General features: G+C 66.9%; 53 protein-coding genes and 1 pseudogene (1 of these 54 only partly in view). 15 read left to right on the forward strand and 39 right to left on the reverse strand.

What is annotated here, in order from left to right; genetic code table 11:
- Positions 1-111: pseudogene (locus IEY58_RS26705) on the forward strand (IS5-like element ISNeu3 family transposase); the annotation flags it as partial.
- 254 nt (positions 112-365) lie between these two features.
- Positions 366-518, forward strand: coding sequence for a hypothetical protein (locus tag IEY58_RS26710; protein WP_189051221.1), 153 nt, complete (start codon positions 366-368; stop codon positions 516-518).
- A 54-nt stretch (positions 519-572) separates the two neighbouring features.
- Here the strand turns inward: IEY58_RS26710 and IEY58_RS26715 are convergent, their stop codons facing one another.
- Positions 573-1,028 (reverse strand): GNAT family N-acetyltransferase, encoded by a 456-nt coding sequence (locus tag IEY58_RS26715; protein ID WP_189051222.1) that lies wholly within the window; start codon positions 1,026-1,028, stop codon positions 573-575.
- Positions 1,029-1,130: 102 nt separating this feature from the next.
- Positions 1,131-2,285: a divergent polysaccharide deacetylase family protein gene (locus IEY58_RS26720; RefSeq protein WP_189051223.1), complete on the reverse strand. Its 1,155-nt coding sequence runs from the start codon at positions 2,283-2,285 to the stop codon at positions 1,131-1,133.
- Positions 2,286-2,469: 184 nt separating this feature from the next.
- On the opposite strand from IEY58_RS26720, the gene IEY58_RS26725 reads away from it, so the two are divergent.
- The 6 genes from IEY58_RS26725 to lexA all read left to right on the forward strand — a co-directional run bounded on the left by IEY58_RS26725 (position 2,470) and on the right by lexA (position 7,445).
- Positions 2,470-3,054, forward strand: coding sequence for an anthranilate synthase component II (locus IEY58_RS26725; protein ID WP_189051224.1), 585 nt, complete (start codon positions 2,470-2,472; stop codon positions 3,052-3,054).
- Complete coding sequence (gene trpD, locus IEY58_RS26730; RefSeq protein ID WP_189051225.1) at positions 3,051-4,079, forward strand: anthranilate phosphoribosyltransferase; 1,029 nt, start codon at positions 3,051-3,053, stop codon at positions 4,077-4,079. The genes IEY58_RS26725 and trpD overlap by 4 nt, the downstream gene beginning before the upstream one ends.
- Positions 4,080-4,088: 9 nt before the next feature.
- Positions 4,089-4,886, forward strand: a complete 798-nt coding sequence (trpC, locus tag IEY58_RS26735) for an indole-3-glycerol phosphate synthase TrpC (protein WP_189051226.1) — start codon at positions 4,089-4,091, stop codon at positions 4,884-4,886.
- Positions 4,883-5,362, forward strand: coding sequence for a cyclic pyranopterin monophosphate synthase MoaC (gene moaC, locus IEY58_RS26740; RefSeq protein ID WP_189051227.1), 480 nt, complete (start codon positions 4,883-4,885; stop codon positions 5,360-5,362). The genes trpC and moaC overlap by 4 nt, the downstream gene beginning before the upstream one ends.
- On the forward strand, positions 5,359-6,582 hold the full coding sequence (locus IEY58_RS26745; RefSeq protein ID WP_189051228.1) for a molybdopterin molybdotransferase MoeA: 1,224 nt from the start codon (positions 5,359-5,361) through the stop codon (positions 6,580-6,582). The genes moaC and IEY58_RS26745 overlap by 4 nt, the downstream gene beginning before the upstream one ends.
- A gap of 140 nt (positions 6,583-6,722) precedes the next feature.
- Positions 6,723-7,445 carry a transcriptional repressor LexA gene (gene lexA, locus IEY58_RS26750; RefSeq protein WP_189051229.1) on the forward strand — a complete coding sequence of 241 codons (723 nt, stop codon included), beginning with the start codon at positions 6,723-6,725 and terminating at the stop codon, positions 7,443-7,445.
- Here the strand turns inward: lexA and IEY58_RS26755 are convergent.
- Positions 7,439-9,616: a ComEC/Rec2 family competence protein gene (locus IEY58_RS26755; RefSeq protein ID WP_189051230.1), complete on the reverse strand. Its 2,178-nt coding sequence runs from the start codon at positions 9,614-9,616 to the stop codon at positions 7,439-7,441. The two genes, lexA and IEY58_RS26755, sit on opposite strands and share 7 nt — an antisense overlap.
- A gap of 181 nt (positions 9,617-9,797) precedes the next feature.
- Between IEY58_RS26755 and gltX the strand changes: the two genes are divergently transcribed.
- From gltX to IEY58_RS26770, 3 genes are all read left to right on the forward strand, one after another.
- Complete coding sequence (gltX, locus tag IEY58_RS26760) at positions 9,798-11,195, forward strand: glutamate--tRNA ligase (RefSeq protein ID WP_189051231.1); 1,398 nt, start codon at positions 9,798-9,800, stop codon at positions 11,193-11,195.
- Between the two features lie 101 nt (positions 11,196-11,296).
- On the forward strand, positions 11,297-12,601 hold the full coding sequence (gene gltA, locus IEY58_RS26765) for a citrate synthase (RefSeq protein ID WP_189051232.1): 1,305 nt from the start codon (positions 11,297-11,299) through the stop codon (positions 12,599-12,601).
- A complete protein-coding gene (locus IEY58_RS26770; protein WP_189051233.1) occupies positions 12,594-12,806 on the forward strand; it encodes a hypothetical protein in 213 nt (70 codons plus the stop codon). Before gltA ends, IEY58_RS26770 begins: the two co-directional genes overlap by 8 nt.
- Before the next feature lie 30 nt (positions 12,807-12,836).
- Here the strand turns inward: IEY58_RS26770 and IEY58_RS26775 are convergent, their stop codons facing one another.
- From IEY58_RS26775 to IEY58_RS26870, 20 genes are all read right to left on the reverse strand, one after another.
- Entirely contained in the window at positions 12,837-13,337 is a 501-nt protein-coding gene (locus tag IEY58_RS26775) for a GNAT family N-acetyltransferase (RefSeq protein ID WP_189051234.1), read from the reverse strand.
- Positions 13,334-14,536: a lipid-A-disaccharide synthase gene (lpxB, locus tag IEY58_RS26780; protein ID WP_229743972.1), complete on the reverse strand. Its 1,203-nt coding sequence runs from the start codon at positions 14,534-14,536 to the stop codon at positions 13,334-13,336. The genes IEY58_RS26775 and lpxB overlap by 4 nt, the downstream gene beginning before the upstream one ends.
- Positions 14,533-15,354: an LpxI family protein gene (locus IEY58_RS26785; RefSeq protein WP_189051235.1), complete on the reverse strand. Its 822-nt coding sequence runs from the start codon at positions 15,352-15,354 to the stop codon at positions 14,533-14,535. The genes lpxB and IEY58_RS26785 overlap by 4 nt, the downstream gene beginning before the upstream one ends.
- Positions 15,344-16,144 (reverse strand): acyl-ACP--UDP-N-acetylglucosamine O-acyltransferase, encoded by an 801-nt coding sequence (gene lpxA, locus IEY58_RS26790; protein WP_189051236.1) that lies wholly within the window; start codon positions 16,142-16,144, stop codon positions 15,344-15,346. Before lpxA ends, IEY58_RS26785 begins: the two co-directional genes overlap by 11 nt.
- A 15-nt stretch (positions 16,145-16,159) precedes the next feature.
- A complete protein-coding gene (gene fabZ / locus IEY58_RS26795; protein WP_189051237.1) occupies positions 16,160-16,627 on the reverse strand; it encodes a 3-hydroxyacyl-ACP dehydratase FabZ in 468 nt (155 codons plus the stop codon).
- 4 nt (positions 16,628-16,631) lie between these two features.
- Positions 16,632-17,654, reverse strand: a complete 1,023-nt coding sequence (lpxD, locus tag IEY58_RS26800; RefSeq protein ID WP_189051238.1) for a UDP-3-O-(3-hydroxymyristoyl)glucosamine N-acyltransferase — start codon at positions 17,652-17,654, stop codon at positions 16,632-16,634.
- 13 nt (positions 17,655-17,667) lie between these two features.
- Positions 17,668-18,378 (reverse strand): OmpH family outer membrane protein, encoded by a 711-nt coding sequence (locus tag IEY58_RS26805; RefSeq protein WP_189051239.1) that lies wholly within the window; start codon positions 18,376-18,378, stop codon positions 17,668-17,670.
- A 14-nt stretch (positions 18,379-18,392) separates the two neighbouring features.
- Positions 18,393-20,660: an outer membrane protein assembly factor BamA gene (bamA, locus tag IEY58_RS26810; protein ID WP_229743973.1), complete on the reverse strand. Its 2,268-nt coding sequence runs from the start codon at positions 20,658-20,660 to the stop codon at positions 18,393-18,395.
- Between the two features lie 101 nt (positions 20,661-20,761).
- The gene (rseP, locus tag IEY58_RS26815) at positions 20,762-21,877 is read right to left on the reverse strand and encodes an RIP metalloprotease RseP (protein WP_189051240.1); all 1,116 of its coding nucleotides are present in this window, start codon (positions 21,875-21,877) and stop codon (positions 20,762-20,764) included.
- 152 nt (positions 21,878-22,029) lie between these two features.
- Positions 22,030-23,220: a 1-deoxy-D-xylulose-5-phosphate reductoisomerase gene (locus tag IEY58_RS26820; RefSeq protein WP_189051241.1), complete on the reverse strand. Its 1,191-nt coding sequence runs from the start codon at positions 23,218-23,220 to the stop codon at positions 22,030-22,032.
- Positions 23,211-23,972, reverse strand: a complete 762-nt coding sequence (locus IEY58_RS26825) for a phosphatidate cytidylyltransferase (protein WP_229743974.1) — start codon at positions 23,970-23,972, stop codon at positions 23,211-23,213. Before IEY58_RS26825 ends, IEY58_RS26820 begins: the two co-directional genes overlap by 10 nt.
- Before the next feature lie 40 nt (positions 23,973-24,012).
- Positions 24,013-24,753 carry an isoprenyl transferase gene (locus IEY58_RS26830; RefSeq protein WP_407648458.1) on the reverse strand — a complete coding sequence of 247 codons (741 nt, stop codon included), beginning with the start codon at positions 24,751-24,753 and terminating at the stop codon, positions 24,013-24,015.
- On the reverse strand, positions 24,753-25,274 hold the full coding sequence (gene frr, locus IEY58_RS26835) for a ribosome recycling factor (RefSeq protein ID WP_189051361.1): 522 nt from the start codon (positions 25,272-25,274) through the stop codon (positions 24,753-24,755). Before frr ends, IEY58_RS26830 begins: the two co-directional genes overlap by 1 nt.
- A gap of 38 nt (positions 25,275-25,312) precedes the next feature.
- A complete protein-coding gene (gene pyrH / locus IEY58_RS26840) occupies positions 25,313-26,041 on the reverse strand; it encodes a UMP kinase (protein ID WP_189051244.1) in 729 nt (242 codons plus the stop codon).
- 192 nt (positions 26,042-26,233) lie between these two features.
- Entirely contained in the window at positions 26,234-27,211 is a 978-nt protein-coding gene (tsf, locus tag IEY58_RS26845; protein ID WP_407648460.1) for a translation elongation factor Ts, read from the reverse strand.
- A 96-nt stretch (positions 27,212-27,307) separates the two neighbouring features.
- Positions 27,308-28,117 (reverse strand): 30S ribosomal protein S2, encoded by an 810-nt coding sequence (gene rpsB, locus IEY58_RS26850; RefSeq protein ID WP_189051246.1) that lies wholly within the window; start codon positions 28,115-28,117, stop codon positions 27,308-27,310.
- Between the two features lie 241 nt (positions 28,118-28,358).
- On the reverse strand, positions 28,359-28,856 hold the full coding sequence (locus IEY58_RS26855) for a copper chaperone PCu(A)C (protein WP_189051247.1): 498 nt from the start codon (positions 28,854-28,856) through the stop codon (positions 28,359-28,361).
- Positions 28,857-28,909: 53 nt separating this feature from the next.
- Entirely contained in the window at positions 28,910-32,386 is a 3,477-nt protein-coding gene (gene dnaE, locus IEY58_RS26860; protein WP_189051248.1) for a DNA polymerase III subunit alpha, read from the reverse strand.
- Between the two features lie 6 nt (positions 32,387-32,392).
- Positions 32,393-33,079, reverse strand: a complete 687-nt coding sequence (locus IEY58_RS26865) for an ABC transporter ATP-binding protein (protein ID WP_189051249.1) — start codon at positions 33,077-33,079, stop codon at positions 32,393-32,395.
- Complete coding sequence (locus IEY58_RS26870) at positions 33,072-34,316, reverse strand: lipoprotein-releasing ABC transporter permease subunit (RefSeq protein WP_189051250.1); 1,245 nt, start codon at positions 34,314-34,316, stop codon at positions 33,072-33,074. Before IEY58_RS26870 ends, IEY58_RS26865 begins: the two co-directional genes overlap by 8 nt.
- Positions 34,317-34,473: 157 nt before the next feature.
- Between IEY58_RS26870 and IEY58_RS26875 the strand changes: the two genes are divergently transcribed.
- Positions 34,474-35,583, forward strand: coding sequence for an NADH:flavin oxidoreductase/NADH oxidase (locus IEY58_RS26875; RefSeq protein WP_189051251.1), 1,110 nt, complete (start codon positions 34,474-34,476; stop codon positions 35,581-35,583).
- A gap of 324 nt (positions 35,584-35,907) precedes the next feature.
- Here the strand turns inward: IEY58_RS26875 and IEY58_RS26880 are convergent, their stop codons facing one another.
- Positions 35,908-36,591, reverse strand: a complete 684-nt coding sequence (locus IEY58_RS26880; RefSeq protein ID WP_189051252.1) for a GntR family transcriptional regulator — start codon at positions 36,589-36,591, stop codon at positions 35,908-35,910.
- An 87-nt stretch (positions 36,592-36,678) separates the two neighbouring features.
- Here IEY58_RS26880 and IEY58_RS26885 point away from each other — a divergent pair, with 87 nt between their 5' ends.
- From IEY58_RS26885 to IEY58_RS26895, 3 genes are read left to right on the forward strand one after another with little or no spacing between them, the layout of a single operon-like run.
- Positions 36,679-37,587, forward strand: coding sequence for a fumarylacetoacetate hydrolase family protein (locus IEY58_RS26885; protein ID WP_189051253.1), 909 nt, complete (start codon positions 36,679-36,681; stop codon positions 37,585-37,587).
- Positions 37,588-37,592: 5 nt separating this feature from the next.
- Entirely contained in the window at positions 37,593-38,429 is an 837-nt protein-coding gene (locus tag IEY58_RS26890) for a polysaccharide deacetylase family protein (protein WP_189051254.1), read from the forward strand.
- Between the two features lie 58 nt (positions 38,430-38,487).
- Positions 38,488-39,780, forward strand: coding sequence for an MFS transporter (locus IEY58_RS26895; RefSeq protein ID WP_189051255.1), 1,293 nt, complete (start codon positions 38,488-38,490; stop codon positions 39,778-39,780).
- Here IEY58_RS26895 and IEY58_RS26900 read toward each other — a convergent pair.
- The 15 genes from IEY58_RS26900 to nuoE all read right to left on the reverse strand — a co-directional run.
- A complete protein-coding gene (locus IEY58_RS26900) occupies positions 39,777-40,319 on the reverse strand; it encodes a DNA-3-methyladenine glycosylase I (protein ID WP_189051256.1) in 543 nt (180 codons plus the stop codon). The two genes, IEY58_RS26895 and IEY58_RS26900, sit on opposite strands and share 4 nt — an antisense overlap.
- A 3-nt stretch (positions 40,320-40,322) precedes the next feature.
- Complete coding sequence (locus IEY58_RS26905) at positions 40,323-40,559, reverse strand: DUF1467 family protein (protein ID WP_189051257.1); 237 nt, start codon at positions 40,557-40,559, stop codon at positions 40,323-40,325.
- A gap of 4 nt (positions 40,560-40,563) precedes the next feature.
- Positions 40,564-40,968, reverse strand: a complete 405-nt coding sequence (gene mce / locus IEY58_RS26910; protein WP_189051258.1) for a methylmalonyl-CoA epimerase — start codon at positions 40,966-40,968, stop codon at positions 40,564-40,566.
- A gap of 37 nt (positions 40,969-41,005) precedes the next feature.
- Positions 41,006-42,706, reverse strand: a complete 1,701-nt coding sequence (locus tag IEY58_RS26915; protein ID WP_189051259.1) for a ribonuclease J — start codon at positions 42,704-42,706, stop codon at positions 41,006-41,008.
- 215 nt (positions 42,707-42,921) lie between these two features.
- Positions 42,922-43,710 carry a biotin--[acetyl-CoA-carboxylase] ligase gene (locus IEY58_RS26920; protein WP_189051260.1) on the reverse strand — a complete coding sequence of 263 codons (789 nt, stop codon included), beginning with the start codon at positions 43,708-43,710 and terminating at the stop codon, positions 42,922-42,924.
- Complete coding sequence (gene nuoN, locus IEY58_RS26925) at positions 43,707-45,158, reverse strand: NADH-quinone oxidoreductase subunit NuoN (RefSeq protein WP_189051261.1); 1,452 nt, start codon at positions 45,156-45,158, stop codon at positions 43,707-43,709. The genes IEY58_RS26920 and nuoN overlap by 4 nt, the downstream gene beginning before the upstream one ends.
- Positions 45,158-46,687, reverse strand: a complete 1,530-nt coding sequence (locus IEY58_RS26930; RefSeq protein ID WP_189051262.1) for an NADH-quinone oxidoreductase subunit M — start codon at positions 46,685-46,687, stop codon at positions 45,158-45,160. The genes nuoN and IEY58_RS26930 overlap by 1 nt, the downstream gene beginning before the upstream one ends.
- A gap of 7 nt (positions 46,688-46,694) precedes the next feature.
- Positions 46,695-48,623 (reverse strand): NADH-quinone oxidoreductase subunit L, encoded by a 1,929-nt coding sequence (nuoL, locus tag IEY58_RS26935; RefSeq protein ID WP_189051263.1) that lies wholly within the window; start codon positions 48,621-48,623, stop codon positions 46,695-46,697.
- A 6-nt stretch (positions 48,624-48,629) separates the two neighbouring features.
- The gene (nuoK, locus tag IEY58_RS26940) at positions 48,630-48,938 is read right to left on the reverse strand and encodes an NADH-quinone oxidoreductase subunit NuoK (protein WP_189051264.1); all 309 of its coding nucleotides are present in this window, start codon (positions 48,936-48,938) and stop codon (positions 48,630-48,632) included.
- Between the two features lie 24 nt (positions 48,939-48,962).
- Positions 48,963-49,577: an NADH-quinone oxidoreductase subunit J gene (locus IEY58_RS26945; protein ID WP_189051265.1), complete on the reverse strand. Its 615-nt coding sequence runs from the start codon at positions 49,575-49,577 to the stop codon at positions 48,963-48,965.
- A gap of 45 nt (positions 49,578-49,622) precedes the next feature.
- Positions 49,623-50,111, reverse strand: a complete 489-nt coding sequence (nuoI, locus tag IEY58_RS26950) for an NADH-quinone oxidoreductase subunit NuoI (RefSeq protein WP_189051266.1) — start codon at positions 50,109-50,111, stop codon at positions 49,623-49,625.
- A gap of 34 nt (positions 50,112-50,145) precedes the next feature.
- On the reverse strand, positions 50,146-51,192 hold the full coding sequence (gene nuoH, locus IEY58_RS26955; protein WP_189051267.1) for an NADH-quinone oxidoreductase subunit NuoH: 1,047 nt from the start codon (positions 51,190-51,192) through the stop codon (positions 50,146-50,148).
- Positions 51,185-53,245 (reverse strand): NADH-quinone oxidoreductase subunit NuoG, encoded by a 2,061-nt coding sequence (gene nuoG / locus IEY58_RS26960; protein ID WP_189051268.1) that lies wholly within the window; start codon positions 53,243-53,245, stop codon positions 51,185-51,187. The genes nuoH and nuoG overlap by 8 nt, the downstream gene beginning before the upstream one ends.
- Before the next feature lie 10 nt (positions 53,246-53,255).
- Positions 53,256-54,554, reverse strand: a complete 1,299-nt coding sequence (gene nuoF, locus IEY58_RS26965) for an NADH-quinone oxidoreductase subunit NuoF (protein WP_189051269.1) — start codon at positions 54,552-54,554, stop codon at positions 53,256-53,258.
- Positions 54,544-55,158, reverse strand: partial view of an NADH-quinone oxidoreductase subunit NuoE gene (nuoE, locus tag IEY58_RS26970; protein WP_189051270.1) — the 3' portion only. It continues 18 nt past the right edge of the window; 615 of the gene's 633 nt are visible here — the last part of the coding sequence; its start codon lies beyond the right edge, outside the window; the stop codon is at positions 54,544-54,546. The genes nuoF and nuoE overlap by 11 nt, the downstream gene beginning before the upstream one ends.

Consider the following 55,158-nt stretch of genomic DNA (forward strand, 5'->3'; position numbering starts at 1 on the left):
TTCTTCAACAAGCTCAAGCACTTCAGGCGCATCGCCACCAGATATGACCGCAGAGCTATCTATTTCCTCGCCGCCCTGCATCTCGCCAGCGCGATGATCTGGATGCGCTGAATGTCGATTCGTCCTAATGGTCCGGGAATATCTCGGATCTGAACGGGGTCTGGTCGTCGACGGCGCTGCGGATGCGCCGGCATGAGGCAAAGCAGACCCCGTTTCCAGTGATCGGCGTTTAGCGGCTGTTTTCCGTCGTCGCCCGGGAGTCTTCGCGGGTTGCGCAATTCGGGTCACTCGAAGGCGCAGCTGCGGGGGCGTGACCGACGGGCCGACGGCAGCGTGGCAGATCGCGGCCTCTCGAGGAGGAATGGATGTACTCGCTTTCGGGCAGGTCGCCCGGCCGATTCGGCTCGGGCCATGAGCTCTCGCAACTCACCGATCGCGGGGATGGTCCTGGCGACGTGCTCGGTGCCTGGATTGCCGTGCTGGCACTGTTCGTGGCCCTCGCCTCCTGCTTCGGTTGACCGTGCCCATGCTGGGCACCCTCGGCAACAGGTCAAATCCTTGGAGCAGAGGGGCTAGAAGATCTTCCGGTACTGCACGAAGCCGGAGCGGTCGGCGATCCGGTCATAGAGCTTCATGGCGTCCTTGTTGGTCTCGTGGGTCAGCCAGTGGACCCGTGACGCCCCCGTGGCCCGCGCATGCGCGTAGACATGATCGATCAGCACCCGGCCGGCGCCCGTGCCGCGCGCGGTTTCGGCCACAAACAGGTCCTGCAGATAGATGTAGTCGCCGACCGTCCAGCACGAGCGGTGGCGGATGTGATGGACGATACCGATCGCCCGGCCGTCGCGGAGCGCCAGCGCGCCTTTCATCGGTTCGGCCGGGTCGAGCAGCCGGGACCAGGTGACCGCGCGGACCTGGTCCGGAAGCTGTGTCTCATAGAAGGTGAGATAGCCCTGCCAGAGCGGGTCCCAGACGTCGTGATCGCCGGCTTCGAGCGGACGAACGATGACGGCGGCTTGGTCGCTCATGGCTGGGGCTCCTGTCGTTGCCGCCTTTCTTATCCCGCCGTGCTGAACGGCGGCAGCGCCAGTGCGGGTGCTATCGGCAAGCCACTTTGCGAGCCGCCCGCCCTATCCGCCGGTCTTGGCGACGCGCGCCGCCTGCGTCTGCTCGTGCGCGACGATCGCGCTCACGGGCACCAGCTGAAACCCCTTGGCCGCGACCGTCGGCAGCCATTGCCGGAGCTCGGCGATGGTCGCGTCGTGCGGATGGCCGATCGCGATCGCGACGCCGTTCTTGCGCGCCACCGCCTCGGTCTGCGCCAGCTCTCGCGCGACCTCGGGATCGGTCATGAAATTGTCGAGGAAGACGTCGCGCCCGACCGATGGCACGCCCATCTGCCGGGCGGTCGCGAGCCCGACCGAGTGCGGGGTGGTGCGCGAATCGAGGAAGAACAGGCCGCGCTGACGCAGTTGCTCGAGCACGATGGTCATGCCTGGCTGCGACTCGGTGAATTTGCTGCCCATGTGGTTGTTGACACCGACGAAGCCGTCCATGCGGCCCAACCCCCAGATCACCCGGCGGCGCAGCTCGTCGTCGTCGAGCCCGGTCACGAGCGCGTTCGGGCCCGGATCGACATGGCGCGCCTGCGGCTCCATCGGCATGTGCAGCATGATCTCGTCGCCATGCGCCCGGCCGACCGCCGTCTGCTTCGCCAGGTCGTCGGCATAGGTCATGAACGACAGTGTCAGCGGGCCGGGCAGCGTCATGACCTCGGCCGAGCGCTTGCGGTCGAGCCCCATGTCGTCGATCACGATGGCGATCATCGGCTGGCCGGCGACCGGTGCGGACGGCAGCGCGTTGCGTCGCCAGGCCGGCTCGCCGTGGGGCGCCGGCAGCACCACAGGCGGCGGCGCCACCGGCTTCGCGGGCTCGACGGGCGGCGGAGCCGGCGGCAGCGAGGCGACCTCGGGGCCTGCAACAGCTTCGGGATCGCTTGCGGGCGGCGCGCTCTGCGGCTTGGCGGGGCCCTTGTCGGCGGTCGCTTCCTCGATCAGCGGCGCCAGCGTATCGGTGCCATGGCGCTGAGCGGGTTGGACCGGCTGCGGCGACGGGATGAGCGGCGTCTCGATGCGATGCGGCAGCGACACGCTCTTCTGCTCGGGCTTCTCGGGCCGCGGCGTCTCCCGCTCAGGGGTCAGGATCAATGCCATGACCCCGGCCGCGAGCGCCAACGCCGCGACCGATGCCCAGAGCTGCCAGCGCCGCTTGCCCCTGCCCGCCATCCCCTTGCCCACTATGCCCCGTCCCGCCTGTTAACCTTGTTGGACGTTGTAGCCGGTTCACATCGGCGCGTCAGCCGGATCCTCTTGCCGCACCCGACCTTTCGAGCCTGCCGCCAAGCTGCTATATGGGGAGTTCTGCTTGGCCGCCCCGGGGCGCGGCCGGCCGCCATGGACTGTGCTCGCGATGTTCCTGCTCATCGATAACTACGACAGCTTCACGTACAATCTCTGGCACTACCTGTCGGAGCTGGGTGCCGAGATCAAGGTGGTGCGCAACGACGCGCTCACGGTCGAGCAAGCGCTGGCGCTGAAGCCCCAGGGGCTGATCATCTCGCCCGGTCCCGGCACGCCGATCCAGTCGGGCATCACCGTGCCGATCGTCGAGGCGGCGGGTGCGCTGCCGGTGCTGGGCGTCTGCCTCGGCCATCAGGCGATCGGCGAGGCGTTCGGCGGCCGGGTCGTGCGCGCGCCGGAACCGATGCACGGCAAGCTGAGCCCCGTCACCCACGACGGCAGCGGCCTGTTCCTGGGCCTGCCGAACCCCATCACCGTCACGCGCTATCACTCGCTGATCGTCGAGCGGTCAAGCCTGCCCGCGACGCTGCGCATCACGGCGGAGACGGCGGACGGCCTCATCATGGGGCTCGAGCATGTCGAGCGGCCGATCCATGGCGTGCAGTTCCATCCGGAAAGCATCGCGTCCGAGGCCGGCAAGCCGCTGCTCGCCAATTTCCTGGCGCTCGCGACCGGCCGGAAGATTGCCGCATGACCCAGCCGAACTTCAAGACCTGGCTTGCCGAACTCGCCAACGGCAAAGAGCTCGACGAGCAGGAAGCCGAAGCCGCGTTCGACATGATGATGTCGGGCGATGCGACGCCGTCGCAGATGGGCGCCTTCCTGATGGCGCTCCGCCTGCGCGGCGAGACGGTCGAGGAGATCACCGGCGCCGCCCGCAGCATGCGCGCCCGCGTGCTGCCGATCGACGCCCCGCCCGGCGCCATCGACACCTGCGGCACCGGTGGCGACAGCAGCGGCACGTTCAACATCTCGACCGCGAGCTCGCTGATCATTGCCGCTTGCGGCGTGCCGGTCGCCAAGCACGGCAACCGCGCCCTCTCCTCCAAATCCGGCGCCGCCGACGTGCTGACCGCGCTCGGCGTCAACATCGACGCGCCCATGGAGCTGGTGCGCCAGGCGCTGTGGGAGATCAACGTCGGCTTCCTGATGGCGCCCCGCCACCATGGCGCCATGCGCCATGTCGGGCCGACGCGCGTCGAGCTCGGCACGCGGACGATCTTTAATCTGTTGGGCCCGCTCACCAACCCGGCTGGCGTCACGCGGCAGGTCATGGGCGTGTTCGCCGCCAAATGGGTGACGCCGCTCGCCGAGGTGCTGCAGCGGCTCGGCAGCGAAGCCTGCTGGGTCGTCCATGGCGACGGGCTGGACGAGCTCACCACCGCCGGCACCAGCCATGTCGCGGCACTCCGTCAGGGCAAGATCGAGAGCTTCACCCTGACCGCGGCCGATGCCGGCCTGCCCCAGGCGCGACGCGAGGACCTGCTCGGCGGCACGCCGGAGGAGAACGCCGCGATGATGCGGACGCTGCTCGGTGGCGCCAAGGGGCCGATCCGCGACATCGTGCTCCTGAACAGCGCCGCGGCGCTCCTGGTCGGCGGCAAGGCCGCGGACCTCCGTGCCGGCGTCAAGCTCGCCGGCGAGGCGATCGACAGCGGCGCTGCGGCCCGCGTGCTCGACCGCCTGATCGAGATCACCAATTCGACGGAAACGGCGTAGGATCTTTCCATGAGCGACATCCTGGCCGAAATCGTCGCGCGCAAGCGCGACGATCTGAAAGCCGTTAAGACGGCGCAGCCGTTCGCCACGGTCGACCGCGCGGCACGGCAGAGCCCGGCGCCGCGCGGCTTCGCCGCCGCGATCGAACGCAAGCTTGCCGCCGGCCGCTACGCCCTCATCACCGAGATCAAGCGCGCCTCGCCCTCGGGCGGGCTCATCCGGCCGGACTTCGACCCGGCAGCGCTTGCCCGCGCCTACGAGGCGGCCGGGGCTGCCTGTCTCTCCGTACTGACCGACGAGCCCTATTTCCAGGGCACCATTGCGCATCTTCAGGCGGCACGCGCCGCCGTGGCGCTGCCGGTGCTGCGCAAGGATTTCATGGTCGACCCCTATCAGGTGGCGGAAGCGCGGGCGATCGGCGCCGACTGCATCCTGATCATCATGGCGGCGCTTGCCGACGGCCACGCGGCCGAACTTGCCGCCACGGCGCACGACTATGGGCTCGACGTGCTCATCGAGGTGCACGACCGCGTCGAGCTCGACCGGGCGCTCAAGCTCGACGCCCGCCTGCTCGGTATCAACAACCGCAATCTCAAGACCTTGAAGACCGACCTCGCCACGACCGAAGCGCTGGCCGCCGCCGTGCCGCAGGACCGTGTGCTGGTGAGCGAGAGCGGCCTCAAGACCGCGGCCGATCTTGCGCGCATGAGCGCCGTCGGCGCCCGCACCTTCCTCGTCGGCGAATCGCTGCTGCGCCAGGAGGACGTGGCGCAGGCGACCTTGCGCCTTCAAGGGCTCGCGGCATGACTGATCTCACGCATTTCGACGCCGAGGGCCGCGCCGTCATGGTCGACGTCTCCGACAAGGCGGAGACCGAGCGCGTCGCCGTGGCGCGCGGCTCGATCACCATGGCGCCGGAAACGCTGGAGCGCATCCGCCGCGGCGCGGTCGAGAAGGGCGACGTCCTGTCGGTCGCCCGGCTCGCCGGCATCATGGGCGCCAAGCGCACGCCGGACCTGATCCCGCTCTGCCATCCCCTCGCCCTCACCTCCGTCAAGCTCGAGCTCCGCCTGGCGCCGGAGCGGAATGCCGTCGAGATCGAGGCGACCTGCAAGCTCAAGGGCCGGACCGGCGTCGAGATGGAGGCGCTGACCGCCGTCTCGATAGCGGCGCTGACGATCTACGACATGGTGAAGGCGGTCGACCGCGCGATGGTGATCGGCGACATCCGCCTGGTGCACAAGTCCGGCGGCAAGTCGGGCACCTGGGAGGCGCCACGATGATCTCAGTCGCCGACGCGCTCGCCCGGATTCGCGAGGGCCTGACGCCACTTGGCGCGGAGCTCATCTCGCTCGCCGACGCCTATGGCCGGGTGCTGGCCGAGGATCTGACCGCCCGACGGACCCAGCCGCCCTTCGCCGTCTCGGCCATGGACGGCTATGCCGTGCGCGCGGCCGATGTCGCGGTGCTGCCGACCCGGCTGAAGCTGGTGGGATATGTCCCGGCCGGCGGCCGACACGAGGGCACGCTCGGCCCGGGCGAGGCGGTGCGCATCTTCACCGGCGCCCGGTTGCCGGACGGCGCCGACGCGGTTGTGATCCAGGAGGATACCGAGGCCAGCGACGGCACCGTGCTGGTGCACGACACGGTCGGCGCGTTCGGCCCCGGCCGCCACGTCCGCCAGGCCGGCATCGATTTCGTCGAGGGCGAGGTCGGGCTCAAGGCCGGCCGGCGCCTGTCCGCCCGCGATGTCGGCCTCGCCGCCGCGATGAACCGGCCCTGGCTCATGGTGCACCGCCGGCCGCGAGTCGCGATCCTGCCGACCGGCGACGAGGTGGCGCTGCCTGGCGACCCGATCGGCCCGAATCAGATCGTAAGCTCGAACGGCGCAGCCTTGGCCGCGTTGATCGCGGCCTCGGGCGGCATTCCGATCCAGCTCGGCATCGCACGCGACGACGGCGCCACGCTCAAGACCATGGCGCGCGGGGCCGAAGGGGCCGACCTGCTGGTCACGATCGGCGGCGCCTCGGTCGGCGAGCATGACCTGGTCAAGTCGGCACTGGGCGAGATCGGCCTCACGGTCGATTTCTGGAAGATCGCCATGCGGCCGGGCAAGCCCTTGATGTTCGGCCGTCTGGGCGCGACTGCCGTGCTGGGCCTGCCTGGCAATCCAGTCTCGGCGCTCGTTTGCGGCATGCTGTTCCTCAGGCCCGCGCTCGAGCGGCTGCAAGGCCTGCCGGGCGACGGTCCGCTGCCCGAGCCGGCGCTGGCCGGCGCCGCCCTCGCCGCCAACGACGGCCGCCAGGACTACTTGCGGGCGCGACTCGTGCGCGGCCCCGATGGCGCCTGGGTCGCGATGCCGTTCGAGAAGCAGGATTCCTCGATGATGTCGGCGCTCGCCGGCGCCGATTGCCTGATCGTGCGCCCGCCCGCCGCCCCGGCCGTGCCGGCCGGCGCCCCAGTGGACGTCATCCGCCTTAGCGAGGGTGCTTACGCACTCTAACGTGCGGGAATGTCACCGCTTGGACACTTGACCCGACGCCAGAACCAAACTAGAACATTTAACAGTGTTTAGGTTTTGTTCCATCGTCGCCCAAGTGCCCCGGTTGGCCTGAAGCGACGCCACAAATGAGGTGCCGCGCAATGTTGACGAAGAAGCAACAGGAACTCCTGATCTTCATCAACGAGCGTCTGACCCAAAGCGGCGTCTCGCCCTCCTTCGAGGAGATGAAGGAGGCGCTCAACCTCCGGTCCAAATCGGGCATCCACCGGCTGATCAGCGGGCTCGAGGAGCGCGGCTTCATCCGGCGCCTCGCGCATCGCGCCCGGGCACTCGAGGTGCTGAAATTGCCGGATGCCTTCGCCGCCCCAACCGCGACCGTCGAGAAGGCCGCCGATCGCGGTGGCAAGTTCTCGCCGACGGTGATCCGCGGCGACTTCAAGACCGCCCTGCCCGGCACCCCGCCGGACGTCGAGGCCGAGGCGGTGCAACTGCCGCTCTACGGCCGGATCGCCGCCGGCACGCCGATCGCAGCACTCCGCGACACCAGCAACACCATCGGCATCCCGGCCGCCATGCTGACCGGCCGCGCCGAGCATTACGCGCTCGAGGTGGCCGGCGACAGCATGATCGATGCCGGCGTGCTCGACGGTGACACGGTGATCATCCAGCGCTGCGACACGGCGGACAACGGCACGATCGTCGTCGCTCTGGTCGACGAAGAAGAGGTCACCCTAAAGCGCATCCGCCGCAAGGGCGCTTCGATCGCGCTTGAGCCGGCAAACAAGGCCTACGAGACGCGCATCTTCGGCCCCGACCGGGTCAAGGTGCAGGGTCGCCTGGTCGGGCTGTTGCGCCGCTACTGAGCCGGCGCGCTTACGCTGCCCGGCGTCCTGGGCTGGGGTACCCACGGCCGGTCGCCGCGGGACGCATTCGCACTCTCGATCCGCAGCGGCTCCTCGAGCCAGAGCGCGGTTGCGCCGTAGCGGCGCAGATCGGCGAGATCGATCACGCGGGTCCGGCCAGCGCAGCGGCGCGGCGCCCGTACCAGCGACAATACCAGGTCGGCCGAGCGGCATTCTTCGTCGAGTGCCGCGACGCTGCGTACCAGTGCAATCCGCCGGCCGGGCCGCTCAAGGATGCAGCCATCGTCGTCGCAGCGGATAGCGCCATGCTCCGCCGCCTCTCCGGCCGTCGGCAGATGCCCGGCGGCGATGCCGCCGGCACTCCTGAGCCAGTTCTCGGCGGCGAGCCGGTCGGCCCGGTCCGATGACAGAAGATAGGCGTCACCTGAACGGATGGCGACGAGTGCGCCGTCGCCGGCCAGCAGCAGGTCCGGCGGCCGCGCGGTCGTGAGGCTGGCGATGCCGATGAGGATCGGCGCCAGGCCCCAGCGACGCCAGGGCGTGGTCCAGAGGGCCAGCCATAGGCCCCCGACCGTGATCGACAGCAGGCCCCAGACCGGCATCGACGGCAGGTCGAGTGCCGCACTCGGCAGGCCGGCGGTCCAATGGGCAACCCGCTCGATGAGGTCCAGCCCCCAGCCCATGGGTACCAGTCCGAGCCGTTCGAGGCCGAGCGGCATCAACAGGCAGGAGACGAGCGCCCAGGGCATGACCCAGACGCCGGCGAGCGGCACGGCGATCAGGTTGGCCGGCACCGAGAACAGCGCAAAGCGGTTGAAATGATAGATCGCGAAGGCCGCCGTGCCGAGCGTCGCGACAATCGTCGTGAGCGCGATGCCGAGCAGATGCAGGAGGCCCTGGCCGATCGGCCCGGTATCGCGCCGGAGGCCGCCGAGCCGATTACCCCAGGTTTCGTAGAACGCGATCAGGCCCAGGACCGCGGCGAAGGACATCTGGAAGCTGACGCCGACGATCGCGACGGGATCGAGCGTCATGACCAGCAAGGCGGCCCAGGCGAGGCTGCGCATGCCGATCGGCTGCCGGTCGATCAGGATCGCGAGCAGGGCGAGCGCGCACATGACGAAGGCACGCTCCGTCGGCACGGCGGCGCCGGAGATCGCCAGATAGAGCGTCGCCACCGCGAGCGCGCCGGCGGCCGCCCATTTCTTGATCGGATAGGCGAGCGCCACGCGCGGCACCAGCGCCAGCATGGCCCGGATCGCGAAGAAGGCGGCGCCGGTCGCAAGCGTCATGTGCAGCCCGGCGATGACCAGCAGATGGGCGAGGCCGGAATCGCGGAAATCCTGGTTGACCGCGGCCGGGATGGCGCCGCGCTCGCCCGTGATGATCGCGGCGGCGATCGCGCCCTCCGCCCCGGGCAGAGCGGCGTGGATCCGTGTCGCCATCATGTCGCGGAGTGCATGCAACGCGGCGGAGAGGCTGCCGCGTTCAGCCGGTGTCACCACGGCGGGGCCGGTCGCGAAGCCGACACCGCCCAGCCGCTGGAAGAACGCCTGGCGCTGGAAGTCGAACCCGCCCGGCAGCGCCGGCGCCGGCGGCGGCATCAGCACCGCCGCGACGGACAGCCGGTCGCCCGGTTCCGGGACGGGGCCGTCGGCCTTGAGGCGCAGGCGCACCCGCGCCGGCGTCCGCTCCGGCGCCAGGCGATCGAGATGTGGTGCCGCGAGCGTCACACGCACACCCTCGGCCAACGTCTCGACCAGATCGACGCGCCCTTCGACCGTGACCGGCCCGAGCCGGCGGTCGAGCACCGGCGCCGTGGCACGCCAGGTCTCGAACTGGGCGGCGGCGAAGCCGCTCGCCGCGAAGCAGAGCGGCAAGGTCGCGAGCAGCACGGCGGGCGCTGCCGCATGGGCGCTGCGCCGAGCCCACAGGCTCACGCCGGCGAGCGGCACGGCGAAGGCGAGACCAAGGCCAGCCCAAGGCTCGACGGCCAGCGCGAAATAGGCGCCGATGCCGAGCGCGAAGGCGACCGGCAGCCAGAGGACCCAGCGCTCGCGCTCGGCCATCAAGCCGCGATGCAGCGTCCGTCCGAGCCGCTCGAGGGCAAGCCGGACCGGCAGGTGCCAAGCCCCGGCGCCCGCGTCCCGTCCCGCCGCGTGATCAACCATCCGCCCGCCTCGCGCTCAAGACGCAAAACCCTCCGAAACATAATACAGAGGTTGCGCACGCGGCCAGGGGTGCAATGGAGCGGCGCCCGGTGGAACAAGAGCCTCTGGTGCTGACGTCGCACGGTGCTATGGTCGCGCCCCCATGGGGTTTTCACCCAATCCTTCCGTTCCCGAGTGACCGATGACCGTTATCGCCCGTTTTGCCCCCTCGCCGACCGGCTATCTCCATATCGGCGGCGCCCGCACGGCGCTGTTCAACTGGCTGTTCGCGCGTCATCACGGCGGCAAGTGCCTGCTGCGCATCGAGGATACCGACCGGGTGCGCTCGACCGAGGCCGCCATCAAGGCGATCATCGACGGGCTCGCCTGGCTCGGCCTCGACTTCGACGGCGACATCGTCATGCAGTTCAAGCGCGCGCCGCGCCATGCGGAGGTGGCGCATGCCATGCTCGCGGCCGGCACCGCCTATTACTGCTACTGCACGCCCGAGGAGCTGGAGGCGATGCGCGAGAAGGCGCGCGCCGAGGGCCGGCCGGTGCGCTACGACGGCACCTGGCGCGACCGCGACCCGTCCGAGGCGCCGCCGGGCGTGAAACCGGTCATTCGCCTCCGGGCGCCGCAGACCGGCTCGACCGTGATCCGCGATGGCGTCCAGGGCGAGGTGACCGTCGACAACGAGCAGCTGGACGACCTGGTGCTGCTGCGCGCCGACGGCACGCCCACCTATATGCTGTCGGTCGTGGTCGACGATCACGACATGGGCATCACCCATGTCATCCGCGGTGACGACCATCTGACCAACGCCTTCCGCCAGGCCCAGATCTATCGCGCCAACAATTGGTCGGTACCCGAGTTCAGCCATATCCCGCTGATCCACGGCCCCGACGGCGCCAAGCTGTCGAAGCGCCACGGCGCGCTCGGCATCGAGGCCTATCGCGAGATGGGCTATCTGCCCGAGGCGCTCCGGAACTATCTGCTCCGGCTCGGCTGGGGCCACGGCGACGACGAGATCATCCCGACCGAACAGGCGATTTCGTGGTTCGATCTGCCGGGCATCGGCCGCGCGCCGGCCCGGCTCGACTATGCCAAGCTCGATAACCTCAACGGACACTATATGCGGCAAGCTGACGACGGCAGGCTCGTCGACCTCGTCGCCGAGCGGATCGGCCCGTTCAACCAAGCGCAGCGCGCAATCCTGCTGGCCGCCATGGCGGGCTTGAAAGCGCGGGCGAAGACCCTGGTCGAGCTGGCCGACAATGCCCGTTTCTACGTCGCGGCCCGGCCGATCCCGATGGACGAGAAGGCGGCGGCGCTCGGCACCGAGGAGGCGCGCGCGCGGCTCGGCCGGCTGGCCGGCCGCCTCAAGGACCAGGCGGAATGGACGGAAACTGCGCTCGAAGCGGCGATCCGCGCCTTCGTCGAGGCGGAGGGCGTGAAGCTCGGCGCGGTCGCCCAGCCGCTGCGCGCGGCGCTTGCCGGCGCCGTCACGTCGCCCGGCATCTTCGAGGTGATGGCCGTGCTCGGCCGGGATGAGGCACTCGGCCGCATCGGCGATTTCGCCGGGGTTGCCCTGGATTGAAGATGCCCCATGAACGATATTTGCTAAGATGTGCGGAGCAGCATAAGGTGCTCCGCGCCGCCGCAGCAGCATCCCTTTGCCTCCCATAGGGGACATTCCGAATGGACAGCAAACCCTCAGAGACCGTCACGCTGATCGACAATTCGACCGGCAAGCAGGTCACCCTGCCGCTCATCTCCGGCTCTGTCGGCCCCAAGGTCATCGACATCCGCAAGCTCTATGCGGAGACCGGCCACTTCACCTTCGATCCGGGCTATACCTCGACCGGTTCCTGTGAATCGAAGATCACCTACATCGATGGCGACGCCGGCGTGCTGCTCTATCGCGGCATTCCGATCGAGGAGCTGGCGGAACACAGCGACTTCCCCGAGACCTGCTACCTGCTCTTGAACGGCGAGCTGCCGACCGCGGCGCAGAAGACCAAGTTCGAGCGCGACATCACCATGCACACCATGGTGCACGAGCAGCTCGCAACCTTCTATCGCGGCTTCCGGCGCGACGCTCACCCGATGGCCGTCATGTGCGGCGTCGTGGGCGCGCTCTCGGCCTTCTATCATGATTCGACCGACATTCATGATCCGGAGCAGCGCAAGATCGCGTCCTATCGCCTGATCGCGAAGATGCCGACGATCGCCGCCATGGCGTACAAGTATTCGGTCGGCCAGCCGTTCATGTATCCGAAGAACTCGCTGAAATATGCCGAGAACTTCCTCCACATGTGCTTCGCCGTGCCGTGCGAGGAATATGTGGTGAGCCCGACGCTCGCCAAGGCGATGGACCGGATCTTCGTGCTCCATGCCGATCACGAGCAGAATGCGTCGACCTCGACCGTGCGCCTCGCCGGCTCGTCGGGCGCCAATCCGTTCGCCTGTATCGCCGCCGGCATCGCCTCGCTCTGGGGCCCCGCCCACGGCGGCGCCAACGAAGCGGTGCTGAAGATGCTCGACGAGATCGGGCATAAGAGCCGCATTCCTGAGTTCGTGCGGCGTGCCAAGGACAAGAACGACACGTTCCGCCTGATGGGCTTCGGCCATCGCGTCTACAAGAACTTCGACCCGCGCGCCAAGGTCATGCGCCAGACCTGCTACGAGGTGCTGAACGAGCTCGGCGTCCACGACGACCGGCTCGAGCTCGCCATGGAGCTCGAGAAGCTGGCGCTCGAAGACGATTACTTCGTCGAGAAGAAGCTCTATCCGAACGTCGACTTCTATTCGGGCATCATCCTGAAGGCGATGGGCTTCCCGGTGTCGATGTTCACCGCACTCTTCGCGGTCGCGCGCACGGTCGGCTGGGTCTCGCAGTGGAACGAGATGATCGAGGACGAAGGCCAGAAGATCGGCCGTCCGCGTCAGCTCTATACCGGCACCGATCGGCGGCCCTACGTGCCGCTGACGGCGCGTGGATAACGGCTTCCATCGCATAGACGACCTTCCGAAGGGGGGCGAGCCGCCGGATCGCATCGTCGATCCGACCTCGACCACCCTTCGGGGGGCACGCCTTGTCGCGGCCAACGACAACCGCGCCCCGCTGTCGCTTCGCCTGAAGCGAGCGGCCCTGCTGCTCATCGCCGGCGGTGCCGCCATCTGGCTGTTCTGGACCGGCCTGCGCTAAGCGGCCGGTTCAGCCGGCCACCTGCCGGAACTACTCGCCTGCGCCCTGCAGATCGAAGCACCAGTCGTTGCTGCGCATGAGGTGCCCGGGCGGGTATTCGAAATCGCATTCCCCGATCAGGCGGAATCCCAATCCGCGGCAGATGGCGTTCGACGGAAGATTTTCCGGTGCCGGGAAGGCGTGAAGGAATCGATGCAGCCTCTCACGCCGCAGAATCTCGATGAGCGCGGCAGCAGCACCACGTGCAATACCGCGCCCCTGGAATTCCGGGAAGATCGCCCAGCCGGTCTCGTAGACAGTCTCATCGCGCCAGAGCCGCTCCCAATAGCCGATGGAGCCCGCGGCCTGGCCGTCGCTTAGCACCGCGAACATCCGTGTCCGGCCAGGCTCCGCGCTTGCGAGATAACGCTGGTGCCGGCGCTCCAGCTCCTCAGATGTCTCGGAGCCGCCGATATGTTCGGTCTGCGCCGGCGTGTTGTTCCGTTCCAGCAGGGGGAAATCACCCTCCGACCAGCGCCTGAGCTCGATCATGATCGGCCTTCCTTCCGCCGGTCTGCGGCCGCCACCAGCTCCAGCACCTTGTCCGCGGCCCGCAGGCTCGGCGCTTCCCCGTCCCGCCCGATCTGCTGGAGGGCGGCCCGCGAGCCTTCGATCTGCAGCCGGCGGGCGTCCGGGTCGCTCAGCAGCCGCTCGACCGCGTCCGCGAGCCGCTCCGGCGTGCAGTCGTGCTGCAGCAGCTCGGGGATCATTGGACGATCGAGCAGCAGGTTGATGAGCGTCGCGTACTTGATCTTGATCGTCCGGCTGACGACGAAATGGGTCGGCCCCCAGATGCGGTAGCCGATGACCATCGGCACGCGCGCCATGGCGAGCTCGAGAGCCACCGTGCCCGATGCCGCGAGTGCCGCGGTGCTGGCTGCGAAAGCATCGAACTTCTCAGTGGAACCGCGCACCAGAATGGTGCGGCCGGACCAGTCCGCTATCGCTTCGGCAACCCGGTTCGCGACCGTCTCGACCGTGGGCACGACGACGACCAGGTCGGAATGGCGCTGGCGCAATCGCTCGACCGTCTCGCGGAACACCGGCAGGAGCCGGCTCACTTCGCTCTTGCGGCTGCCGGGCAACATGCAGAGCACCGTCGCGTCGGGGGCGATGCCGTGGCGCGCCCGGAAGGCCGGACCGTCGCCATGGTCGGCGCCGCCCTCGATCACCGGATGGCCGACATAGCTCGCCGGCAGCTTCACATGCTCGAAATAGGGCGGCTCGAACGGCAGCAGGGTCAGAAGATGGTCCGCCGCCTTGGCGGCCGAGCGCGCGCGATGGGCGCGCCAGGCCCAGACCATGGGCGCCACGTAGTGGACCAGCACCGGCCGCGGGCTCTTGAGCTTGATCTTCTCCGTGACGCGGAAGCAGAAGCCCGAGCTGTCGATGGTGACGACCGCGACCGGCGCCTTGGCCTCGATGTCGGCAATCGTCTCGCGGATGCGGCGGATCAGGTTGAAGATCTGCGGCAGGATCTCGACCATGCCCATGATGGCAAGCTCGCGGATCGGCAGCAGGCTCTCGAGCCCCTCCACCGCCATCTGCTCGCCGCCGACGCCGGCGAACCGGACCCGGCCGCCGAGGCGCTGGCGCAGCGCCCGCATCAGCCGGGCTCCGATCACGTCGCCGGACGGCTCGCCCGCGATCAGGTAGTAAAGCGGCGGCTCTTCGACCATCACATCGGTCATGACGGCTTCCGGCAACCGATGACGAACAGGCCGAGACGATCGGCCCGGGCCGCAACCTCGTCCCGGTCGATCACCAGGCTGCCGCCGGCCTCGATCGCGATGCCGCGCAGGCCGGCCTGGTGCGCGAGGTCGACTGTCTGCGGCCCAATGGTTGGTAGATCGGCCCGCCGCTCCTGCTGCGGCTTCTTTGCCTTGACCAGCACGCCACCCGGCCCCTCCCGGCGCAGCGTGCCGCAGCGCCGCATCAGCGCGTCCGTGCCCTCGATTGCCTCGACGCCCAGCACGACACCCTGCTGCACCACTGCCGACTGTCCGATGTCGAGCACGCCGAGCGCGTCGACGACGCGGAAGCCGTGAGCGATGTCGACCTCTGCCTGGGCATCGGGCCGGTGCCGACCGTAGCAGCCCTCGGTCGCGACCGCGTCGGTCAGCACACTGTCCACGCCGACGAGCGTGAAGCCTTCGGATTCAAGCTCCTTGATGACCGCGCTCAGAAGCCCGTCGTCGCCGAGCGCGCGCAGGCCGACCTTGGCATAGAGTTTGGCCGCCCGCCAATCGGGCCGGAGGCTCGCGAGCGACGGGCGCTTCAAGGCGCCGGCCATGATCAGCTCGACCACGCCCTGCTCTTTCAAGAGCTTGATGCCGGTCCCGGCAGCGCCGAGGCGCACCCAGGCATGGGGCGCTCCCGCGACCGTTGCCGGATCCGCCTCGCCTTCGATCGCCAGCACGAAATAGGGGCGTCCGGTCTCGCGGCACTTCTCGGCCAGTTTCGCCGGCAGCCCGCCGCTGCCGGCGACAATGCCGAGCTTAGGCGCCATTTTCCGCGTCGGGTTGCACGATCCGCCGGCTCGAGTCAGTGCGGATGAAATCGATGATTTCCATGACCGCGCTATCGGTCGCGTAATGCTCGGCCACGGCGGCAATCCGGTCGGCCTGGGTGCCATCGGCCGCGAACAGCTCGGAATAGGCCTGGCGGATCGCTCGGATCTGATCCGGCGTGAAGCCGTTCCGCTGCAGGCCGCGCAGGTTGAGCCCGACCAGGCGCGCCCGGTCGCCGACCACCATCCCGTACGGGATGACGTCGCGCTCGACGCCGGTTAGCCCGCCGACCATCGCATATTGGCCGATCCGGCAGAATTGATGCACGGCGGACAGGCCACCCAGGAAGGCGAAGTCGCCGACGATGACATGGCCCGCGAGCGTGGCGTTGTTCGCGAACACCACGTCGTTGCCGACCTGGCAATCATGACCGACGTGGGCGCCGGCCATGTAAAGACCGCGGTCGCCTACCTTGGTCAGCATGCCGCCGCCCTCGGTGCCGATATTCATCGTGACGCCTTCGCGGATCACGTTGTCTTCGCCGATCTCGAGGCGCGCGGGCTCGCCCTTGTACTTCTTGTCCTGGGGGATCTGGCCCAGCGAGGCAAAGGGAAAGACCCGCGTGCGCGCACCGATCGCCGTGTCGCCGGTGACGACGACATGGGACTGCAGCACCACGCCCGCGCCGAGCGTGACTTCGGGTCCGACGCAGCAATAAGGGCCGATCGTGACGTCGTCGGCGAGCCGGGCGCCCGGCTCGACGATCGCTGTCGGATGGATTTCAGGCATGAACCGCGGTGCCGATCAGCCGTTGTTGACGATCATGGCGGTATAGGTCGCCTCGGCCATCAGCTGGCCGTCCACCCGCGCCTCGCCGGTGAAGCGCCAGACGTTGGCCCGGTTGCGCTCCTTCTTGACGTGGATGCGCAGCTGGTCGCCAGGGCCTACGGGCTTGCGGAAGCGCGCGTTCTCGACGCTCATGAAATAGACGAGCCGCCGGTCCGACTTCGGCATCGCATGCACGACGACGCAGGCGGCCGTCTGGGCCATCGCCTCGACGATCAGCACGCCAGGCATGATCGGGTGGCCCGGGAAATGTCCCTGGAAGAACGGTTCGTTGAACGTGACATTCTTGATGCCGACCGCGCTCTCATTCGGCACGAGTTCGACGAGCTTGTCGATCAACAGGAACGGATAGCGGTGCGGCAACAGCTCCATGATCTGGAGAATGTCGAGATCGGGTGCCGATCCCTTCTGCTCGACCGTGTCCATAAGCTTACTGGTCCTTCTTTTTAGCCATTCGGTTGAGCACGGCCGTCTGACGATGCCACTGCATGATCGGCACCGCCGGGCTGCCGCCCACCGCGGTGCCGGCGGGAACGTCGCGCACGACCCCGGCCTGGCCGCCGACCTTGGCTCCCTCGCCGACCGAGAGATGACCGACGATGCCCGCCTGGCCGCCAACCGTGACGAAATCGCCGAGCCGCGACGAGCCCGAGATGCCGGACTGTGCCACCATGACACATCCGCGCCCCAACACCACGTTGTGGGCGATCTGCACCAAATTATCAATCATCGAGCCCGCGCCGATCACCGTGTCCGGCCCAGCGCCGCGGTCGACGGTCGAGTTCGCGCCGATCTCGACATCATCGCCGATCCGAACGCGGCCGAGTTGCGGAATCTTTACATGGCCCGCCGGATCCATGGCGAAGCCGAACCCGTCCTGGCCGATCCGCGCCCCGGGGTAGAGCGTGACCCGATCGCCCATCAGGCAATGGCTGACCGTGACATTGGGTCCGATCAGGCAATCCCGCCCGATGACACAGCCGTCGCCAATGACCGTGTTGGCGCCGATGGCGCTACCGGCGCCGATCTCGACACGGGCACCGATCACGGCATGGGCCGCGATCGCCACTCCTTCGCCCAGCACCGCCGACGGATCGATCACGGCGCTGGGCGCAATGCCGGTCGCCGGCCTGGGCGCTGGGTAAAACTGGCGGGCAGCGCGCGCGAAGGCGATATAGGGATTGCCCGTGACGAGCAGCGTCACGCCGGCCGGCGCCCGGTGCGCCTGGTCGGGATGCACGAAGGCAGCACCAGCCTTCGTCTGCTGGAACGCCGCAGCGTATTTCGGATTGGCGAGGAACGTGAGGTCCGTCGGGCCGGCGGTGTCGAGCGGCGCCACGTCCGCGAGCGACAGGTCGCTTCGACCGGCGCCGCCGACCTCGGCGCCGGTCAGGCGCGCGAGTTCGGCGACGGTGAACGGACCGGCCGCACGAAAGAAGCGCGGATCGGCCATCGCATTTAAGCTCTTACTTCTTCTTCGCCGGCTTCGCCGGCTCGGCCTGGGCCGCGGCAGGCTGGGCCGCGGGGGCCTGCGCCTGCGCCGGCTGGCCGCCGGCGACTTCCGACGGCTTCGGAATGGTGAGCGTGAGCGAGGGCAGCTTCTCGTCAAGACGCTTCAGCGCTTCCTGGCTCGCATCGTAGGACGTCTCATAGAGGAACACCTGCGACTTGTAGAGCACGAGGTTGGCGCCCCGCTCGGTCGTGAGCTGCTGAACCACTTCGGCCAAGGCCTGCTGCAGCTTCTGGCGTGCCTCGCCAACACCCTGGCTCAGCGCCCGGTCACGCAGCTGCGCCTCGCGCTGGTAGGCCGCGACCTTCTGCTGGAATTCCCGGGCCTTGGTCTCGAACTGGTCGGCCGGCAGCGTGCTGCGCTGCTTCGTCAGGTCTTCCTCTTCCTTGCGCAGCTCGTTCTCGCGCCCGCCGAACTCCTTCTGCATCGCGGTCCGCTGCGAGTCGAGCTGGCCCTGCAGCGACTTGCCGGCCTTGGACACGCCCATGATGCCTTCGAAGTCCACGATCATGACGATCGGGGCCGGCACCGGCGGCGGCGCATTCGTGCCCGCGGCGAGAGTCGGCGCCGCGGCCGGCTTCGTCTGCGCCAGCGCCGAGCCCGACGCACCGATCAAAAGAGCGACCATGGAAGCGACGGCCACCCGCTGGAGAAACACGCGAGTCATGAACAGATCCTTGATTAGAACTTCGTGCCGAAACTAACACGGAAAACTTCCGTGTTGTCATGCGGGCCTTTCTTGACGGGCACACCCAGGTCGACCTTGATCGGGCCCATCGGCGATTTCCAGGACACTCCGACACCCGTCGCCACGCGAATCTCGTGGCTGTCGGTGATCGGATGCCCCGCAATCGGCGTCACGTCAATGCCATAGGCCGAACCGGCATCGACGAAGTAACGGCCGGAAATGCCGAGCTCCTCGGGCAGTCCCAGCGGAATCTGCTGGGTCGCCTGCACCGTATAATACTGATTGGCGCCGAGGCTGTCGTCGCTCGTCGAATCACGCGGGCCGATACCGGCATTGGCGAAGCCACGCAGATTGTCGCCGCCGACGAAGAAGCGGTCGGCGAGGCGCACGCCCTGGCCGAGGCCGTTGATATCGCCGTATTCGGCCACGATGCCGAGCGTCCATTTCGGCGCCCAGGTGATATAGGTGCCGCCGCTCACGATGTTCTTGGAATAGGCGACATTGCCGCCGAGGCCGGCGATCGTGGTGTCGAGCTGCACGTAGTAGCCGCCCGTCGGCTCGAGCCGGTTGTCGCGCTGGTCGTAGGTCAGCGTCTGGCCGATCGAGGATTCGTTCGTCGTACCCTGGTTCGTCACGTAGACCGAGGCCGAGGTTGCGATGTTGGTGATCTGGTCCTGCCGGACCGTATAGCGCAGCGTGTCATGGACGTTTTCGTACAGGTCGAAGCCCAGGCGCACCGTCGTGCCGAGCGAGTACTCGTCGTAGTTCTGCAGGCGCTGGTTGTTCTGATTGATCCGGAAGATGTCAAAGCCGGCGGCGAGCGGCCGGCCGAGGAAATAGGGTTCAGTGAAGCTCAGGTCCAGGAGGTTGTTGTACTGCGAGATCGTGCCGCTCAGGCGCAGGTCCTGGCCACGACCGAGCAAGTTACGCTCGTGGATGCCGAAATTGCCGAGCAGGCCTTCCGTCGTCGAGAAGCCGGTACCGATCGTCAGGTCGCCGGTCGACTGCTCCTCGACATTGACCGTGATGACGGTCTTGTCGGGTGCTGACCCTTGGGCGTTGGTGACGTCGACCTTCTTGAAGAAACCCAGATTCTTCAGGTTCTGCTCGGACTTCTTGACCTTCGACGTGTTGAATGCGTCGCCCTCGGCCAGCTGGAATTCGCGGCGGATGACGCTGTCGAGCGTACGCACGTTGCCGTTGACGTCGATGCGCTCGACATAGACGCGCGGCCCCTCGGCGATGTCGTAGGTGAGATCGATCGTCCGCGCATCCTTGTTGCGCGTGATGAGCGGCCGGACGTCGATGAAGGCATAGCCGCGGTCGCCGACGGCGGCGGTCAGCTTGTCGATCGACTTCTCGATCAGGTCGGCATTGTACCAGTCGCCGTCCTTGGTGAGCACGACGGGCATCAGGTCCGCGGGCTTCAGGTCCTTGAGGCCGACATTCATGCCGATATGGCCGAAATGGTAGCGCTCGCCTTCGTCCACCGTGAAGGTCAGGATGAAGCCGTCGCGCGCCGGCGTCAGCTCTGCCACCGCTGAGACGACGCGGAAGTCGGCATAGCCCTGCGACAGGTAGTACTTGCGCAGCAGTTCGCGGTCGTAGGTTACCCGGTCCGGGTCGTAATTGTCGTCGCTCGAGAAGAAGCGGTACCAGCGCGATTCCTTGGTCTGGATCTGCGCCTGCAGCTCGTCGTTCGAGAACGCCTTGTTGCCGATGAAATTGATGCTGTTGATGCCGGTGAGCTTGCCCTCGTTGATCTCGAACACGAGGTCGACGCGGTTCTGCGGCAGCTGGATGATCTTGGGCTCGACCGTGGCGGCGAAGCGGCCGCTGCGACGATAGAGGTCGAGGATGCGCTTCACGTCTGCCTGGACGCGCGTGCGGGTATAGACCGTGCGCGGCTTCAATTGGACTTCGTCGTTGAGCGCCTTGTCGTCAAACCGGTCGTTGCCCTCGTAGGCGACACGGTTGATGATCGGGTTCTCGACGACCTTGACGATCAGCGCGTTGCCTTCGCGACGCATCGTGACGTCGGCGAAGAGGCCGGTCGCGAACAGCACCTTCAGCGACTTGTCGAGCTTCTCGCTGTCGAACTGGTCGCCGGGCTGGACCGTCAGATAGGAGCGGATGGTCTCCGGCTCGATTCGCTCCGCCCCTTCGATGCGAACTTCCTCGACAATGCCGCCCGACTGGACCTGTCCCAGCTGCGGTGTTTGAGCGAGTGCGCCCGAAAAGCTCGGCAGCGCCAACGTCAATGCGACTGCGGCCGTGCCGCAACGCAGAAGAACATCCAAAGCTGGACGCAATATGTCCCCCGCCCCTACGCGAAATCAGATTTAGGTCATGAGACCCGGACTTAAGAACCGCCCCACCGTTGCACGACGTCGTTCCACGTCGCGAACACCATGAGCGTCAGCACGAGAGCGAGGCCGATGCGGAAACCATACTCCTGCGCCCGCTGCCCGAGAGGCCGCCCCAACACGGCCTCAGCGGCATAGAACAGCAGGTGCCCACCGTCAAGAACCGGGATGGGGAACAGGTTGATAAGGCCCAAATTTACCGACAGCAGGGCCATGAAATTGATCAGCGGGACGATGCCGAGCTTGGCGACCTCGCCGGACATGGTCGCGATCTTGATCGGGCCGCCCAGATCGTCGGTCGTGCGGGCCCCGGTGATCATCTGGCCGACGCCGTCGAGCGTGGTCGTGACCGCGAGCCAAGTCTGCCGGCCGGCTTCCCACACCGCCGTCGCCGGGTCGAGCTTGGTGAAGACCGCCTGGCTCGTCGCGCGGATGCCAAGCTGGCCCAGCCGATGGTGATGGCCGAAATGATCCTTCTGGTCGACCATCTGCGGCGTGACCGTGAACTTCTGCTCGGTCCCGTTGCGATCGACGGCGAGGTTGATCGGCGTGCCGGTGTTGAGCAGCACGACCTGGACGATGTCCTCGAAGCTACTGATGGTCCGGCCGTCGATGCGCGTGATGACGTCGCCCGCCTGGATGCCGGCGGCGGCGGCGGCACTCTCCGGCATCACCTGGCCCACGGTCGGCGGCGTGACACCGCGGCCGATGGTCATGAACAGGATCGAATAGACGACGATGGTGAACAGGAAATTGGCCGCGGGGCCGGCCGCGATGATCGCGGCGCGCTGCCCCAGCCGCTTGTGATGGAACGAGACCGAGCGCTCGGTCTCGTTCATGTGCTCGAGCGCCTCGGACGGCGCCGAGGCTGCGTCCGCGTCGCCATACATCTTGACGTAGCCGCCGAGCGGGATCGCCGACAGCTTCCAGCGGGTCCCGCTGCGATCGAACCAGCCGAAGAGCTCGGGGCCAAAACCGATCGAGAAGGTCTCGACCTTGACCCCGTTGCGCCGGGCGATGAGATAGTGCCCCATCTCGTGCACGAACACGAGAATCGTGAGCACGACCAGGAACGGCACGATCGTGCCTAGGCCGCCGGTCAAAAAGCTCATCGATCCACTTCCTTCCGTGCCGCAGCGGACCGGTCGTCACCAGCCCTACTGCCCAAGCGATGGCGCAACTGAGCCATCAAATCAATCAAATGGTGCGCCGATCGACGGATCGAATGGAAACAAACCGTTTCACGCCGGCCCGCGCACTTTCCTCACACCGCCGAACGGGCATAGCTCGCCGCCAGTTTAGCGGCAGTATCGCGGGCTTGTTTGTCAAAATTATGGACATCGTCGAGCGTGTCGATGGGGCCGACGGGGATCGCCGCCATCGTTCGCTCGACAATCTCGGCGATGTCGAGGAAGCCCACTTCCTCGTTGAGGAACGCGTGAACCGCAACTTCGTTCGCCGCGTTCAGCACGGTCGGCGCCGAGCCGCCGGCCTCAAGTGCCTCGCGCACGAGGCGCAGCGCCGGGAAACGCTCAGGATCGGGTGCCTCGAAGGTCAAGGTCGCGATCTGCGCCAGGTCGAGCCGCGGGCTCGGGCTCGCCATACGGTCGGGCCAGGCGAGCGTATAGGCGATCGGCGTACGCATGTCCGGCGAACCCAGCTGCGCCAGCACGGAGCCGTCGATATAGGCGACCAGGCTGTGGATGACCGACTGCGGGTGGACGACGATCTCGATCTTCTCCTGCGGCATCCGGAAGAGATGCTTCGCCTCGATCAGCTCCAGCCCCTTGTTCATCATGGTGGCGCTGTCGACGGAGATCTTGGCGCCCATCTTCCAATTGGGATGGGCGACCGCCTGGGCCGGCGTCTTCTTGGCCATCTCGGCCCGGTCGAGGGTGCGGAACGGCCCGCCGGACGCGGTCAGGATGATCTTCTCGATCGCCTCGGTACGCTCGAAATCGAACACCTGGAAGATCGCGTTGTGCTCGCTGTCGACCGGCAGCAGCGTGGCACCGGAGCGCGCCACCTCCTGCATGACGAGATCGCCGGCACAAACGAGCACCTCCTTGTTGGCAAGCGCCACGATGGCGCCGCGGCGGATCGCGGCCAGCGTCGGCGCCAGGCCGGCCGCGCCCACGATCGCAGCCATGACCCAGTCGGACTTGGCTGCCGCCGCCTCGACGAGCGCTTCAGGGCCGGCGGCAACACCGATGTTCCGGCCGGCCAGCGCTTCCTTGAGCGGCGCGTAGGCCGCCGGATCGCCAATCGCGACGGTGCGGGCGTCGAGCTCGATCGCCTGGCGGGCCAGCTGCTGCCAATCGCTGTTGGCGGTCAGCGCCTCCACCACATAGGCGCCGGGATTGCGCCGAATGAGGTCGATCGTGCTGGTGCCAACCGAGCCGGTCGACCCCAGGATGGTGACCGACCGTGGGGACCGCGAAGAGGCTAACGCCATGTCAAAACACTTCCGCCCGTGACAAGACTGAGGATGACGACTGCGAGCACAACCGCCAGCATGCCGTCGAGCCGATCGAGCAGGCCCCCATGTCCGGGAATGAGGTTGCTCGAATCCTTGGCGCCGAACCGGCGCTTGGCGAAGGATTCCGCCATATCGCCGATTTGCTCGACGATGGCAAGCACGCCGCTCAGCAGCGCAAGCTGCCCGACGCTGCCCGTGCCGACGACGAGGGCAGCGATCGCGCCGATGATGACGGCGGCGAGCACGCCGCCGAGCAGTCCCGCCCAGGTCTTCTTCGGACTGATGCGCGGCGCGAGCTTCGGGCCGCCGAGCGTGCGGCCCGCGGCATAGGCGGCGGTGTCGATCGCCCAGACGAGCGCCAGCAGCCAGTAGACGGTCGCAGCACCGTGCGCCGGCGCATCGCGCAGCCAGACGAAACCGATGCAGGGCACGATGATCCAGACGAGGCCGAACGCGGTCCAGAGCGGTGCCGCGTTGCGATCGCGGCCCAGGCGATGCTGAAGCGCGATGCCGAGCGCAGCCAGCACAAGGCCAAGCCAGGCGGCGGCATAGGCGCCGGCCACGACCGACAGGGCCGCAATGACGGCCAGCAGCAAATCATCGACCAGCCGCCGCGACCGGCCGACGAGGCGGCCCCACTCCCATGCCATGATGGCGGCCGCAAGGGCAGCCAGTCCCGATGTCCAGGGCGCGCCATACCAGACGGCGGCAAGTGCCACCGGGATCATGACCAGCGCCGAAGCGATCCTCGGACCGAGCGCGCTCCCGCTAGCGGGAGGAGCCGGCGGAGGCGCCGAAGCGGCGTTCTCTGCCATGATATTCCCGAATGGCGCTCTCGAGGTCGTCCCGCGAAAAGTCCGGCCAATGTTTGTCGATGAAAACGAGCTCGGCGTAGGCGCACTGCCAGAGCAGGAAGTTGCTGACGCGCTTTTCGCCGCTGGTGCGGATCAGCAGGTCCGGGTCCGGCATGTCGTGGGTGAAGAGATGGCGCGAGACCGTCTCCTCATCGACCTCCTCGGGATCAAGCGTCCCGGCGCGCACGGCCATGGCGATCGCCTTGGCCGCATGGGCGATCTCGTCGCGCCCGCCATAGGAAAGCGCGATGGTCAGCGTCAGGTTCGCATTGTCCGCCGTCAGCCGCTCGCCATTTTCGATGAGCGCGCGGATGTCATCGGACAGGCGGGAGCGCTGGCCGATGATGCGCAGCCGAACGCCCTCGCGATGCAGCTCAGCGATCTCGCTGCGCAGATAGAGCCGCAGAAGGCCCATGAGGTCGTTGACCTCGGCCAGGGGGCGCCGCCAGTTCTCCGACGAGAAGCCGTAGAGCGTCAGGTAGCGAATGCCGAGCGCCTTCGCCGCCTTGACCGCGTCGCGCACGGACTCGACCCCGCGCTTGTGGCCGACCAGACGCGGCATGCCGCGGGCCTTCGCCCAGCGCCCGTTGCCGTCCATGATGATTGCCACATGCGCCGGTGGCGCGGGCGACAAGGGAAGTCCGTCCATGGACATCAGACCTGCGCGATCTCTTTTTCCTTCTGGGCCAACGCCTCGTCGACCTTCTTGATGTAATCGTCGGTCAGGGTCTGGATTTCGGCCTGGATGCGGCGCTGCTCGTCCTGGCTGATCTCGCCGTCCTTCTCAAGCTTCTTCAGCCCGTCGATGCCGTCGCGACGGACATTGCGCACCGAGACACGCGCCTGCTCGGTGTATTTCGCCGCGACCTTGATGAGCTCCCGCCGGCGCTCTTCGTTCAGGTCCGGAATCGGCACGCGGAGCGTCTGGCCGTCGGCCTGGGGATTGAGGCCCAGACCGGCGTCGCGGATCGCCTTCTCGACCGGCTTCAGGAGTGCCTTGTCCCAGACCTGGACAATGATCATGCGCGGCTCCGGCACGCTCACCGTGCCGCACTGGTTGAGCGGCATGGTACTGCCGTAGGCCTCGACCATCACCGGGTCGAGCAGGCTCGCCGACGCGCGGCCAGTCCGCAAGCCTGCGAACTCCTTCCGGAGAGCCTCGAGCGCGCCTTCCATGCGGCGCTTCAAATCCTTGGTCAAACCGTCGGCCACGATCAACCCTCTGCGTCCGTAATAATCGTATAGAGTCCCCGTCCCGTCACCACGTCGGCAAAGCCGCCGGGCTTGAACAGCGAGAACACCAGGATAGGAATGTTGCTCTCGCGTGCCAAGGAAATCGCCGAGGCATCCATGACCTTGAGATCCTTAGACAGCACGTCGAGATAAGACAGGCGCTCATATCGCTTGGCGCCGGGCGTCTTCTTGGGGTCGGCGTCATAGACGCCGTCGACCTTCGTCGCCTTCAGGAGCGCATCGCACCCCATCTCCGACGCACGCAGCGCCGCCGCCGTATCGGTCGTGAAGAACGGGTTGCCGGTACCGGCCGCGAAGATCACCACCCGCCCCTTCTCCATGTGCCGGATCGCCCGGCGGCGGATATAGGGCTCGCACACCGCCTGCATCGAGATCGCCGACTGAACCCGGGTCATCACGCCCACGCGCTCGAGCGCCGACTGCATGGCGAGCGAATTGATGATCGTCGCCATCATGCCCATGTAGTCCGCGTTCGAGCGGTCCATGCCCGAGGCGGCACCCGAGACGCCGCGAAAGATGTTGCCGCCGCCGATCACCAGGCAGACCTGCACGCCCAGGCGCTGCACCGCCTTCACTTCCTCGGCGATGCGATTGACGATGGCCGGGTCGAGCCCGAACTCCCGCTCGCCCATCAAGGCTTCGCCCGACAGCTTGAGGAGGACGCGGCGATAGACGGGATCGGAGGACATCAGGACGCGCGACCTTCTTCTGGGCGATGTCGGCTGATCAGGACAGTTCCTGTCGTGATACTGCGCCTGAGCCGTCGAGGCAAACGCCAAGCGGCCGCCGTTGATCCATCCTCGGACCTCGACCGGCGAATAAGGCGCCGGATCAGCCGGCACGGCCGATGCTGAGGCATCGGCCGTGCCCTCTGTCAGCGATCAGGACTTGAGCGTGGCCGCCACTTCGGCCGCGAAATCCTGCGTTTCCTTCTCGATGCCGTCGCCCAGCACGAAGCGCGCGAAGCCCGCGAGCTTGATCGGGGCGCCCGCCGCCTTGCCGGCGTTCTCGACGACCTTCGAGATCTTGGTCTCGCCGTCGACGACGTAGACCTGCTCGAGCAGGACCACTTCCTCGTAGTACTTGCGCACCCGGCCCTCGACCATCTTCTCGATGATCGCTTCCGGCTTGCCGCTGGCACGCGCCTGCTCCTTCAACACGTCGCGCTCGCGCTCGAGCGCCGAGGCGTCGACCGAGGCGACGTCGAGGAACAGCGGCGAGGCGGCGGCGACATGCATCGCGAGCTGCCGGCCGAGCTGGTTCAGCGTCGCGGCGTCAGCCGCCGACTCGAGCGCCACCAGCACGCCGATCTTGCCGAGGCCCGGGATCAGCTGATTATGGACATAGCCGACAACGACGCCCTGCGGCACTTCGAGCCGCGCGATGCGGCGCAAGTTCATGTTCTCGCCGATGGTCGCGACGAGATGGGTCAAGTGCGCCTCGACGGTCGCATTGAACGCCGGCACATGGACTTCTTTGACCTTGGCGACATCGTCGCCATGCTCGACAGCGAGCTGGGTCACGCCGGTCACGAGCTCCTGGAACTTCTCGTTGCGCGCGACGAAGTCGGTCTCGGCATTCACCTCGACGACGACGCCGACATTGCCGACGGTCGCGACGCCGACCAGGCCTTCGGCTGCGACGCGGCCCGCCTTCTTGGCGGCGGCAGCAAGGCCCTTCTTGCGCAGCCAGTCGATCGCCTGCTCGATGTCGCCGGCGACCTCACCCAGGGCCCGCTTGCAATCCATCATGCCCGCGCCCGTCTTCTCGCGCAGCTCTTTGACCAAAGCGGCGGTGATCTCTGCCATCGCTGTTCTCCTAGGAATTCGTCGCATAACGGGTGCGGTCCCAAGCAGCATTCCGGCTTCGGACCGCGAAAATTTCCGCTCATTAAAGCGGCGCGTCGGCCACCTTCCGGCAGCCGACGCGGCTCACTTCACGCGAGGACGGGCCGTTCAGGCGCCGGGCTGAGCTTCCTCGTCCCCCTCGGCCGGGGCGGCCTCGAGCGCTTCTTCGTCGCTCGGCACTTCCTCGACCACTTCCTCGGCCTCGCCGACGTCGACGCCGGACGCCATCAGCTCGGCCTGGATGCCCGAGAGCACCGAGCTCGAGATCAGGTCGCAGTAAAGGTTGATCGCGCGCATCGCGTCGTCGTTGCCCGGGATCGGGAACGCGACATGGTCCGGCGACGAGTTGCTGTCGATCACGGCGACGACCGGGATGTTGAGCTTCGTCGCTTCCTCGATCGCGATCTTCTCCTTGTTGGTGTCGATCACGAAGATGAGGTCCGGCAGGCCGCCCATCTCCTTGATGCCGCCCAGCGCGCGCTCCAGCTTGTCGCGGTCGCGGGTCAGCTCCAGGAGCTCGCGCTTGGTCATGCCGGGCGGCGGGTTCGAGATCTTCTCGTCGAGCTCGCGCAGGCGCTTGATCGACAGCGAGATGGTCTTGAAGTTCGTGAGCATGCCGCCGAGCCAGCGGTGGTTCACGAAATACTGGCCGCAACGCCGCGCGGCGGCAGCGACCGGCTCCTGCGCCTGGCGCTTCGTGCCGACGAACAGCACGCGGCCGCCGCTGGCGGTCGTCTGGCGCACCGCATCGAGCGCGCGGGCGAGCAGCGGAACCGTCTGCTCGAGATCGATCACATGCACGCCGTTGCGCACGCCGAACAGATACGGCTGCATCTTCGGGTTCCAGCGGCGGGTGTGATGGCCGAAGTGAACGCCAGCCTCGAGCAGCTGACGCATGGTGAAGCTCGGAATCGTCATGGTGTCGTTCAGACCCTTGTTTTCCGGTTGAGCCACCGCGGGAGAACCCCATCAAGGGGACCGGAGCCAGCGCGACCGGACTCTTGGATCCGGCCACGGGCAAACCCGCGTGAGTTTTTGCGACAATCGCGGCCGAGGTGATAGGCCGGAGCGCCCGATTTTGCAAGGGAAACCCGGCGGCGTTTTCTTTAGGCAGCCTTGCATCAAAGGAATTGGCCGCCCGCCACCTGCGAGTGCCGGCTCAGTCGAGCTTTATGCCCTTCGGCACCGCCGGCATGCCGGACGACGGCGGCAGGTCGAGCAGCTTCACCACGACGTCGCGGCTGCCGGCATTGGCGAAGCGCAGCGTCACCGGGAAACTATCGCCCGTCTTCAGCTTCTGCTTGACGCCGCGCAGGATCAGGTGCGCCGCACCCGGCTGCAGCACGGTCGGCGCATGGGAATCGAGCTCGAGCGCCAGCACAGGCTCGAGGCTCTCGCCCCTGCCCTTGCTCCTGGGCATGAGATCGAGGATGTCGATCTTGTCCGCAATCGGCGACGCGGCACCGATCAGCACGTCGCGCGCGTCCTTGGCGAGGCTGATGCTCAGATAGACGAAGACCACATGGGCACGGGTGCTGCGATGCGCCCAGGCACCGTCGACCGAGACCGGTTCAGCCGCCGCGGCGGCACAGGCGGACCAGACGAGGAAAACGACAGGGACGCACCGACACAGCGCCCTCAGCAGAAAACCGGCCATACCAGAGCTTCGGCCCCCTCTGTTTCAAAAGATGTCGACAGTCGACCCGAGTATCAGAAATCGCTGACATCGGCCACACCCGGGATCGCCTTGACCGCCGAGCGGGTTTCGCCGCCGATTGGAAAGAAGCCCGGCAAGGTCAGCTCGACCTCGCGCCGGTCGGCCGGAACGACGAGCTTCACCTTGCCGGTCTTGCCGCGCCCGGCATCGCGCAGGAACAACGCCTTCAAGCCCTCGACGCCGCTCGGGTCCTTGAGCACGACGCGCAGGCCGGCCGACGATGCGGCAGCGGCGTTGTCGAGCGTCTCGATCGACTGGGCGGTGAGCCGCACATTGTCGTCCTCGAGCTTGGCGTCGCACGTGACGAGCAGCGGCTGGCCGCTATCGAGCAGCGGACGCGACTGCGCCAGGATCTCGGAAAACAGCATGATCTCGTACATGCCGGTCAGGTCCGACATGCTGACGAAGGCAAAGCGGTTGCCCTTGGCCGACGTGCGCTCCTTGCGGCCGCCCACGATGCCGGCCAGGCGCACGCGCCCGGGCTTGCCGCTCATGAGATGGGCGACGAGCCGGCCGGACGGCACGACGCCGAGGCGCTTCAGCGCGGTCTCGTACGGGTCGAGCGGATGGGCCGAGAGATAGAAGCCGATCGCCTCGAACTCCTGGCCCAACCGGTCCATGCTCGGCCATTCGACCACGGCCGGCAGCGGGGGCGAACTGTGCTTCAATCCCGTCGTGCCGCCGAACAGGTTGGTTTGGCTCGTCCCCCGCTCGCCTGCCACCGTCGCGGCATGGCGCATGATGAGCTCGGCCGCGGCGAAAGTCTGGGCCCGGTTCGGGTTGATACTGTCGAAGGCGCCGGCCTTGGCCAGGTTTTCGAACTGGCGCTTGTTGAACTGCTTCGTCTCGAGCCGCTCGGCGAAATCGAACAGGCTCTTGAACGGCCCGTTGCGCCGGCGCTCGGCGACGATTGCCCGCATGGCCTCGGCGCCGACGCCCTTGACCGCGGCGAGCGCATAGCGGATCGCGGCCTCCTCGCCCTTGCCCTCGACCGAGAACTCGACCTCGGAGCGGTTGATGTCGGGCGGCAGGAGCTTGACGCCCATGCGCTGCAGTTCCTGGCGGAACACGTTCAGCTTGTCGGTATTGCCGAGATCGAGCGTCATGGACGCGGCCATCAGCTCGACCGGGAAATGCGCCTTGAGATAAGCGGTATGGAACGCGACCAGCGAATAGGCGGCCGCATGGCTCTTGTTGAAGCCGTAGCCCGCGAACTTCGCCATCTTGTCGAAGATCATCTCGGCCAGCTCGAGTGCCACGCCGTTCTTGACGGCGCCCTCGCAGAACATCTTCCGCTGGTTGTCCATCTCGGCCTTGATCTTCTTGCCCATGGCTCGGCGTAGAAGATCGGCACCGCCCAGCGTATAGCCGCCCATGACCTGGGCGATCTGCATGACCTGCTCCTGGTAGATCATGATGCCGTAGGTCTCCTCCAGGATGCCCTGGAGCGAGGGATGCATGTAGTCGGGCTCCTGCTGCCCGTGCTTGACCGCGATATATTCCGGGATCAGGTCCATCGGGCCCGGGCGATAGAGCGAGACCGCGGCCAGGAGGTCTTCGAACCGGTTCGAGCGCATCTTCTTCAGAAGATCGCGCATGCCGGCACCTTCGAACTGGAACACGCCGACCGTCTCGCCGCGCGCCAGCATCTCGAAGGTTGCCGGATCGTCGAGCGGTATCGTCAAAAGATCGAGCCCATGGCCGCGCTCATGGACGAGCCGCACCGCCTGCTCGATCACGGTCAAGGTCTTCAGCCCCAGGAAGTCGAACTTCACCAGGCCCGCGTCCTCGACGAACTTCATGTTGAACTGGGTGACCGGCATGTCCGAGCGCGGGTCGCGGTAGAGTGCGAGCAGCTTGTGCAGCGGCCGGTCGCCGATCACCACGCCGGCCGCGTGGGTGGACGCGTGGCGATACAAGCCCTCGAGCTTGATCGCGAGGCCGATCAGGCGGCCGACCGTCTCGTCGCCGTCGCGCAACGCCCGGAGCTGCTCGTCGGCGTCGAGCGCCTGCTGCAGCGTCACCGGGTTGGCCGGGTTGTTCGGCACGAGCTTGCTGATCTTGTCGACCTGGCCGTAGGGCATCTGCAGCACGCGCCCGACGTCGCGCAGCACGGCGCGCGCCTGCAGCTTACCGAAGGTGATGATCTGCGCGACCCGGTCGCGGCCGTATTTCTCCTGGACGTAGCGGATGACCTCTTCGCGCCGGTCCTGGCAGAAATCGACGTCGAAGTCGGGCATCGAGACGCGTTCCGGGTTGAGGAAGCGCTCGAAGAACAGGCTGAGGGCCAGTGGATCCAGATCGGTGATCGTGCAGGACCAGGCGACGAGCGAGCCGGCACCCGAGCCGCGGCCCGGCCCGACCGGAATGCCTTGCGCCTTGGCCCAGCGGATGAAGTCGGCGACGATCAGGAAATAGCCGCAGAAGCCCATGTTCTCGATGACGGCGAGCTCGAAGTCGAGCCGCTCGCGATAGCGCTTCTCGACCGCCCCCCGGTCGTCCTCGGGCTTCAGCTGCGGGAAGACCTGGCGCTCGAGCCGCACGGTCAGCCCGTCGTGCGACATGGCGCGCAGTTCCGCCTTCTCGTCGCGGCCTGATTCGGTCGGGAACGGCGGCAGGATCGGCTTGATCTTCTTGACCCAGAACGCGCAACGCCGCGCGATCACCAGGGTATTGTCGCAAGCCTCGGGCAGATCGGCGAACAGCGCCCGCATCTCGGCGGCGCTCTTGAAGTGGTGCTCCGGCGTCAGGCGCCGGCGGTTGTCGACATTGACCGTGACGCCGTCGGCAATGCACAGCAGTGCGTCGTGCGCCTCGTAGAAGTCCCGATGCGCGAAATAGACGTTGTTGGTCGCGACCAGCGGCACGTCATGGGCATAGGCGAGATCGACCAGATCGCCCTCGATACGGTCCTCGTCAGCCATGTCGTGACGCATCAGCTCGACATAGAGCCGGTTCGGAAAGATTTCCTTGAGCCGAACGAGCGTCGCCTCGGCCGCGGCGGCGTTGCCTTCGATGAGGCGCTTGCCGACCGGGCCCATGGGGCCGCCGGTCAGGCACAGGAGATCGCCGCTTAGGCCCGCGAGATCGTCGAGCGAGACCTGCGGCGCCTCGATCCCGTCGGTCTCGAGAAAGGATTTCGAGACCAGCTCGATCAGGTTCTGGTAGCCCTGCTGGCTCTGGCACAGCAGCACGACCGGCTCCGGATCGGGCAGCCCCTTGTTCTGCCGCCCCTGCTCCTGCGCCGGGGCGCGGATGCCGAGTTCGCAGCCGATGATCGGCTGGATGCCCTCGCCCGACATGGTGACCGAGAATTCGAGCGCGCCGAACAGGTTGCCGGTGTCGGTCACGGCGACCGCCGGCATCTCCTGTTTCTTGCAGAGCCCGTAGAGCTCCTTGATCTTGATGGCGCCGGCCGACAGCGAATAGGCGGAGTGAACCCGGAGATGGACGAAATCCGCATGCGCCATAAGTAATCAGCTCCGCTCGATCAGCACGCCATCTTCCAGCGCCACGATCCGGTCCATCCGCCGCGCCAGCTCGAGATTGTGGGTCGCGATGAGCGCGCCCAGACCGACGTTGCGCACAATCGCGATGAGCGCGTTCATGACGTCGTCCGCCGTGTGATGGTCGAGATTGCCGGTCGGCTCGTCGCCGATCAAGATGCGCGGCGCATTGGCGAGCGCCCGCACGATCGCGACGCGCTGCTGCTCGCCGCCCGACAGCTTCGCCGGCCGGTGGCTCGCCCGCTTCGTGAGCCCGACCATGGAGAGCAGCTCCATCGCCCGCGCCCGCGCCTCGCCCTTGCCGAGCCCCGCGATCATCTGCGGCAGCATGACGTTCTCGACCGCCGAGAATTCCGGCAGCAGATGGTGGAACTGATAGACGAAGCCGATCGTCGTGCGCCGCATCTGCGTACGTTCGGCGTCGCCCATCCGCCCGCAGTCCCGGCCTTCGACCCGGACCTGGCCGCCGTCCGGCCGCTCGAGCAGGCCGGCCACGTGCAGCAGGGTCGACTTGCCGGCGCCCGACGGGCCGACGAGGGCGACGAGCTCGCCCGGATGGAGCGTCAGCGACGCGCCGCGCAGCACCGGCAGCGGCTCGCTCGCCTGCTGGTAAGTGCGCTGAATATCGACCAGCTCGAGAGCGGGAACGTCACTCATAACGGAGCGCCTCGACCGGATCGAGCCGTGCCGCCCGCCAGGATGGATATATCGTCGCGAGGAACGACAGTGCGAACGCCATGCCGACCACGGCCGCGACCTCGGCCGGCTCGACCTTGGCCGGAAGCGTCGACAGGAAATAGATCTCGGCATTGAACAGGTCGGTGCCGGTGAAGTGCTGCAGGATCTGCCGGATCGACTCGATATTGTCGGCAAATGCCAAGCCAAGGCCGAAGCCCAAGATCGTGCCGACGACGCCGACCGAGGCGCCGGCCAGGAAGAAGATGCGCAGGATCATGCCCTGCGTCGCGCCCATGGTACGCAGGATCGCAATGTCGTGCGCCTTGTCCTTCACCAGCATGATCATGCTCGAGATGATGTTGAACGCGGCGACGACGATGATCAGCGTTAAGATCAGGAACATCACGTTCCGTTCGGTCTGGATCGCGTTGAAATAGGCCGATTGCGACTGCGTCCAGTCGAGCACGCGCGCGGTCGGGCCGGCGACCTGGCGGACCTGCTGGCTTACCGGCTGGATATTGTCCGGATCCTTGACGAAAACCTCGAGCGAAGAGGCGGCACCCGGCACCTTGAAGAACAGCTGTGCCGCCGAGAGCGGCATGAACACGAAGCTGCCGTCGTAGTGATATTCGCCGACATTGAAGATGGCGGCGATCTTGTAGCTCTTGACCCGGGGCGTCGTGCCGAACGCCGTCGGATTGCCATCGGGCGACAGCACCGACAGCGAATCGCCGAGCCGGACGCCCATCGAGCGCGCGAGCCCGTCGCCGATCATGATCGAATCGTCATCGAGTGCCTCGAGCGAGCCCGCCACGATATGATCGGCGATGAGCGGCTGCGCCTTCAGGTCGCTGACCTTCTCACCGCGCACGAGCGCGCCGATCGCATGGCCGGGGGACGAGACCAGGACCTGCCCCTCGACCAGCGGGTGCACGGCGACGACGCCGGGGACCAGCGCGATCTTGCCCGTGATCGCATCGTAATTGCCGAGGCTGCCGGACGTGCCATAGACGTTGAGATGGCCGTTCACGCCCAGGATCTTGCCGAGGAACTCCTCGCGGAATCCGTTCATGACCGACATGACGATGATCAGCGTGGCGACGCCCAGCGCAATGCCGAGCAGGGAGAAGCCGGCGATGACGGAGATGAAGCCCTCCTGCCGCCTGGCTCTCAGATAGCGGAAGGCGATCATCCGCTCGAACTTGCCGAAGATCATGGTCGGGGTTGAACTCTAGGGGAATCGGGAAGCGTCCGGAGACAGGCGAACATATCCGGCGAAATGTGGCGGACTGTAGGCGAAGCGCCGCCGGCCTGTCCACCGCCCCACCGAAGCATCTTGTCCGCCGATCGGCGTTGCCCATTTCCTTGGGATTATGATCGATCCCGCCCCCGCCCTCTTCCGCCCGATCACGCTCAGCGGCCTCAAGCTCGCCAACCGCATCGTGATCGCCCCCATGTGCCAATACAGCGCGCGCGACGGCGTCGCCCAGCCCTGGCACCTCCAGCATCTGGGCAGCCTCGCCGTCGGCGGCGCCGGCCTGCTCATGACCGAGGCGACCGCGGTCGAACCTGAGGGCCGCATCACGCTCGGCTGCCTCGGCCTCTACAATGACGAGACCGAGGAGGCGCTCGCCCGCACCATCGCCGGCATCCGCAGCTTCTCGGCCACGCCGATCGGCATGCAGATCTCGCACGCCGGCCGCAAGGCGGCGTCGCACGTGCCGTGGGAGGGCGGCGGGCCGCTCACCGCCGCCGAAGGCGCCTGGCAGCCGTCGGCACCCTCGCCGCTCGCCAACCTCGACGGCTGGCAGACGCCAGAGGCGCTCGACGAGGCCGGCCTCGAACGCATCAAGGCTGCCTTCGTCGCGACCGCGCGCCGGGCGCTGCGCATCGGCATCGACCTCCTGGAACTGCATGGCGCCCACGGCTATCTGCTGCATACGTTCCTGTCGCCGCTCAGCAACCAGCGCACCGATCGCTACGGCGGCAGCCGAGAAAATCGCCTGCGCTTACCGCTCGAAGTGTTCGACGCGGTTCGCGCGCTCTGGCCCGCGGACAAGCCGCTCGGCGTCCGCGTCTCGGCGACCGACTGGCTCGACGGCGGCCTCACCATCGCCGACACGATCGCCTTCGGGCACGAACTCAAGGCGCGCGGCGTCGATTATGTCTGCGTGTCGAGCGGCGGCATCGGTCGGCCGCGCATCCCGGTCGGCGAGGGCTACCAGGTGCCTTTGGCCCGCCAGTTCCGCGCCGAGACGGGCATCGCCACCCGGGCGGTCGGCATGATCGTCGACGCGGATCATGCGGAGCGGATTGTCGCCGACGGCGACGCCGACATGGTCGCCTTCGCGCGCGCGGTCATCGACAATCCGCGTTGGCCGTGGCACGCCGCCGCCCGACTCGGTGCCAAGCTCGCCTATCCGCCGCAGTACGAGCGCGGCGCCCCAGCGCTCTGGCCCGGATTCGGCGTCGCTCACGGTTGAGAATCGCTCATATCTAAGGCAGCGAAAGCGCATGCGATTTGTTGCATATTTTTTGCGCAACAAATTACAGGCCCGTGTGCGACCTCGCGATTTTTCGCGCAATCCTGCAAAAAACTGCGTGACGGACCTGCCGATTATTCGTACAGTCGGCTGGCAAAAAAGAAGGCCCGCACCATTGCTGGCACAGGCCTGAGTTTAGGGAGGAACCGCAGCTCGCTCTCGGCATGCACCGAGCGCAGCTACAACAAAGACTCTGCACAAAGACAGAGCGTTATGGCAAGAGGCCTTGGCCCTTGCCATTTTTTTTGTCAGCACTCCGGATCTTTACTCGCGTGACGCGGCACCGACCAGGGCAGCGCGCACGAGTTCTTCCGTATTCGCCATATGCCGGGTCAGGAGTGCCACGGCACCGTCTCCGTTGCGACGAAGTGCCGCTTCCATGATCTGGGTATGCTCGTCGGCATCGTCGCGCCGATCGGACGAGGCGATGCGCGAGACGTGGCGATAGCGGTCGGCCGCATCGAACAGAGCCGCGCATTGCTCCATGAGGCGGCGTGAGCCGCAGGCGGCGATGAGTGCCGCATGGAAGTCGCGATGCGCCCGCTCCCATGCGGCGCTGCGTCGTCCGTCGACCGGGCTCGTTTCCTTGGGCGCGCGCATCAGCCGGTAGTGCGCGACCACCAGCCCCTCCTCCCACGCGGCGTCGCCCGCAGAGATCGCGGCTCTCAGCGCGATCTCGTTCAGCCAGCAGCGCATGCGCGTCAGATCGCTGAGGTCCTCGAGATCGAGCGGCGCCACGCGGAAGCCGCGCTGGTCCAGCTGCTGCACCAGCCCCTCGGCGGACAGGCGATTCAGCGCCTCGCGCATCGGGCTCGCCCCGATGCCGAACCGCTCGCACAGCTGGCGGATATGCAGCCGGCTGCCCGGCACCTGGTCGCCGTCCAGGATCTCACGGCGCAGTTGCGCATAGGTGCTTGAGGCCAGCGTGCCGGCAACCAGATCGATCATTTTTCGCTCACGTCAAAAATATCGATTTTATCTTGAATGACTCATTTTCATCGATTTTAGTAGCGCAATGCAAGCAGGGAGGATCGCATGCGTTTCGCCAGTTTCATCGATGGTCAGCGGGCCGGCTATGGCATCGTCTTGGCCGGAGACCATCTCCTTGATCTGACAGCGGCCGGCAAGACGGCCGCCCAGCCGCTCCCTGCCGATCTCGCCGGCTTCATCGCCGCCGGCGCGCCGGCGCTCGAGATCGCTCGTCAATTGGCCGACCGGGCGGACCAGGCATCGCTGCGGTCGATCGCCTCGGTCCGGCTGGTGGCGCCCATTCCGCGTCCGGCGAAGAACGTGTTCTGCATCGGCCGGAACTATCTCGATCACGTAGCGGAAGGCTACCGGGCGCGCGGTACCGAGACGAAGGTGCCGGAGGTGCCGCAGATCTTCACCAAGCCGCCGACTGCGGTCATCGGCCCGGACGAGCCCTTCGCACTCGACGCCGCCGTCAGCGCCAAGATCGACTACGAGGTCGAGCTGGCGCTCATCATCGGCAAGGCCGGCCGCGACATCCCGGCCGAACGCGCGTGGGACCATATCTTCGGCTTCACCATCCTGAATGACATCACCGCGCGCGACCTGCAGCGCCGCCACGAGCAATGGTTCAAGGGCAAGGGGCTCGACCGGTCCTGCCCGATGGGCCCGGTCGTGGTCACGCGCGACGAGATCGCCGATCCGACCGAGTTCGAACTATCGCTGACCGTCAACGGCGAAGCGCGGCAGCGCGCCAAGGTCGGCCAGATGATCTTTCCGATCCCGACGATCATCGCGTCGCTCTCGGCCGGCTTGACACTCGAGCCCGGTGATATCATCGCGACCGGCACGCCGTCGGGCGTCGGCTATGCCATGGATCCGCCGCGTTATCTCGCACCCGGCGACCATGTCGTGTGCACGATTTCCGGGATCGGCCGGCTCGCGACGCCGATCACCGCCTACGAGCGGACCTGAGCGGCATGGCGACCCATTCGCTGCCGGCGGCGTGGCCGGCCGACCGCTCGCTCGCCGTCTCGGTCAGCGTCATGCTCGAAGGCTGGGCCGACGGGAGCGCGCCCGGCATCGGGCCGATGGGCAACCCGCTCAAAGCCGGCACGCTCGATCTGCAGGCGCGATCCTGGGCCGACTACGGCCCGAAGGCCGGTGTCTGGCGCCTCCTCGACGTACTGGCCGAAACCGGGACGAGGGCAACCTTCTACGTGAGCGGCCTGCTCGCCGAGCGCCATCCCGACCTGATGCGCGCGATCGCGGCCTCTGGCCATGCGATCGCCGCCCACGGTTGGACCCAGGACGTCATCCCCGCGACCCAATCGGCCGAGGACGAAGCGCGCGACATCGCGCGTTGCCTTGCGACCCTGACCGAGACGGCCCGTACGCGTCCGCTCGGCTGGATCAGCCCGCGCTGCACGCCCAGCGAACGAACGACGGCGCTGCTCGCCGGATCGGGTTTCACCTGGCATGCCGACTTCTTCGACAGCGACCTGCCCTATCGGATCGAGACCGCGGCGGGGCCGATGATCGCCGTGCCGTTCACCATGGAGGTGAACGACCTGCCGCTCTCCATCCGCTATGGCAACGAACCCGAGGCCTTCACGCGCATCCTCGGCCGGATCGTCGAACATTGGCAGACACTCGGCAACCGGCCGGGCTGCCTCGACATCACGGTCCATGCCCATGTGTTCGGCCGGCCGATGGGCGCCATCGAGTTCAGGCAATCGCTCGATATCGTTCGAAGGCGCGGCGATGTCGCATGGCTCACGCACCATCAGGCGCTGGCGGGCCTGTTCGGCGCCTGACCTAAGAAGAACCCAAATCGAGAAGAACTCGAACGGGCCAACCCAGGGGAGGAAGAACATGGTCGTCTGGTATCGCGAACTGTCCGAGCGGGAACGGCGGACGTTCTGGGGCTGTTTCGGCGGCTGGGCGCTTGACGCCATGGACGTGCAGATCTTCAGCTTCCTGATCCCGACCCTGGTCGCAGCCTGGGGCATCAGCCAGGTCCAGGCCGGCCTGCTCGGCACCTCGGCCCTCGTCGCCTCAGCGATCGGCGGCTGGATCGGCGGCGTGCTCAGCGACCAGTACGGGCGGGTTCGCGTCATGCAGATCACCGTGCTGTGGTTCGCGCTCTTCACGTGCCTCAGCGGCTTCACCAACAGCTATCCGCAGCTGCTCGTGGTGCGCTGCCTGCAAGGGCTGGGCTTCGGCGGCGAATGGGCGGCCGGCGCGGTGCTGATGGGCGAGATCATCCGGCCGGCCCATCGCGGCAAGGCGGTCGGCACGGTACAAAGCGGCTATGCCATCGGCTGGGGTGTCGCCGCCCTGCTCTCGAGTCTCGCCTTCTGGGCGCTACCGGAAGCCTACGCCTGGCGCGCCCTCTTCTGGATCGGGCTGCTGCCGGCGCTGCTCGTCGTCTATATCCGCCGCTTCATCGACGAGCCCCAGGTGTTCAAGGCGGCGCACCGGGCAGCCGGCGTGCGGACCAACCCGCTCGATATCTTCCGCCCGCCGCTGCTGCGCACGACGCTCTTGGCCTCGATGCTGGCGCTCGGCGTCCAGGGCAGCAGCTACGCCATCATCACCTGGTTGCCGACCTTCCTCAAAACTGTCCGCCACCTCACCTCGGTCGGCGCCGGCTCCTATGTCGCGGTCGTGACCCTGGGCGCCTTCTGCGGCTATCTCACCAGCGCCTATCTCACCGACGCGATCGGGCGACGGAAGAATTTCCTGATCTTCGCCGTCTGCTGCTGGGTCGTCGATTTCGTCTACATGTACGTGCCGTTCGGCAATAGCACGACCCTGTTGCTGGGCCTGCCGTTCGGCTTCTTCACCCAAGGCATCTACGCCTCGCTCGGGCCCTATTTCACCGAGCTGTTCCCGACGCGTGTGCGGGCGACCGGGCAGAGCTTCGCCTATAACCTCGGCCGTAGCCTCGGCGCCTGCTTCATCGCGCTCATCGGCATGCTGGCCCAGGTGATGCCGCTCGCCCAGGCGATCGGCATGCTGTCGCTCGGCGGCTATCTGGTCGCGATCGTGGCGACGCTCATGCTGCCGGAAACCCGCGGCATCGCGCTTGACCAGGTCACGGGCGACCAGGTCACGGGCGAGGCGCCCGAAGCCTCGGTGCTGCGGGCGTCCACGGCTGATTAACGCCCATCGGCCCAGGCCGGCTTCAGCGCCATGATTTCGGCATAGCACGGGCAGTGCGGCGCATGGGCGCCCGGCAGGTATCCCAGGCTCATCAGGAACTCGCCGACGATCTCGCCGCCGGTGAAGCGGAAGGTCTTGCCGAACAGCTTGACCCAGCCGGCCTTGTCGAGCGGATGGTGCTTGTCGAGCCACGCCGCAAACGAGCCGTGCTCCGCGATGAGCGTCTGCAGCCGCCGGGCATTCTCGATCGCGGCCTCGACCTTGAGCCGGTTGCGGATGATGCCGGGATCGGCCAAGAGCCGCGCCACATCGTCCGGGCCATAGGCCGCGACCTTGTCGATGTCGAAGCCGGCATAGGCGGCGGTGAACGCTGCGCGCTTCTTCAGGATCGTGAGCCACGACAGGCCGGCCTGGTTGATCTCCAGCACCAGCCGCTCGAACAGCACCCGGTCGTCGCGCTGCGGGAAGCCATATTCCGTGTCGTGATAGGGCGCATGGAACGGATGGCCGGGCGCCACGTCGCAATAGGTCGTCGCCATGGCTCAATCGCCTCGGAACGAGATGTAGGGCGAGTTCACCAGCCAATAGATGCCGATGAAGATCACTGTCGTGATCCCGGTCGTCAGCAACGCCTTGAACGCGAGCCGCGGATTGGCCGGCGCGCCGGCGTCATGGCCCAGATGCTCCTCGCCCGCGCGCTTCACGCCGATCGGCAGCACGCAAAAGATCACCAGCCACCAGGTGATCGTGTAGACGACGATGCCCTCGACCCAGTTCATGGGCTCAGGCCTGTTCCAGCTCGACGAGCGTACCGCAGAAATCCTTGGGGTGCAGGAACAGCACCGGCTTGTCGTGGGCGCCGATCTTGGGCTCGCCGTCGCCCAGCACGCGGGCACCCTCAGCCTTCAGATGGTCGCGCGCCGCCAGGATATCGTCGACCTCGTAGCAGACATGGTGCATGCCGCCGGACGGATTGCGGTCGAGGAAAGATTTGACCGGCGAGCCCTCGCCCAGCGGCTCCAGGAGCTCGATCTTCGTGTTCGGCAGCTCGACGAACACGACGGTGACACCATGGGCCGGCTGCGCCACCGGGGCCGAGACCTTGCCGCCCAGCGTCTCGGCATAGAGCCGGCTGGCGGCCGCCAGGTCCGGCACGACGATGGCGACATGGTTGAGCCGTCCGATCATGCTACTCCCTCCCCCTCGCGTTTCCCGTACCGGCGCGTCAGACGCGCACGACGTGGACCTCGGTCACCGGCTTCTTGCCGATGCTGTTGTTGAGCGACCGGCGGATCGCGAGGCGTGCTGCCTCACGCACCGCCTCGTCGTCCGTCTTCGACCCTGCCGGCAGGCCGTTCACCGCCCGCTCGATCGCCCGCGTCAGGCCCATCGTGTCCTCGGCGTCCTCACCGATCAAGCCGTGCACGGTGATCTGCGGCAGCGCCAGCAGCTTGCCACGCCGGTCGAGCACGACGGTCGCGACCGCCGAGCCGTTGAACGTCATGCGCAGCCGCGTCTTGAACGCACCGCCCTCGAGCGCGACCAGGCTCTTGCCGTCGAGACCGAGCCGGCCCGTGTCGACCTGGTCGATCACCTTGGCCGGTCCGGGCGCCAGGCGCACCATCTCGCCATTCTCGATCACGACGCTCTGCGGCACCTGGCACTCCTCGGCCAACTGCGCATGAGCGATCAGATGCCGCGCTTCGCCATGGACCGGCAAGGCGACCTTCGGCCGCACGAGCTGATACATGCGCGAGAGCTCGTCGCGCGCCGGATGGCCCGAGACATGGACGAAATGTTCGTCGTCGGTCACGACCGTGACGCCGCGCTTCGCCAGCTGGTTCTGCAGCCGGCCGATCGGCCGTTCATTGCCGGGAATGACACGTGAGGAGAAGATCACCGTGTCGCCGGCTTCGAGCGTGATGTTCTGGTGGTCGTTCGCGGCGATGCGGGCGAGCGCCGAGCGCGCCTCGCCCTGGCTGCCGGTGCAGATCAGCAGCACCTCGTCGCGCGGCAACTCCGCCGCGGCCTCGGGCGTGATGAACGGCGGCGTGCCGTCGAGATAGCCGTTCTCACGCGCGGCCTGCTCCATGCGCCAGAGCGAGCGGCCGACGAGCGCCACCTGACGGCCATGAGCGGCGCCGGCAGCGGCGGCCGACTGCAGGCGCGCAACATTGGAGGCGAAGCAGGTGATCGCAATACGGTTGTCGTAGCGGCCGACCAGCTCGATCAGCGATTCCCGCACATCGGCCTCGGAGCCGGCCTCGCCGGCGCGGAGCGCGTTGGTCGAATCGCCGACGAGCGCGTCGACCCCCTCTTCGCCGAGCCGGGTCAGGGCCGCGAAGTCCGAGGTCTGGCCGACCAGCGGGTTCGGGTCGAACTTCCAATCGCCGGTATGGAGCACCGTGCCGGCGCCGGTACGGATCACGAGCGCGTTAGGCTCCGGGATCGAATGGGTGAGCGAGATCAGCTCGATGTCGAACGGCCCGATCGGAAAGCGGCTGCCGAGCGGCTGCTCGATGATGTCGACCGCGTGCAGCAGCCCGGCCTCGGCCAGCTTCAGCCGCAGCACCGAGGCGGTGAACGGCGTCGCATAGATCGGGCATTCGAGCCGCGGCCAGAGATGGGCGACGGCGCCGATATGGTCCTCATGCGCGTGCGTGATGATGAGGCCGGCGAGCTCGTCCTTGCGCTCGGCGGCGAAGCTCGGGTCGGCCATGATGACCTCGATGCCCGGCTGGGTCTCGTCCGGGAACGAGATGCCGAGGTCGACGATCAGCCATTTGCCGCCGTAGCCGTAGAGATTGAGGTTCATGCCGATCTCGCCGGCACCGCCCAAGGGCAGGAACACCAGCTCGTCCGGCTTGTTGAGCGTGGCGCGCGCGGCCGCGGCCACGGATTCGAAGGTAATGGGTCGTCGGGTCATGGGCCTCGAGCAGGTCAAAGATTTTGGCGTGGGGCGCTGGGCCCACGCCAGGATCCGGGAAGGCGCCGACGCAGGGCGGCGTCTTCTTCCCGTTGCGAAGAGAGGAGCAACAGCGGCCGTTCGATCGCTAACGCCGACGCGGGCCGATTGGCGGGGTCAAATCTCACGTCGTCAATATCGGGCCCGACAGCCGCGCCCGCAACGGACATCGCCGCCTAGGCTCCTATGACGGGCGCGAAATTGACGTCGCCCGTCGTGATCCGATGGCGCCCGGCCAGGGTCTCCAGCACCAGCGCGCCGTCGGGATCGAGGTCGATGAACCGGCCACGCACCAGATCGTCGCCCTGCCGAACCTCGAGCGCCTCGCCGAGACCGCGGGCGAGCGCCAGCCAGCGGGTCCGGATGGCACCAAAGCCGCCCTGCTGCCAATCCTCGAACCGGGCAGAGAGCGCGCCATAGAGCAGTTCGAGCGCCATGCGCGCATCGGCCGTTCCGCCCAGCGCATGGAGCGCCGTCGCCGGATAGGGCGTGACGGTCGGCGCCGACACGATGTTGACACCCATGCCCAGCACGAGCCAGTCGATCGTGGCGTTCGGCCCCGATTGGGCCTCGAGCAGGATGCCGGCGATCTTGCTGCCGTCGGCCAGCACGTCGTTCGGCCATTTGAGCGCCACCGGCACCGCGGCCGGCAACAGCACCCGCACCGTTTCGGCGATGGCGAGGGCTGCGACGAACCCGAGCTCGGCCGCCCGGGCTGGTAACACCGCGGGCCGCAGGATGCAGGAAGTATAAAGGTTGCCGCGCGGGCTGTGCCATTGGCGATCGAGCCGCCCGCGGCCGGCTGTCTGTTCCTGCGCCCAGACGAGCGTGCCGTGCGCGGCGCCGGCCGACGCCAGCCGCTTGGCCTCGTCGCTGGTCGAGCCGACCGTATCGCGGAGAACCGCCGTGAAAGGCGACGGCAGGGTAAGGCCGCCGCCCAGTCCGGCGTTCTCCGACGAAGTCATCCCTGGAACAGCGAGGCCGCCGCCGCCTCGGCCGTTGCGACGAGCGGCGCCGGGATCAGGATGAACAGCAGGATGACGAGCGTCGTCAGCGCCATGACGACGCGTACGGCGCCGCCACCGGCCGACGTGTCGAGCGCCTCGGCCGGGGTGTCGAAGTACATCATCTTGATGATGCGGATGTAGTAGTAGCAGCCCACGACGCTGGCCAGCACGCCGAAGACGGCGAGCCACACCAGGCCGGCATGGATCGCCGACATGAAGATGATGAACTTCGGCACGAAGCCCGCGAGCGGCGGCACGCCAGCCATCGAGAACATGAACACGGCGAGCGCCGCCGCGGTCAGCGGCTGGCTCTTCGACAGGCCGGCGAGATCGGCGATCTCCTCGACCGGCTCGCCCCGGCGCTCCATGCACAGGATGACCGAGAAGGCGCCGAGGCTCATGAACAGATAGACCGCGAGATAGATCAGCACGCCGCGCACGCCGTCGGTGGTCCCGGCGGCGAGGCCGATCAGCGCATAGCCGACATGGCCGATCGAGCTGTAGGCCATCAGGCGCTTGATGTTCGACTGGTTGATCGCGGCGTAGGAGCCCAGCACCATGGAGGCGAACGAGATCGCCCAGATGATCTGCTGCCACTGGTGCGCCAGGTGGCCCAGGGGCTCGATCATGACGCGCAGGAACAGCGACAGGGCCGCGATCTTCGGGCCGACCGCAAAGAAGCTCGTGACCGGCGTCGGCGCGCCCTCGTAGACATCCGGCGTCCACATGTGGAACGGCACGGCCGAGCACTTGAACGCGATGCCGACCGACAGGAACACGACGCCGATGATGAGGCCGATCGAGCTCGTGCCGGCCTCCGTGCTGAGCAGCTTCGCCAGCTGGTCGAAGTTGGTGGTGCCGGCGAAGCCGTAGATCCAGGACGAGCCGAACAGCAGCATGCCGGAGCTGAGCGCACCGAGCACGAAGTACTTGAGGCCCGCCTCGGTCGACTTCACCGTGTCGCGCTTGAAGGCGGCCAGCACGTAGAGCGACAGGCTCTGCAACTCGAGGCCGACATAGAGCGAGATCAGGTCGTTGGCCGAGACCATCGCCATCATGCCGATGGTCGCGAACAGGATCAGGATCGGGAACTCGAACCGGTCGACCTTGGCCCGCTCGTTGAACTGGCGCGCCATCACGATCGAGACCGCCGAGCCGATCAGGATCAGCGATTTCATGAAGACCGCGAACTGCTCGGTCACGAACATGCCGCTGAAGGTGACGGTACGGCTCGCGGGACCGCGCTCGACCAGCACGAAATCGACGATCAGCGCCAAGACGCTCAGCCACGAGACGACAGCGGAGGTGCGGTCGGCCCGGAACACGCCGACCATCATCAGCGCCATCGCGGCGACGGCGAGGAACAGCTCCGGCAGCGCCGGCGAAAGATCGGGAACGGGCATCATCACTTCACCACCGAGACTGCGTCGGCCGCGGCCACGCTCGGCCGGGGCAGCGAGGCGATGTGACCGCGATCGATCACGAAATTGACCGCCGGCTTCATCGGCTCGAGGAACGAGGACGGGTAGATGCCCATCCAGAAGACGAGCACGATCAGCGGCGCGAAAATCAGCTTCTCGCGCCACGTGAGGTCGAGCATGGCACGCACGTCCTCGCGCGTGATCTTGCCGAAGATCACCCGGCGATAGAGGTAGAGCATGTAGGCGGCGCCCAGGATGGTGCCCGTGGTCGCGAGGAAGCCCACCCAGGTGTTCGTCGCGAACGCGCCGTTCAGCACCAGGAATTCGCCGACGAAGCCCGAGGTGCCGGGCAGGCCGATCGACGCCATCATGAAGATCATGAAGACGAAGGCATAGTTCGGCATGTTCTCGGCCAGGCCGCCGTAGCGCGCGATCTCGCGGGTATGCAGCCGGTCATAGACGACGCCGACGCAGAGGAACAAGGCGCCCGACACGAAACCGTGGCTGATCATGGTGATGAGTGCGCCCTGCACGCCCTGCTGCGACAGCGTGAAGATGCCGATCGTGACGAAGCCCATGTGGGCGACCGAGGAATAGGCGATCAGCTTCTTCATGTCCTCCTGCGCCAGCGCCACCAGCGACGTGTAGATGATCGCGATGACGGAGAGCGCATAGACGAGCGGCGCGAAAGTGGCGCTCGCGTCCGGGAACACCGGCACCGAGAAGCGCAGGAAACCGTACGCACCCATCTTCAGCAGCACGCCGGCCAGGATGACCGAGCCCGCGGTCGGCGCCTCGACATGCGCGTCCGGCAGCCAGGTATGGACCGGCCACATCGGCACCTTGACCGCGAAGGACGCGAAGAACGCGAGCCACAGGTAGTTCTGCAGCGTCTTCGGCAGGGTCGCGTGCATCGCCGTCGGGATGTCGGTCGTGCCGAGCTGCCAGTAGATCGCGAGGATCGCGAGCAGCATCAGGACCGAGCCCAGGAACGTGTAGAGAAAGAACTTGAACGCCGCGTAGACGCGCCGCTGGCCGCCCCAGATGCCGATGATCAGGAACATCGGGATCAGCACGCCTTCGAAGAAGATGTAGAAGACGATGAGATCAAGCGCGCAGAACATGCCGACCATCATCGTCTCGAGGATGAGGAAGGCGAGCATGTATTCCTTGACGCGCGTGTGGATCGCCTCCCACGAGGCGAGCACGCAGATCGGCGTCAAGAGCGTCGACAACAGCACGAAGAACAGCGAAATGCCGTCGATGCCCATGTGGTAGGCGATGTGGAGGCTCGGCATCCAGTCCGCCTGCTCGACGAACTGGAAGTCGGCACTCTTCGAATCGAAGCCCGTCCAGAGCGGGATCGACAGCGCGAAGGTGATGAGAGAGGTCCAGAGCGCGATCCAGCGGGCATTGCGCGCGACGAGTTCCTCGTCGCCGCGCAGCACCAGGATGAACGCGCCACCCACCAGCGGCAGGAAGGTGACCAGCGACAGGAGCGGCCAGTTGCTCATCAGATCCTCACCGCTGAGACAGAAGGTACCACGACACCAGGCACAGCACGCCTATGAGCATCGCGAACGCATAGTGATAGACATAGCCGGTCTGGAGCTTGCTCGCCCGGCGCGACAGGCCGCGGGTGACGGCCGCGACGCCGTCGGGGCCGAGCCCGTCGATGATCATGCCATCGCCGCCCTTCCACAGGCCCCAGCCGAGCCACATGGCCGGCTTGACCACGAGGAAGTCGTAGATCTCGTCGAAGTACCACTTGTTGAGGCACGCGAGATAAAGCGTCTTCGCCGCCGAGGTGAAGGCACCGGGCAGGCTCGGCACCGCGACGTAGAAGACCCAGGCGAGCACGATGCCGGCGACGCCGACGATGAGCGCCATATAGCTCATGAGCGGCGGGATCTCCTCGCGCGCGGCCAGGCCCGGATGGCTGTCGAGGATCAGGATCGACTTGCCCCAGAACTCTTTCAGGCCCTCGCCCACGAAGTCCGCATTGCCGAGCCAGCCGGCAAACACCGCACCGATCGCGAGTACGATCAGCGGCACGACCATGACCATCGGCGACTCATGCACATGCTCGAGCGTGTGATGGTCCGCGCGGCTCTTGCCGTGGAACGTCATGAACAGGAGACGCCACGAGTAGAAGCTGGTCAGGAACGCAGCCGCGATGCCGAGCCAGTAGGCGAAATGGCCGTACGGCGTCCCGGCGGCATAGGCCGCCTCGATGATCGTGTCCTTGGACCAGTAACCGGCGAACGGCGGGATGCCGGCGAGCGCCAGGTTGCCGATCCACATCATCACGTAGGTGACAGGGATCAGCTTCCAAAGGCCGCCCATCTTGCGCATGTCCTGCTCGCCCGACATGGCATGGATGACCGAGCCGGCGCTGAGGAACAGGAGCGCCTTGAAGGATGCGTGGGTCGCCAGGTGGAACATCGCGGCCGGATAGGCCGAGACGCCAGCAGCGAAGACCATGTATCCGAGCTGGCTGCAGGTCGAGTACGCGATGACGCGCTTGATGTCGTTCTGCGCCATGCCGACCGAGGCCGCGAAGATCGCCGTCGCAGCGCCGATGATCGCAATGAAGTGGAGCGCATCGTTCGAGTACTCGAGCAACGGCGACAGCCGGCACACCATGAACACGCCGGCAGTCACCATGGTCGCGGCATGGATGAGGGCCGAGACCGGGGTCGGGCCTTCCATCGCGTCCGGCAGCCAGGTGTGCAGGCCCAGCTGCGCCGACTTACCCATGGCGCCGATGAACAGCAGGATCGAGGTGCAGGTGAGCGCGTCGACATCCCACGACAGGAAATGGAACGTCTTGCCGACGGCACCGGGCGCCGCCGCGAAGATCTGGTCGAACTGCAGCGTGCCGAACAGGAAGAAGGCCGCGAAGATGCCAAGCGAGAAGCCGAAGTCGCCGATGCGGTTGACGACGAAGGCCTTGATCGCCGCGGCATTGGCCGACGGGCGGTCGTACCAGAAGCCGATCAGCAGATAAGACGCGAGACCGACGCCCTCCCAGCCGAAAAACATCTGCACCAGATTGTCGGCCGTCACCAGCATCAGCATGGCGAAGGTAAACAGCGACAGATAGGCCATGAAGCGCGGGATCGAGTGATCGTGCGACATGTAGCCGATCGAATAGACATGGACCATCGACGACACGCCGGTCACGACGATCAGCATGACCGCAGTGAGCGTATCGAGGCGGATTGCCCAGTCGACGGACAGCGGACCCGTGTCGATCCAGTTCAGGAGCGAGATGGTCTGTGTGTGGTGGTCGAGCGCCACATCCTTGAACACCAGGACCGAGAGTGCGGCGGCCACGAGCACGCAGCCGCAGGTGATCAGTTGCGAGACGCGGTCGCCCAGCGTGCGTCCGAGCAGGCCGACGATGATCGCCGCGATGAGCGGCAGAAAGACGATGGCGGTAGCCATAGGGTCCTAGCCCCTCATCAGGTTGATGTCCTCAACCGCGATGGTGCCGCGGTTGCGGAAATAGACGACCAGGATGGCGAGACCGATCGCCGCCTCGGCGGCGGCGACGGTCAGCACGAACATGGCGAACACCTGGCCGGTGAGGTCGCCTAGGAAGCTCGAGAACGCCACGAAATTGATGTTGACGGAGAGCAGCATGAGCTCGACCGACATCAGGATGATGATGACGTTCCGGCGGTTGAGGAAGATGCCGAAGATCCCGAGCGTGAACAGCAGCGCCGCCACGACCAGGTAATGGGCAAGACCGATTTCCATGGCTCCATTCCCTCTCGTTGCGGCTCAGATGCCGTGGCCCGTCGGCACCTTGACGACCTCGATCGTCTCGGCGCGCGAGCGGCTCACCTGGGTCGCGATCGCCTGGCGGCGCACGCCGGAGCGCCGGCGGTGCGTCAGCACGATGGCGCCGATCATGGCGACCAGCAGCACCAGGCCCGAGCCCTCGAACGCGTAGATGTAGCGGGTGTAGAGGATCGACCCGAGCGCCTGGGTATTGGTGGCGCTGACGAGCGGCGCCACGACCGGCGCGGTATGGCTCGCGACCTCGGGGGCGACGGCCCAGGCGCCGACGACGACGACCAGTTCGGCCAGCAACACGGTGCCGACCGTCAGGCCCAGCGCCAGGTTCCGGCGGATGCCGCGCCGGAGCGCTGCGAAGTTGATGTCGAGCATCATGACGACGAACAGGAACAGCACCGCGACCGCGCCGACATAGACGACGACCAGGATCATCGCCAGGAACTCGGCGCCCACGAGCACGAACAGGCCGGCGGCATTGAAGAAGGCGAGGATGAGGAACAGCACGGAATGCACAGGATTGCGCGCCGTGATGACCATCAGGCCCGACAGTATCAGGATGCCGGCAAAGAGATAGAAGGCCAGGGCCGAAAGGATCATGCCCGCTCTCCCGCGTTCAGTCGAATATCCATGCTTCTTTCAGCCTCAGCGATAGGGCGCGTCGGCGACGAGGTTCTGGGCGATCTGGTATTCCCACCGGTCGCCATTCGAGAGCAGCTTCTCCTTGTTGTAGAAGAGCTCCTCGCGGGTCTCGGTCGCGAATTCGAAGTTCGGGCCCTCGACGATCGCATCGACCGGGCAGGCCTCCTGGCAGAGGCCACAGTAGATGCATTTCGTCATATCGATGTCGTAGCGCGTCGTGCGCCGGCTGCCGTCGTCGCGCGGCTCGGCCTCGATCGTGATGGCAAGCGCCGGGCACACCGCCTCGCACAGCTTGCAGGCGATGCACCGCTCCTCGCCGTTGGCATAGCGCCGGAGCGCATGCTCGCCGCGGAAGCGCGGGCTCAGCGGCCCCTTCTCATAGGGATAATTCACGGTCACGGGCTTCTTGAACATGTAGCTCAAGGTCAGCTTCATGCCGGCCAGCAGCTCCCACAGGAGGAACGCCCGTGTCCCGCGCTCGATGAACGCCATCGCTAGAATCCCTTACCAAATTGAGCGCGCAAGGTCAGCCGACCTTGGGCAGCCAGCCCATGCCGACGAGCACGCCCGCGACCACGATCAGATAAATGAGCGACAGTGGCAGGAAGATCTTCCACCCGAGGCGCATCAGCTGGTCGTACCGGAAGCGCGGGAACGTCGCACGGACCCACAGGAAACAGAACAGCACGAACACGGTCTTGAGGAAGAACCAGATCGGCCCCATCCAGTCGTAGCTGAGGAACGCGACATTGATCGGCGGCAGCCAGCCGCCCAGGAACAGGATGCTGGTCATGGCGCTGACCAGGATCATGTTCATGTATTCGCCGAGATAGAACAGCGCGAAGGTCATCGACGAATATTCGACGAAATAGCCGCCGACCAGCTCGGACTCGCCCTCGACCAGGTCGAACGGCGAGCGGTTGGTCTCGGCCAGGCCCGACACGAAGAACACGACGGCCATCGGCAGGAGCGGCAGCACGTACCAGCCCGGCAGCCACGAGACGCCGAACCAGCCGTGCGACTGGGCCTCGACGATCTGCGACAGGTTCAAGGAGCCGGCGCACAGCAGCACGGTCACGAGCACGAAGCCCATGGAGACTTCGTAGGACACCATCTGCGCCGCGGCGCGGAGCGAGCCCAGGAACGCGTATTTCGAGTTGGACGCCCAGCCGGCCATGATGATGCCGTAGACGCCAAGCGACGAGATCGCGAACAGGAACAGCACGCCGACGTTGATGTTGGCCAGCACCAGGTGCGCGTTGAACGGGATCACCGCCCAGGCGACGAGCGCCAGGATGAAGGTCATCATCGGCGCCAGCACGAACACGACGCGGTTGGCTCCGCTCGGGATGACCGTCTCCTTGCTCAACAGCTTCAGGCCGTCGGCCATCGGCTGCAGCAGGCCGAAGGGGCCGACCACGTTCGGGCCGAGGCGCAGCTGGGCGGCCGCCAGCACCTTGCGCTCGAACAGGGTCAAGTAGGCCATGCCGATCATGAGGCAGATCACGACGGCGATGATGCCACCCAGGATCCACGCGAACGGGACGGCGTAATCCGTCAAGAAATTAGCCATTTGTGCCGGTCTTCTGGCTGACGGTTGCGCGAAGCGATTCGGTGCAGGCCGCCATGGTCGGCGACGATCGGCTGACCGGATCGGTCATGTAGTAGTTCTCGATCGGATAGACGAACGGTCCGGAGCCGGTCGGACCCGGGACGCCGAACGAGGTCCATTCGGCCGGCACGATCTCGTCGACCTGGGCGAAGCGCGGGTTGACCGCGACGAGGCGCTGGCGCAGCTGGGCCAGGTTGTCGTAGGGCAGCTTGTGGCCGAGCGGCTCCGACAGCGCGCGCAGGATCTTCCAGTCCTCGCGCGCATCGCCCGGCGGGAACGTCGCGAGCCGGCCGAGCTGGACGCGGCCTTCGGTATTGACGTAGGTGCCGTTCTTCTCGGTATAGGCCGACCCCGGCAGCACCACATCGGCGCGGGCGGCACCCGCATCGCCGTGATGGCCCTGGTAGATCACGAAGGCCTTGCCGAGCCGGCCCATGTCGATCTCGTCGGCGCCCAGGAGGTAGACGACCTCGATATCGCCGTGCTGCGCACCCTCGAGGATGCCGGCCAGGTCACGCCCGCCCTCGCCCGGCACGAAGCCGAGCTCGAGGCCGCCGACGCGCGCCGCCGCCGTATGGAGCACGTTGAAGCCGTTCCAGCCCTCGCGCACCGCACCGACCGCGTCGGCGAGCTTGCGGGCGAGATCGAGCACGTGGGTACCGTCCTCGCGGGCGAGCGCCCCCTGCCCGACCACGATCATCGGGTTCTTGGCACCCTTGAGCGTGTCGATCCAGCTGTGGTTGCCGTCGGCCAGGTCCGACAGAACTTCGGGGCCAGCCCCAAGCTGGATCACCGGATAGGTCAGGTCGACCGCCGGGCCGATCATCGCCGCCTTGAAGCCGCCGGCGAGATAGCGCTTGCGGAAGCGCGCGTTGATGATCGGGGCCTCGGCGCGCGGGTTGGATCCCACGAACAGCACGACGTCCGCCTGCTCGATGCCGGCGATGGTCGTGTTGAAGAGATAGCCGGCACGCGCGGTCGGCAGCTTGGCGCCGTCCTGGCGGCAGTCGAGGTTGGGCGAGCCCAGCGCCGTCAGCAGGTCCTTGAGCGCCAGCATCGCCTCGGCATCGACCAGGTCACCGGCGATGCCGGCGATCTTCGTGCCGGCGACGCCCTTGAGCCGCGCCGCGATGGCGCCGAACGCGTCGCCCCAGGTCGCCGGAACGAGCTTGCCGTTCTCTCGCACATAGGGCTTGTCGAGCCGGCGCTTCATCAGCCCGTCGATGGCGAAGCGGCCCTTGTCGCCGAGCCATTCCTCGTTGACGTCATCATTCAGGCGCGGCAGCACGCGCAGCACCTCAGGTCCGCGCGCGTCGATGCGGATGTTGGCGCCGACCGCGTCGAACACGTCGACCGACTCCGTCTTGCGCAGCTCCCACGGCCGGGAGACGAAGGCATAGGGCTTGGAGGTGAGCGCGCCGACCGGACACAGGTCGATCATGTTGCCCGAGAGTTCGGAGGTCAGCGCGTGCTCGACGTAGGTGCCGATCTCCATGTTCTCGCCGCGGCCGGTCGCTCCCAGCTCGGGCACGCCCGCGACGTCGGTCGCGAAGCGGACGCAGCGCGTGCAATGGATGCAGCGCGTCATGTGCGTCTTGATCAGCGGGCCGAAGTCCTTGTCCTTGACCGCCCGCTTGTTTTCCAGGAACCGGCCGCGGTCGAAGCCGAACGCCATGGCCTCGTCCTGCAGGTCGCACTCGCCGCCCTGGTCGCAGATCGGGCAATCGAGCGGATGGTTGATCAGCAGGAACTCCATGACGCCCTTGCGGGCGCGCTGGGCCTTCTCGGAATTGGTGTAGACCACCTGCCCGTCCGCCGCCGGCATGGCGCAGGACGCGACCGGCTTCGGCGACTTCTCCATCTCGACCAGGCACATGCGGCAATTGCCGGCAATCGCCAGGCGCTCGTGGTAGCAGAAATGCGGCACCTCGACGCCGGCGGCCTGGGCCGCCTGCAGCACGGTCGTCCCGGCGGGGACCTCGACCTCGATACCGTTGATCGTCAGCTTCGGCATGGATCGGTCCTCACGCCGCCTGCGAGCGGCCGATGGCCGTCGCGCGGTAGTTCTTGATGCGCTCTTCCAGGACCGGGCGGAAATGCCGGATCAGGCCCTGGATCGGCCAGGCTGCGGCGTCGCCCAAGGCGCAGATCGTATGGCCTTCGATCTCATAGGAAACGTCCAAGAGCATGTCGATCTCCTCGACCGAGGCATTGCCCTTCACGAGCCGCTCCATGACGCGCCACATCCAGCCGGTGCCCTCGCGGCACGGCGTGCACTGGCCACAGCTCTCGTGCTTGTAGAAGTGCGCCAGCCGTGCGATCGCCGCGATGATGTCGGTCGACTTGTCCATGACGATGACCGCCGCCGTGCCGAGGCCGGACTTGACCTCGCGCAGCGCGTCGAAATCCATCAGCACCGTGTCGCAGATCGACTTCGGCAGCACTGGCACCGACGAGCCGCCGGGAATGACGCCCAGCAGGTTGTCCCAGCCGCCGCGCACGCCGCCGCAATGCTTCTCGAGCAGTTCCTTCAGGGGAATGCCCATCTCTTCTTCGACCGTGCAGGGCTTGTTCACATGGCCGGAGATGCAGAACAGCTTGGTGCCGTTGTTCTTGGGCCGGCCGAAGCCGGCGAACCAGCTGCCGCCGCGGCGCAAGATCGTCGGCACGACCGCGATGGTCTCGACATTGTTGACCGTGGTCGGGCAGCCGTAGAGGCCGCACTGCGCCGGGAACGGCGGCTTCAAGCGCGGCTGGCCCTTGCGGCCCTCGAGGCTTTCCAGGAGCGCCGTTTCCTCACCGCAGATATAGGCGCCGGCGCCGCGGTGCAGATAGAGCTCGAAATCATAGCCCGAGCCGCAGGCGTTCTTGCCGAGGAGGCCCGCTGCATAGGCCTCGTCGATCGCGACCTGCAGGTTGGACGCCTCGTTGTAGAACTCGCCGCGGATATAGATGTAGCAGGCGCTCGCCCCCATCGCGACCGAGGCGAGCAGGCAGCCCTCGACCAGCTTGTGCGGGTCGTGGCGGAGGATGTCGCGGTCCTTGCAGGTGCCGGGCTCGGACTCGTCGGCGTTGACCACGAGATAGCTCGGCCGGCCGTCGGGCGATGCCTTCGGCATGAACGACCATTTCATCCCGGTCGGGAAGCCGGCGCCGCCGCGGCCGCGCAGGTTCGAATTCTTGATCTCCTCGACCAGCCAGTCGCGGCCCTTGAGGATCAAATCCTTGGTGCCGCTCCAGTCGCCGCGCTGGCGGGCGCCGGCAAGGCGCCAGTCGTGGATGCCGTAGAGGTTCGTGAAGATCCGGTCTTCGTCACGCAGCATTGCCGTCTCCGTCGAACCGAAGGGTCGTGAGGGTGTCGGGGCCACCGACCGGCGCCGAGGTCTGGCGGTCGATCATGGAGCCCTTCGGCGGAACGATGCCCTGGGCCAAGCTGTCGAGCAGCTTCTCGGTCAGCTCGGCATTGAGGTCCTCATAGAGGTCGTCGTGCAGCTGCAGCACCGGCGCATTGACGCAGGCACCCAGGCACTCGACCTCGACGAGCGTGAACTTGCCGTCGGGCGTCGTGCCGCCGATGTCGATGCCGAGCTTGCGCTTGCAGGTCTCGGTCACCTCGTCGGAGCCGCGGAGCCAGCAGGACGTCGTCCGGCAGACCTGCAGGAAATATTTCCCGACCGGCTTCAGGTTGAACATCGTGTAGAAAGTCGCGACCTCGTAGACCCGGATCGGGGCCATGTCGAGCAGCTTCGCGATATAGTCCATGGCCGCGCGTGGCACCCAATTGTCGTGCTGCTTCTGCGCGATATAGAGCAGCGGCAGCACGGCGCTCGCCTGCCGGCCTTCGGGATATTTGGCGATGACCTTCTTCGCCCGCTCCAGGTTCTCAGCCGTGAACTCGAAGCTCGCCGGCTGCTCGACGACCACGTG

It is taken from the genome of Aliidongia dinghuensis, assembly GCF_014643535.1.
In the GTDB taxonomy this organism is placed as follows: domain Bacteria; phylum Pseudomonadota; class Alphaproteobacteria; order ATCC43930; family CGMCC-115725; genus Aliidongia; species Aliidongia dinghuensis.

What these genes read in the sequence shown, in the direction of transcription:
- IEY58_RS26875 (WP_189051251.1), top strand. Translation starts at nt 34,474, where the DNA reads ATGATCGATCCCGCCCCCGCCCTCTTCCGCCCGATCACGCTCAGCGGC.
- lpxD (WP_189051238.1), bottom strand. Translation starts at nt 17,654, where the DNA reads ATGGCCGATCCGCGCTTCTTTCGTGCGGCCGGTCCGTTCACCGTCGCC.
- rpsB (WP_189051246.1), bottom strand. Translation starts at nt 28,117, where the DNA reads ATGACGATTCCGAGCTTCACCATGCGTCAGCTGCTCGAGGCTGGCGTT.
- IEY58_RS26805 (WP_189051239.1), bottom strand. Translation starts at nt 18,378, where the DNA reads ATGACTCGCGTGTTTCTCCAGCGGGTGGCCGTCGCTTCCATGGTCGCT.
- nuoI (WP_189051266.1), bottom strand. Translation starts at nt 50,111, where the DNA reads ATGGCGTTCATCGAGCGCGGGACACGGGCGTTCCTCCTGTGGGAGCTG.
- gltX (WP_189051231.1), top strand. Translation starts at nt 9,798, where the DNA reads ATGACCGTTATCGCCCGTTTTGCCCCCTCGCCGACCGGCTATCTCCAT.
- IEY58_RS26775 (WP_189051234.1), bottom strand. Translation starts at nt 13,337, where the DNA reads ATGATCGAGCTCAGGCGCTGGTCGGAGGGTGATTTCCCCCTGCTGGAA.
- IEY58_RS26820 (WP_189051241.1), bottom strand. Translation starts at nt 23,220, where the DNA reads ATGGCGTTAGCCTCTTCGCGGTCCCCACGGTCGGTCACCATCCTGGGG.
- IEY58_RS26825 (WP_229743974.1), bottom strand. Translation starts at nt 23,972, where the DNA reads ATGATCCCGGTGGCACTTGCCGCCGTCTGGTATGGCGCGCCCTGGACA.
- IEY58_RS26930 (WP_189051262.1), bottom strand. Translation starts at nt 46,687, where the DNA reads ATGAGCAACTGGCCGCTCCTGTCGCTGGTCACCTTCCTGCCGCTGGTG.
- nuoH (WP_189051267.1), bottom strand. Translation starts at nt 51,192, where the DNA reads ATGGCTAATTTCTTGACGGATTACGCCGTCCCGTTCGCGTGGATCCTG.
- IEY58_RS26945 (WP_189051265.1), bottom strand. Translation starts at nt 49,577, where the DNA reads ATGATCCTTTCGGCCCTGGCCTTCTATCTCTTTGCCGGCATCCTGATA.
- nuoF (WP_189051269.1), bottom strand. Translation starts at nt 54,554, where the DNA reads ATGCTGCGTGACGAAGACCGGATCTTCACGAACCTCTACGGCATCCAC.
- lpxA (WP_189051236.1), bottom strand. Translation starts at nt 16,144, where the DNA reads ATGCCTGAAATCCATCCGACAGCGATCGTCGAGCCGGGCGCCCGGCTC.
- IEY58_RS26710 (WP_189051221.1), top strand. Translation starts at nt 366, where the DNA reads ATGTACTCGCTTTCGGGCAGGTCGCCCGGCCGATTCGGCTCGGGCCAT.
- IEY58_RS26905 (WP_189051257.1), bottom strand. Translation starts at nt 40,559, where the DNA reads ATGAACTGGGTCGAGGGCATCGTCGTCTACACGATCACCTGGTGGCTG.
- IEY58_RS26895 (WP_189051255.1), top strand. Translation starts at nt 38,488, where the DNA reads ATGGTCGTCTGGTATCGCGAACTGTCCGAGCGGGAACGGCGGACGTTC.
- IEY58_RS26715 (WP_189051222.1), bottom strand. Translation starts at nt 1,028, where the DNA reads ATGAGCGACCAAGCCGCCGTCATCGTTCGTCCGCTCGAAGCCGGCGAT.
- IEY58_RS26755 (WP_189051230.1), bottom strand. Translation starts at nt 9,616, where the DNA reads ATGGTTGATCACGCGGCGGGACGGGACGCGGGCGCCGGGGCTTGGCAC.
- trpC (WP_189051226.1), top strand. Translation starts at nt 4,089, where the DNA reads ATGAGCGACATCCTGGCCGAAATCGTCGCGCGCAAGCGCGACGATCTG.
- IEY58_RS26890 (WP_189051254.1), top strand. Translation starts at nt 37,593, where the DNA reads ATGGCGACCCATTCGCTGCCGGCGGCGTGGCCGGCCGACCGCTCGCTC.
- lexA (WP_189051229.1), top strand. Translation starts at nt 6,723, where the DNA reads ATGTTGACGAAGAAGCAACAGGAACTCCTGATCTTCATCAACGAGCGT.
- rseP (WP_189051240.1), bottom strand. Translation starts at nt 21,877, where the DNA reads ATGAGCTTTTTGACCGGCGGCCTAGGCACGATCGTGCCGTTCCTGGTC.
- IEY58_RS26865 (WP_189051249.1), bottom strand. Translation starts at nt 33,079, where the DNA reads ATGAGTGACGTTCCCGCTCTCGAGCTGGTCGATATTCAGCGCACTTAC.
- IEY58_RS26920 (WP_189051260.1), bottom strand. Translation starts at nt 43,710, where the DNA reads ATGACTTCGTCGGAGAACGCCGGACTGGGCGGCGGCCTTACCCTGCCG.
- trpD (WP_189051225.1), top strand. Translation starts at nt 3,051, where the DNA reads ATGACCCAGCCGAACTTCAAGACCTGGCTTGCCGAACTCGCCAACGGC.
- IEY58_RS26855 (WP_189051247.1), bottom strand. Translation starts at nt 28,856, where the DNA reads ATGGCCGGTTTTCTGCTGAGGGCGCTGTGTCGGTGCGTCCCTGTCGTT.
- frr (WP_189051361.1), bottom strand. Translation starts at nt 25,274, where the DNA reads ATGGAAGGCGCGCTCGAGGCTCTCCGGAAGGAGTTCGCAGGCTTGCGG.
- IEY58_RS26885 (WP_189051253.1), top strand. Translation starts at nt 36,679, where the DNA reads ATGCGTTTCGCCAGTTTCATCGATGGTCAGCGGGCCGGCTATGGCATC.
- tsf (WP_407648460.1), bottom strand. Translation starts at nt 27,211, where the DNA reads ATGCTGCTTGGGACCGCACCCGTTATGCGACGAATTCCTAGGAGAACA.
- IEY58_RS26880 (WP_189051252.1), bottom strand. Translation starts at nt 36,591, where the DNA reads ATGATCGATCTGGTTGCCGGCACGCTGGCCTCAAGCACCTATGCGCAA.
- IEY58_RS26785 (WP_189051235.1), bottom strand. Translation starts at nt 15,354, where the DNA reads ATGGCGCCTAAGCTCGGCATTGTCGCCGGCAGCGGCGGGCTGCCGGCG.
- nuoL (WP_189051263.1), bottom strand. Translation starts at nt 48,623, where the DNA reads ATGGCTACCGCCATCGTCTTTCTGCCGCTCATCGCGGCGATCATCGTC.
- moaC (WP_189051227.1), top strand. Translation starts at nt 4,883, where the DNA reads ATGACTGATCTCACGCATTTCGACGCCGAGGGCCGCGCCGTCATGGTC.
- lpxB (WP_229743972.1), bottom strand. Translation starts at nt 14,536, where the DNA reads ATGACCGATGTGATGGTCGAAGAGCCGCCGCTTTACTACCTGATCGCG.
- IEY58_RS26830 (WP_407648458.1), bottom strand. Translation starts at nt 24,753, where the DNA reads ATGTCCATGGACGGACTTCCCTTGTCGCCCGCGCCACCGGCGCATGTG.
- IEY58_RS26725 (WP_189051224.1), top strand. Translation starts at nt 2,470, where the DNA reads ATGTTCCTGCTCATCGATAACTACGACAGCTTCACGTACAATCTCTGG.
- fabZ (WP_189051237.1), bottom strand. Translation starts at nt 16,627, where the DNA reads ATGGACACGGTCGAGCAGAAGGGATCGGCACCCGATCTCGACATTCTC.
- IEY58_RS26720 (WP_189051223.1), bottom strand. Translation starts at nt 2,285, where the DNA reads ATGGCGGGCAGGGGCAAGCGGCGCTGGCAGCTCTGGGCATCGGTCGCG.
- gltA (WP_189051232.1), top strand. Translation starts at nt 11,297, where the DNA reads ATGGACAGCAAACCCTCAGAGACCGTCACGCTGATCGACAATTCGACC.
- nuoK (WP_189051264.1), bottom strand. Translation starts at nt 48,938, where the DNA reads ATGGAAATCGGTCTTGCCCATTACCTGGTCGTGGCGGCGCTGCTGTTC.
- nuoG (WP_189051268.1), bottom strand. Translation starts at nt 53,245, where the DNA reads ATGCCGAAGCTGACGATCAACGGTATCGAGGTCGAGGTCCCCGCCGGG.
- IEY58_RS26745 (WP_189051228.1), top strand. Translation starts at nt 5,359, where the DNA reads ATGATCTCAGTCGCCGACGCGCTCGCCCGGATTCGCGAGGGCCTGACG.
- IEY58_RS26900 (WP_189051256.1), bottom strand. Translation starts at nt 40,319, where the DNA reads ATGGCGACGACCTATTGCGACGTGGCGCCCGGCCATCCGTTCCATGCG.
- pyrH (WP_189051244.1), bottom strand. Translation starts at nt 26,041, where the DNA reads ATGTCCTCCGATCCCGTCTATCGCCGCGTCCTCCTCAAGCTGTCGGGC.
- IEY58_RS26870 (WP_189051250.1), bottom strand. Translation starts at nt 34,316, where the DNA reads ATGATCTTCGGCAAGTTCGAGCGGATGATCGCCTTCCGCTATCTGAGA.
- nuoN (WP_189051261.1), bottom strand. Translation starts at nt 45,158, where the DNA reads ATGATGCCCGTTCCCGATCTTTCGCCGGCGCTGCCGGAGCTGTTCCTC.
- dnaE (WP_189051248.1), bottom strand. Translation starts at nt 32,386, where the DNA reads ATGGCGCATGCGGATTTCGTCCATCTCCGGGTTCACTCCGCCTATTCG.
- IEY58_RS26915 (WP_189051259.1), bottom strand. Translation starts at nt 42,706, where the DNA reads ATGACCCGACGACCCATTACCTTCGAATCCGTGGCCGCGGCCGCGCGC.
- mce (WP_189051258.1), bottom strand. Translation starts at nt 40,968, where the DNA reads ATGATCGGACGGCTCAACCATGTCGCCATCGTCGTGCCGGACCTGGCG.